At 39.2% G+C, this 57,671-nt stretch carries 56 protein-coding genes, 2 tRNA genes, 2 rRNA genes and 3 pseudogenes; 51 read left to right on the forward strand and 12 right to left on the reverse strand.

The window, feature by feature from the left end; all coding sequences use genetic code 11:
• From GLW08_RS19025 to GLW08_RS19040, 4 genes are all read left to right on the forward strand, one after another.
• Window positions 1-126, forward strand: a 23S ribosomal RNA gene (locus tag GLW08_RS19025); the annotation flags it as partial.
• Window positions 127-249: 123 nt separating this feature from the next.
• A 5S ribosomal RNA gene (rrf, locus tag GLW08_RS19030) occupies window positions 250-365 on the forward strand.
• A gap of 70 nt (window positions 366-435) precedes the next feature.
• Window positions 436-512 (forward strand) — tRNA-Met (locus tag GLW08_RS19035).
• 72 nt (window positions 513-584) lie between these two features.
• Window positions 585-661: transfer RNA gene (locus GLW08_RS19040), tRNA-Asp, on the forward strand.
• A 112-nt stretch (window positions 662-773) separates the two neighbouring features.
• Here GLW08_RS19040 and GLW08_RS19045 read toward each other — a convergent pair.
• Window positions 774-914 carry a hypothetical protein gene (locus GLW08_RS19045; RefSeq protein WP_160850218.1) on the reverse strand — a complete coding sequence of 47 codons (141 nt, stop codon included), beginning with the start codon at window positions 912-914 and terminating at the stop codon, window positions 774-776.
• 204 nt (window positions 915-1,118) lie between these two features.
• Between GLW08_RS19045 and tsaE the strand changes: the two genes are divergently transcribed.
• Genes tsaE through tsaD form a run of 4 tightly spaced genes read left to right on the forward strand, consistent with a single transcriptional unit; the run spans window position 1,119 to window position 3,769 of the window.
• Entirely contained in the window at window positions 1,119-1,577 is a 459-nt protein-coding gene (gene tsaE / locus GLW08_RS19050; RefSeq protein WP_160850219.1) for a tRNA (adenosine(37)-N6)-threonylcarbamoyltransferase complex ATPase subunit type 1 TsaE, read from the forward strand.
• Complete coding sequence (gene tsaB / locus GLW08_RS19055; RefSeq protein ID WP_160850220.1) at window positions 1,574-2,284, forward strand: tRNA (adenosine(37)-N6)-threonylcarbamoyltransferase complex dimerization subunit type 1 TsaB; 711 nt, start codon at window positions 1,574-1,576, stop codon at window positions 2,282-2,284. The genes tsaE and tsaB overlap by 4 nt, the downstream gene beginning before the upstream one ends.
• Complete coding sequence (gene rimI / locus GLW08_RS19060; RefSeq protein ID WP_160850221.1) at window positions 2,277-2,723, forward strand: ribosomal protein S18-alanine N-acetyltransferase; 447 nt, start codon at window positions 2,277-2,279, stop codon at window positions 2,721-2,723. Before tsaB ends, rimI begins: the two co-directional genes overlap by 8 nt.
• Window positions 2,723-3,769, forward strand: a complete 1,047-nt coding sequence (gene tsaD / locus GLW08_RS19065) for a tRNA (adenosine(37)-N6)-threonylcarbamoyltransferase complex transferase subunit TsaD (RefSeq protein WP_160850276.1) — start codon at window positions 2,723-2,725, stop codon at window positions 3,767-3,769. Before rimI ends, tsaD begins: the two co-directional genes overlap by 1 nt.
• A 603-nt stretch (window positions 3,770-4,372) precedes the next feature.
• Here tsaD and abc-f read toward each other — a convergent pair.
• Complete coding sequence (abc-f, locus tag GLW08_RS19070; RefSeq protein ID WP_160850222.1) at window positions 4,373-6,307, reverse strand: ribosomal protection-like ABC-F family protein; 1,935 nt, start codon at window positions 6,305-6,307, stop codon at window positions 4,373-4,375.
• Between the two features lie 375 nt (window positions 6,308-6,682).
• Here abc-f and moaC point away from each other — a divergent pair, with 375 nt between their 5' ends.
• From moaC to GLW08_RS19085, 3 genes are all read left to right on the forward strand, one after another.
• Complete coding sequence (gene moaC, locus GLW08_RS19075; protein WP_160850223.1) at window positions 6,683-7,195, forward strand: cyclic pyranopterin monophosphate synthase MoaC; 513 nt, start codon at window positions 6,683-6,685, stop codon at window positions 7,193-7,195.
• Entirely contained in the window at window positions 7,186-7,854 is a 669-nt protein-coding gene (locus tag GLW08_RS19080; protein ID WP_160850224.1) for a redox-sensing transcriptional repressor Rex, read from the forward strand. The genes moaC and GLW08_RS19080 overlap by 10 nt, the downstream gene beginning before the upstream one ends.
• A 364-nt stretch (window positions 7,855-8,218) precedes the next feature.
• Window positions 8,219-9,634 (forward strand): MDR family MFS transporter, encoded by a 1,416-nt coding sequence (locus tag GLW08_RS19085; RefSeq protein WP_160850225.1) that lies wholly within the window; start codon window positions 8,219-8,221, stop codon window positions 9,632-9,634.
• A 62-nt stretch (window positions 9,635-9,696) separates the two neighbouring features.
• Here GLW08_RS19085 and GLW08_RS19090 read toward each other — a convergent pair whose 3' ends face one another.
• The 3 genes from GLW08_RS19090 to GLW08_RS19100 all read right to left on the reverse strand — a co-directional run bounded on the left by GLW08_RS19090 (window position 9,697) and on the right by GLW08_RS19100 (window position 11,251).
• Window positions 9,697-10,227 carry a GNAT family N-acetyltransferase gene (locus GLW08_RS19090; protein ID WP_160850226.1) on the reverse strand — a complete coding sequence of 177 codons (531 nt, stop codon included), beginning with the start codon at window positions 10,225-10,227 and terminating at the stop codon, window positions 9,697-9,699.
• Window positions 10,228-10,311: 84 nt separating this feature from the next.
• Window positions 10,312-10,509: a YdiK family protein gene (locus tag GLW08_RS19095; RefSeq protein WP_160850227.1), complete on the reverse strand. Its 198-nt coding sequence runs from the start codon at window positions 10,507-10,509 to the stop codon at window positions 10,312-10,314.
• 7 nt (window positions 10,510-10,516) lie between these two features.
• Window positions 10,517-11,251 (reverse strand): CPBP family intramembrane glutamic endopeptidase, encoded by a 735-nt coding sequence (locus GLW08_RS19100; RefSeq protein WP_160850228.1) that lies wholly within the window; start codon window positions 11,249-11,251, stop codon window positions 10,517-10,519.
• Window positions 11,252-11,512: 261 nt separating this feature from the next.
• Between GLW08_RS19100 and groES the strand changes: the two genes are divergently transcribed.
• From groES to GLW08_RS19115, 3 genes are all read left to right on the forward strand, one after another.
• The gene (groES, locus tag GLW08_RS19105) at window positions 11,513-11,797 is read left to right on the forward strand and encodes a co-chaperone GroES (protein ID WP_160850229.1); all 285 of its coding nucleotides are present in this window, start codon (window positions 11,513-11,515) and stop codon (window positions 11,795-11,797) included.
• 118 nt (window positions 11,798-11,915) lie between these two features.
• On the forward strand, window positions 11,916-13,553 hold the full coding sequence (gene groL / locus GLW08_RS19110; RefSeq protein WP_160850230.1) for a chaperonin GroEL: 1,638 nt from the start codon (window positions 11,916-11,918) through the stop codon (window positions 13,551-13,553).
• A 525-nt stretch (window positions 13,554-14,078) separates the two neighbouring features.
• Window positions 14,079-14,894 carry an alpha/beta fold hydrolase gene (locus tag GLW08_RS19115; protein WP_160850231.1) on the forward strand — a complete coding sequence of 272 codons (816 nt, stop codon included), beginning with the start codon at window positions 14,079-14,081 and terminating at the stop codon, window positions 14,892-14,894.
• Window positions 14,895-15,735: 841 nt separating this feature from the next.
• On the opposite strand, the gene GLW08_RS19120 is transcribed toward GLW08_RS19115, so the two are convergent.
• Together GLW08_RS19120 and GLW08_RS22470 are read right to left on the reverse strand one after the other, a co-directional pair.
• Window positions 15,736-17,127 carry an aldehyde dehydrogenase family protein gene (locus tag GLW08_RS19120; protein ID WP_160850277.1) on the reverse strand — a complete coding sequence of 464 codons (1,392 nt, stop codon included), beginning with the start codon at window positions 17,125-17,127 and terminating at the stop codon, window positions 15,736-15,738.
• A 472-nt stretch (window positions 17,128-17,599) separates the two neighbouring features.
• The gene (locus GLW08_RS22470) at window positions 17,600-17,683 is read right to left on the reverse strand and encodes a winged helix-turn-helix domain-containing protein (protein ID WP_160850278.1); all 84 of its coding nucleotides are present in this window, start codon (window positions 17,681-17,683) and stop codon (window positions 17,600-17,602) included.
• A 186-nt stretch (window positions 17,684-17,869) separates the two neighbouring features.
• Between GLW08_RS22470 and GLW08_RS19130 the strand changes: the two genes are divergently transcribed.
• Together GLW08_RS19130 and GLW08_RS19135 are read left to right on the forward strand one after the other, a co-directional pair.
• On the forward strand, window positions 17,870-18,031 hold the full coding sequence (locus GLW08_RS19130; RefSeq protein WP_202410208.1) for a hypothetical protein: 162 nt from the start codon (window positions 17,870-17,872) through the stop codon (window positions 18,029-18,031).
• Between the two features lie 102 nt (window positions 18,032-18,133).
• On the forward strand, window positions 18,134-19,051 hold the full coding sequence (locus tag GLW08_RS19135) for a VOC family protein (protein WP_160850232.1): 918 nt from the start codon (window positions 18,134-18,136) through the stop codon (window positions 19,049-19,051).
• A 230-nt stretch (window positions 19,052-19,281) separates the two neighbouring features.
• On the opposite strand, the gene GLW08_RS19140 is transcribed toward GLW08_RS19135, so the two are convergent.
• Window positions 19,282-19,896 (reverse strand): class I SAM-dependent methyltransferase, encoded by a 615-nt coding sequence (locus tag GLW08_RS19140; protein ID WP_160850233.1) that lies wholly within the window; start codon window positions 19,894-19,896, stop codon window positions 19,282-19,284.
• A gap of 406 nt (window positions 19,897-20,302) precedes the next feature.
• Window positions 20,303-20,550: pseudogene (locus GLW08_RS19145) on the reverse strand (putative PEP-binding protein); the annotation flags it as partial.
• A gap of 67 nt (window positions 20,551-20,617) precedes the next feature.
• Here GLW08_RS19145 and GLW08_RS19150 point away from each other — a divergent pair.
• The 4 genes and pseudogenes from GLW08_RS19150 to GLW08_RS19165 all read left to right on the forward strand — a co-directional run bounded on the left by GLW08_RS19150 (window position 20,618) and on the right by GLW08_RS19165 (window position 24,836).
• Complete coding sequence (locus tag GLW08_RS19150; protein ID WP_160850234.1) at window positions 20,618-20,887, forward strand: glutaredoxin family protein; 270 nt, start codon at window positions 20,618-20,620, stop codon at window positions 20,885-20,887.
• Between the two features lie 486 nt (window positions 20,888-21,373).
• A pseudogene (locus GLW08_RS22030) lies at window positions 21,374-21,499 on the forward strand (5-methyltetrahydropteroyltriglutamate--homocysteine S-methyltransferase); the annotation flags it as partial.
• A 217-nt stretch (window positions 21,500-21,716) separates the two neighbouring features.
• A complete protein-coding gene (locus tag GLW08_RS19160; RefSeq protein WP_160850235.1) occupies window positions 21,717-22,568 on the forward strand; it encodes a DegV family protein in 852 nt (283 codons plus the stop codon).
• Window positions 22,569-23,381: 813 nt separating this feature from the next.
• On the forward strand, window positions 23,382-24,836 hold the full coding sequence (locus GLW08_RS19165) for a UDP-N-acetylmuramoyl-L-alanyl-D-glutamate--2,6-diaminopimelate ligase (RefSeq protein WP_160850236.1): 1,455 nt from the start codon (window positions 23,382-23,384) through the stop codon (window positions 24,834-24,836).
• A 288-nt stretch (window positions 24,837-25,124) separates the two neighbouring features.
• Here the strand turns inward: GLW08_RS19165 and GLW08_RS19170 are convergent, their stop codons facing one another.
• Window positions 25,125-25,433, reverse strand: coding sequence for a hypothetical protein (locus GLW08_RS19170; protein WP_160850237.1), 309 nt, complete (start codon window positions 25,431-25,433; stop codon window positions 25,125-25,127).
• Window positions 25,434-26,188: 755 nt separating this feature from the next.
• Between GLW08_RS19170 and GLW08_RS19175 the strand changes: the two genes are divergently transcribed.
• From GLW08_RS19175 to GLW08_RS19320, 30 genes and pseudogenes are all read left to right on the forward strand, one after another.
• Window positions 26,189-27,616 carry a sensor histidine kinase gene (locus GLW08_RS19175; RefSeq protein WP_160850238.1) on the forward strand — a complete coding sequence of 476 codons (1,428 nt, stop codon included), beginning with the start codon at window positions 26,189-26,191 and terminating at the stop codon, window positions 27,614-27,616.
• On the forward strand, window positions 27,617-28,186 hold the full coding sequence (locus GLW08_RS19180; protein ID WP_160850239.1) for an ANTAR domain-containing response regulator: 570 nt from the start codon (window positions 27,617-27,619) through the stop codon (window positions 28,184-28,186).
• A gap of 120 nt (window positions 28,187-28,306) precedes the next feature.
• Window positions 28,307-29,602 (forward strand): ethanolamine utilization protein EutH, encoded by a 1,296-nt coding sequence (eutH, locus tag GLW08_RS19185; RefSeq protein WP_160850240.1) that lies wholly within the window; start codon window positions 28,307-28,309, stop codon window positions 29,600-29,602.
• Between the two features lie 16 nt (window positions 29,603-29,618).
• Entirely contained in the window at window positions 29,619-29,960 is a 342-nt protein-coding gene (gene eutS, locus GLW08_RS19190; protein WP_160850241.1) for an ethanolamine utilization microcompartment protein EutS, read from the forward strand.
• 16 nt (window positions 29,961-29,976) lie between these two features.
• Window positions 29,977-30,489, forward strand: a complete 513-nt coding sequence (locus tag GLW08_RS19195) for a EutP/PduV family microcompartment system protein (RefSeq protein ID WP_160850242.1) — start codon at window positions 29,977-29,979, stop codon at window positions 30,487-30,489.
• 136 nt (window positions 30,490-30,625) lie between these two features.
• The gene (locus tag GLW08_RS19200; RefSeq protein WP_160850243.1) at window positions 30,626-32,050 is read left to right on the forward strand and encodes an ethanolamine ammonia-lyase reactivating factor EutA; all 1,425 of its coding nucleotides are present in this window, start codon (window positions 30,626-30,628) and stop codon (window positions 32,048-32,050) included.
• A gap of 20 nt (window positions 32,051-32,070) precedes the next feature.
• Window positions 32,071-33,435 carry an ethanolamine ammonia-lyase subunit EutB gene (locus GLW08_RS19205; RefSeq protein ID WP_160850279.1) on the forward strand — a complete coding sequence of 455 codons (1,365 nt, stop codon included), beginning with the start codon at window positions 32,071-32,073 and terminating at the stop codon, window positions 33,433-33,435.
• 15 nt (window positions 33,436-33,450) lie between these two features.
• Window positions 33,451-34,437: an ethanolamine ammonia-lyase subunit EutC gene (gene eutC, locus GLW08_RS19210; protein ID WP_160850244.1), complete on the forward strand. Its 987-nt coding sequence runs from the start codon at window positions 33,451-33,453 to the stop codon at window positions 34,435-34,437.
• Window positions 34,438-34,441: 4 nt separating this feature from the next.
• On the forward strand, window positions 34,442-35,095 hold the full coding sequence (gene eutL / locus GLW08_RS19215) for an ethanolamine utilization microcompartment protein EutL (protein WP_160850245.1): 654 nt from the start codon (window positions 34,442-34,444) through the stop codon (window positions 35,093-35,095).
• A gap of 27 nt (window positions 35,096-35,122) precedes the next feature.
• Window positions 35,123-36,643: an acetaldehyde dehydrogenase (acetylating) gene (locus tag GLW08_RS19220; RefSeq protein WP_160850246.1), complete on the forward strand. Its 1,521-nt coding sequence runs from the start codon at window positions 35,123-35,125 to the stop codon at window positions 36,641-36,643.
• A 22-nt stretch (window positions 36,644-36,665) separates the two neighbouring features.
• The gene (locus tag GLW08_RS19225; RefSeq protein WP_160850247.1) at window positions 36,666-36,956 is read left to right on the forward strand and encodes a BMC domain-containing protein; all 291 of its coding nucleotides are present in this window, start codon (window positions 36,666-36,668) and stop codon (window positions 36,954-36,956) included.
• Window positions 36,957-37,001: 45 nt separating this feature from the next.
• The gene (locus GLW08_RS19230) at window positions 37,002-37,661 is read left to right on the forward strand and encodes a phosphate propanoyltransferase (protein ID WP_160850248.1); all 660 of its coding nucleotides are present in this window, start codon (window positions 37,002-37,004) and stop codon (window positions 37,659-37,661) included.
• The gene (locus tag GLW08_RS19235) at window positions 37,654-38,301 is read left to right on the forward strand and encodes a hypothetical protein (RefSeq protein ID WP_160850249.1); all 648 of its coding nucleotides are present in this window, start codon (window positions 37,654-37,656) and stop codon (window positions 38,299-38,301) included. The genes GLW08_RS19230 and GLW08_RS19235 overlap by 8 nt, the downstream gene beginning before the upstream one ends.
• A 12-nt stretch (window positions 38,302-38,313) precedes the next feature.
• The gene (locus GLW08_RS19240; RefSeq protein ID WP_160850250.1) at window positions 38,314-38,598 is read left to right on the forward strand and encodes a EutN/CcmL family microcompartment protein; all 285 of its coding nucleotides are present in this window, start codon (window positions 38,314-38,316) and stop codon (window positions 38,596-38,598) included.
• The gene (locus GLW08_RS19245) at window positions 38,591-39,025 is read left to right on the forward strand and encodes a BMC domain-containing protein (protein ID WP_160850251.1); all 435 of its coding nucleotides are present in this window, start codon (window positions 38,591-38,593) and stop codon (window positions 39,023-39,025) included. The genes GLW08_RS19240 and GLW08_RS19245 overlap by 8 nt, the downstream gene beginning before the upstream one ends.
• Window positions 39,026-39,049: 24 nt before the next feature.
• Window positions 39,050-39,994: a malate dehydrogenase gene (mdh, locus tag GLW08_RS19250; protein WP_160850252.1), complete on the forward strand. Its 945-nt coding sequence runs from the start codon at window positions 39,050-39,052 to the stop codon at window positions 39,992-39,994.
• Window positions 39,995-40,206: 212 nt separating this feature from the next.
• Window positions 40,207-41,568: an ethanolamine ammonia-lyase subunit EutB gene (locus GLW08_RS19255; protein ID WP_160850253.1), complete on the forward strand. Its 1,362-nt coding sequence runs from the start codon at window positions 40,207-40,209 to the stop codon at window positions 41,566-41,568.
• Between the two features lie 13 nt (window positions 41,569-41,581).
• Window positions 41,582-42,457, forward strand: a complete 876-nt coding sequence (gene eutC / locus GLW08_RS19260; protein WP_237458513.1) for an ethanolamine ammonia-lyase subunit EutC — start codon at window positions 41,582-41,584, stop codon at window positions 42,455-42,457.
• Between the two features lie 431 nt (window positions 42,458-42,888).
• The gene (locus GLW08_RS19265; protein ID WP_160850254.1) at window positions 42,889-43,398 is read left to right on the forward strand and encodes a pyridoxamine 5'-phosphate oxidase family protein; all 510 of its coding nucleotides are present in this window, start codon (window positions 42,889-42,891) and stop codon (window positions 43,396-43,398) included.
• Between the two features lie 302 nt (window positions 43,399-43,700).
• Window positions 43,701-44,573 carry a DMT family transporter gene (locus GLW08_RS19270; protein ID WP_160850255.1) on the forward strand — a complete coding sequence of 291 codons (873 nt, stop codon included), beginning with the start codon at window positions 43,701-43,703 and terminating at the stop codon, window positions 44,571-44,573.
• A gap of 285 nt (window positions 44,574-44,858) precedes the next feature.
• Window positions 44,859-45,446, forward strand: coding sequence for a DUF6241 domain-containing protein (locus GLW08_RS19275; RefSeq protein WP_160850256.1), 588 nt, complete (start codon window positions 44,859-44,861; stop codon window positions 45,444-45,446).
• Between the two features lie 168 nt (window positions 45,447-45,614).
• Window positions 45,615-46,580 (forward strand): alpha/beta hydrolase, encoded by a 966-nt coding sequence (locus GLW08_RS19280; RefSeq protein ID WP_160850257.1) that lies wholly within the window; start codon window positions 45,615-45,617, stop codon window positions 46,578-46,580.
• 189 nt (window positions 46,581-46,769) lie between these two features.
• The gene (locus GLW08_RS19285; RefSeq protein WP_160850258.1) at window positions 46,770-47,963 is read left to right on the forward strand and encodes an FAD/NAD(P)-binding oxidoreductase; all 1,194 of its coding nucleotides are present in this window, start codon (window positions 46,770-46,772) and stop codon (window positions 47,961-47,963) included.
• Between the two features lie 22 nt (window positions 47,964-47,985).
• A complete protein-coding gene (locus GLW08_RS19290) occupies window positions 47,986-48,540 on the forward strand; it encodes a hypothetical protein (protein WP_160850259.1) in 555 nt (184 codons plus the stop codon).
• 23 nt (window positions 48,541-48,563) lie between these two features.
• Window positions 48,564-49,970, forward strand: a complete 1,407-nt coding sequence (locus tag GLW08_RS19295; RefSeq protein ID WP_160850260.1) for an MBL fold metallo-hydrolase — start codon at window positions 48,564-48,566, stop codon at window positions 49,968-49,970.
• Window positions 49,971-50,176: 206 nt separating this feature from the next.
• Entirely contained in the window at window positions 50,177-51,208 is a 1,032-nt protein-coding gene (locus GLW08_RS19300) for a histidine kinase (protein ID WP_237458514.1), read from the forward strand.
• Window positions 51,205-51,855, forward strand: a complete 651-nt coding sequence (locus tag GLW08_RS19305) for a response regulator transcription factor (protein WP_160850261.1) — start codon at window positions 51,205-51,207, stop codon at window positions 51,853-51,855. The genes GLW08_RS19300 and GLW08_RS19305 overlap by 4 nt, the downstream gene beginning before the upstream one ends.
• 232 nt (window positions 51,856-52,087) lie before the next feature.
• Window positions 52,088-52,615: pseudogene (locus GLW08_RS19310) on the forward strand (cytochrome ubiquinol oxidase subunit I); the annotation flags it as partial.
• Between the two features lie 243 nt (window positions 52,616-52,858).
• The gene (gene rlmD / locus GLW08_RS19315) at window positions 52,859-54,349 is read left to right on the forward strand and encodes a 23S rRNA (uracil(1939)-C(5))-methyltransferase RlmD (protein WP_160850262.1); all 1,491 of its coding nucleotides are present in this window, start codon (window positions 52,859-52,861) and stop codon (window positions 54,347-54,349) included.
• Window positions 54,350-54,517: 168 nt separating this feature from the next.
• Window positions 54,518-55,117: a class I SAM-dependent methyltransferase gene (locus GLW08_RS19320; RefSeq protein WP_160850263.1), complete on the forward strand. Its 600-nt coding sequence runs from the start codon at window positions 54,518-54,520 to the stop codon at window positions 55,115-55,117.
• A 118-nt stretch (window positions 55,118-55,235) separates the two neighbouring features.
• Here GLW08_RS19320 and GLW08_RS19325 read toward each other — a convergent pair whose 3' ends face one another.
• Both GLW08_RS19325 and GLW08_RS19330 read right to left on the reverse strand, forming a co-directional pair.
• Window positions 55,236-56,126 carry a fructose bisphosphate aldolase gene (locus GLW08_RS19325; protein ID WP_160850264.1) on the reverse strand — a complete coding sequence of 297 codons (891 nt, stop codon included), beginning with the start codon at window positions 56,124-56,126 and terminating at the stop codon, window positions 55,236-55,238.
• Window positions 56,127-56,281: 155 nt separating this feature from the next.
• Complete coding sequence (locus GLW08_RS19330) at window positions 56,282-56,704, reverse strand: hypothetical protein (protein WP_160850265.1); 423 nt, start codon at window positions 56,702-56,704, stop codon at window positions 56,282-56,284.
• A 249-nt stretch (window positions 56,705-56,953) separates the two neighbouring features.
• Between GLW08_RS19330 and GLW08_RS19335 the strand changes: the two genes are divergently transcribed.
• Window positions 56,954-57,610 (forward strand): GGDEF domain-containing protein, encoded by a 657-nt coding sequence (locus GLW08_RS19335; RefSeq protein ID WP_160850266.1) that lies wholly within the window; start codon window positions 56,954-56,956, stop codon window positions 57,608-57,610.
• Window positions 57,611-57,671 lie beyond the last annotated feature (61 nt).

A 57,671-nucleotide genomic window follows, 5' to 3' on the forward strand; every position in this document is an offset into this window, starting at 1 on the left:
AAGATGAGATTTCCCATCATTTTAAATGAGTAAGATCCCTTGTAGACGACAAGGTTGATAGGTCCGAGGTGGAAGCGTGGTGACACGTGCAGCTGACGGATACTAATAGATCGAGGACTTAACTAAACACGAAAAGCGCAGGCGACTGCTTCGGCAGTCGCTGGAGCTCGAACCCGAAAAGGCGCACCAACCATTCGATGTCTCATTCTTATCTAGTTTTGAAGGTACTACCTTCAAGAAAATACAAAGTATGGCGGTTTTGGCGAAGAGGTCACACCTGTTCCCATGCCGAACACAGAAGTTAAGCTCTTCAGCGCCGATGGTAGTCGGGGTTTCACCCCCGCAAGAGTAGGACGCCGCCATGCTTTTGTATCTATTTCTTTTCTTGAACATGAAGTTATGAGCATGTTCCAAATTGAATTCTCTTAATATTACCGCGGGGTGGAGCAGTCTGGTAGCTCGTCGGGCTCATAACCCGAAGGTCACAGGTTCAAATCCTGTCCCCGCAACCAAATTTATTTTATGCAACGTCGAATAAATATCATCGTTAGAAAATAATAGTAGTGCTTTAGTGCAACCAAAATGGTCCGGTAGTTCAGTTGGTTAGAATGCCTGCCTGTCACGCAGGAGGTCGCGGGTTCGAGTCCCGTCCGGACCGCCATTTTTTTAAATGGATTACATATCAATTGTTTACACAGCCTTAGGAATTTTCCTAAGGCTTTTCTAATGGATTTTTTTATAAGAAAAAGATACACGATGGGGTTAGTAAATGTCTAGCCCCAGCCCCCAGCAACTAGTATGCTTTCTTCACCTCCGGTCGATAAGTCAACATCGAATTGCTCTACTCTTCGTGTTCCTTTATCCTGGGGATTTAGGTGAAGATCGATTAAGACCGCTGCATCGTGCAGCAACATCGAACCAACCTACGACGTGTAGGCCGCAGCATATACGTTGCTAACTAGGCGTTTGAGCTTTTTCGTTATATCTAACTCCAGCGCCGAGCACCTAGCATAGATCTAGAGAAAAAAGGAGAATAAGGTAGAATTTTTCTTTTTGGTTTTATTTTTGCTATGATATAGATTAGCATATAGGATTTCTAACGGAAGTTGGTGTTAAGTATGAGCTCCAATCATACGTTGAGTACCGTATCCCCTGAAGAGACAACTGGCTTCGCAGAAAAACTTGCTTCTCTGTTACATGCTGGTGATGTTCTCACTCTAGAAGGGGATTTGGGTGCTGGTAAAACAACCTTTACGAAAGGGTTGGCAAAAGGATTGGGTGTGAAGCGAACAGTGAATAGCCCTACCTTTACGATTGTGAAGGAATATGAGGGGCGTCTGCCTCTTTATCATTTAGATGTATATCGCTTAGAAGACAGTGACGAAGATATAGGTTTTGATGAATATTTTCATGGTGATGGAGTGTCTGTTGTAGAATGGGCACATTTCATAGAGCCTTATCTTCCAAAACGTCGTTTGGATATTCGAATATCCTACATTGGAGAAACAGAACGCAAAATTGAATTGTCTCCGATGGGAGAAGATTTTGATCGTGTTTGTGAGGAGTTAATGAAATGAATGTACTAGCCATAGATACTTCTAATCAGGCGTTAGGAGTTGCTTTAGTCAGAGAGAATGAAGTGATTGCCGAATATAGTACAAATGTGAAGCGAAACCACTCTGTACAGTTAATGCCAGCCATTGATCATTTGATGAAGGAAACCAATATGACTCCTCAGGATTTGGATCGTATTGCTGTAGCAAATGGCCCTGGGTCTTTTACAGGTGTCCGTATTGGTTTAACGACTGCTAAAACATTAGCATGGTCTTTGACTATTCCTATTGTAGCAATCTCGAGCTTGGAAGTAATCGCACGTAATGGACATTTTTTTAATGGATATATTTGTCCTTTCTTTGATGCAAGGAGGGGAATGGTATATACGAGCTTATATGCCTCTGAGGATGGTGAACTAGTACCTGTAGAAGATGAGGTAAATATACTACTAACTGAATGGTTGGAACGAGTTCGTGGATATGAGAAGCCAATCTTATTTATAAGTAGTCAATTATCCACTCACCAATCTGTTATTAAAGAACAACTTGGGGACCAGGCTGTTTGTCCACAGGATTTACCTGTACATTTACCTCGTGCGGGAGAAATTGCGAAACTTGCCATCTCTCGTGAACCAAGTTCTGTCCATGAGCTTACTCCTAATTACTTACGGTTAGCAGAGGCTGAATCAAAATGGCTTGCTGCCCAACAGGAGAAACAGAAAGATGGGTAATGCGATTGTTCGAAAGATGGTTGATGAGGATATTGATAATATTTTAAAAATAGAAGAACAATGCTTCGCGACTCCATGGACACGTGACGCATTTGATCATGAGCTGCATGATAATCCCTATGCCTTGTATTATGTAATCGAGATAGAAGGCACCATTATTGGATACTGTGGGCTGTGGTTGATTATTGATGAAGCTCATGTGACCAATATAGCCATCTTACCTAGTTACCGTGGGAAACGTTTAGGTAATGCTTTATTTAAAGCTGTTTTGACACATGCAAGACAATTAGGTGCTATTCAACTTTCATTAGAAGTTCGAGTATCGAATGTTGTAGCACAAAAGATGTATCGTAGATTTGGATTAGTTCCAGGTGGAATTCGAAAAAATTATTATACGGATAATCATGAGGATGCTTTAGTAATGTGGGTGAAATTATAATGGAGAAAACAGCTCAATATGTATTAGGAATTGAAACAAGCTGTGATGAAACAGCTGTAGCGATTGTGAAAGATGGGAAAGAGCTTATCGCTAATGTTGTCGCTTCCCAAATTGAAAGCCATAAACGCTTTGGTGGGGTCGTTCCTGAGATTGCTTCTCGACATCATGTGGAACAAGTTACGGTGGTATTAGAAGAAACACTTAATCAGGCGAATATGAGTATGGACGATATAGATGCGATAGCAGTTACTGAAGGTCCAGGTCTTGTTGGAGCACTATTAGTAGGTGTGAATGCAGCAAAGGCGTTGGCGTTTGCTCATCAGAAGCCGTTGGTGGGGGTTCATCATATTGCAGGTCATATTTATGCCAATCGTTTGGAGCAAGAATTTGAATTTCCACTACTGTCCTTGGTCGTTTCAGGGGGGCACACAGAGCTTATCCTGATGGAGGAGCATGGATCGTTTGACGTCATAGGTGAAACACGAGATGATGCTGCAGGTGAAGCGTATGATAAGGTAGCACGTACGTTAAAGCTACCTTATCCAGGAGGCCCTCATATTGATCAGCTTGCCCATCAAGGGGAAGCCACGATTGATTTTCCGCGTTCTTGGTTAGAGGAAGGGTCATTTGATTTTAGTTTTAGTGGTTTAAAATCTTCTGTTATTAATACGCTTCATAATGCAAAGCAAAAAGGGATTACCTATAAGGATGAAGATATTGCAGCGAGCTTTCAGGCAAGTGTAATAGATGTACTGGCTACGAAAACGTATAAAGCTGCTAAACAGTATAACGTGAATCAAGTGATTGTAGCAGGTGGTGTAGCAGCCAATAAAGGCCTTCGCGAGCGCCTGAATGACCAATTCAGTGAAGAAGAAGGGATGAGTCTGCTAATCCCTCCATTGTCTTTATGTACAGACAATGCAGCGATGATTGCAGCTGCTGGTAGTATTGCTTACGAGCAAGGTCACCGAGCAGGATGGGATCTCAATGGGAATCCATCTTTAACACTAGAGAAGTATGCTAGAAGAAGTAAAGCTTCCCAATAGATGAATAACAATGCTGTTACTTATAGAGTAGCAGCATTGTTATTGTTAATAGATTATTAAATGTTGACTTGTGTATAACGATGGTAAGTTATATAGTTTCTACCAAACTTGGGAGATTGCAATGGCAGGTTGTCCGTCATATCAAGATGAGGGTTTACTTAAGCCTGTAGGGGTCGAACAGGGCGCCTGCGCTTTTCTTTATGCATAGCGCAAACAGTTTATGTAGGATAAGTTTTCAACAGGTTGTTCACAGTTATGTGGATAAGAATTTGTAGAGTTTTGTCATTGTGAGGTTGTGGATGTGTACAATAAATGTGGATAAGTCTGTTGACAAATGTGGATAATGTGTATAAACCTGTGAAAAACCCACTATTTCAAAGATTAATTGTGTAAAAAGTAGTGGATAACTTGTGGTTATTCATTTTCACCACTATAAATCGACAATATATGCGTTTTCATAGGAATATATGTGTATATTTATCCACATACCCATCTGTGTCAGAACCAAAGCGTTGAAGTTGGGCTGAAAAGTATGAAGTTATACACAAACTTTTTCTATACAGTAAAAAACACCCTAGCCCACTATGTGGACTAGAGTGTGTATTATTCCACTTCTTGAAGCTGCTCCCATTCTTCCATAAGTGTTTCAATCTTTTGTTTACAGGTGTTGTTTTCTTCGGTCAGCTCAAGGGATTTCTCATGATCTTGATAAATATCAGGCTGACATAATAAATCGTCATTTTCCTCAATCTTCGCTTCGTGTTCCACAATCTCTGCTTCAATTTCTTCGATACGGCGTTGTCGTCTTCTTGCTTCGCGTTTTTGGGCCTTGTCTTGTTGATAATCTAGTTTGTTATCAGATGTGGCTTCTTGTAAGTCGGGATTGGATTGTTGCTCAAACTCAGCAATTTCTTGTTCCTCTTCTTTTTTCTCTACATAATAATCGTAATTTCCAAGATAGAGGGTTGTGGAATCTCCTTGCATCTCTAAAATTTGCGTCGCAATTTTGTTGATGAAGTAACGGTCGTGAGAAACGAATAGGATTGTGCCTGGATAGTCCATTAAAGCAGATTCTAATACTTCTTTACTATCTAAGTCTAAGTGGTTGGTAGGCTCGTCTAATACTAGAACATTGGACTTTTCTAGCATTAACTTTGCTAACGCTAGCCGAGCTTTCTCGCCACCACTAAGGGAATTTACTGATTTCAGCACGTCTTCTCCTGTGAATAAGAAATTACCAAGCACGGTACGAACATCTTTCTCATCCATGTTAGGATATTCATCCCATAATTCATGTAACACTTCTTTTTTTGATTGAAGTCTGGCTTGTTCTTGGTCGTAGTACCCTATCTGTACGTTAGCGCCGTACTGAATAGAGCCATGGTTTGCTTGCATGAAGTCGGTGATGGTTTTGAGTAATGTGGTTTTTCCTACTCCGTTTGGGCCAACAAGAGCAAGTCGATCCAGTCGATTTAAATCAAAGGTTACATTGGAAAAGACAGGCTTGTTCATGTCGTCATATTGGAACGTAAGGTCTCTTACTTTTAAAACGTCATTCCCAGTTCGACGATTAATATCAAAAGAAAACTTAGCTGACTTTTCATCCCCCATCGGTTTTTCGACTGTCTCCATCTTTTCTAACTGTTTTCGCTTGCTTTGAGCACGTTTCGTTGTAGACGCTCTAGCAATGTTTTTTTGAATGAAGTCTTCCATCCGTTTCACTTCGGCTTGATGTTTCTCGTATCGTTTTAAGTCGCGCTCATAGTTAGCAGCTTTTTGATCAAGGTAGTTGCTATAATTTCCGAGGAACTTTTCAGAAGAATGACGGGAAATTTCATAGACAACGTTCACAACCTTATCTAAAAAGTAGCGGTCGTGGGAAACGATAACGACGGCTCCTTCATACCCTTGGAGATATTGCTCTAACCAGTTTAACGTATCAATATCTAGGTGGTTCGTAGGCTCGTCCAAGATGAGAATATCAGGTTTGGATAAAAGTAGCTTCCCTAGCGCTAGTCTCGTTTTTTGACCACCACTTAGTGTCGCAATTTTTGTATTAAGGTCGAACTCCTTAAATTGGAGCCCGTTTAAGACAGCTTTGATATCTGCCTCGTACCGATATCCGCCCTCATTCTTGAAACGTAATTGTTTTTCATCGTAATCTTTTAATAACTTTTGATAACGAGTTTGATCTTCTATTAGATCAGGGTCAGCCATTTGCTGTTCCATTGTGCGTAATTCTTGTTCCATTTCACGGAGATGAGCGAAAACGTTAATCATTTCATCCCAAATCGTTTTATCCGATTCAAGGCCTGTGTGTTGTTCGAGATAGCCTAATGTAGCTTCTTTAGGTTTATGGAGTTCTCCGCCTTCATATGGAAGTTCTCCTGCCATTATTTTTAGTAGGGTAGATTTACCCGCACCATTTCGACCGACAATGGCAATCCGATCATTGGTGTGTACTTCTAATTTAATATTAGATAAAATAAGATCAGCGCCATAGCGTTTTGTTATATCATTGGCTTGCAATAAAATCATGCTCGTTCACCTCAATGTGTTAAGTGTATCTTATGCTTGGCGTTAGAAGCAAGGTGATCGCTTTCATCATGCATGTCAGAATAATATACGATAGGAATCTTTTTTGGTACAATTTAGTGCATATAATAGATATGGATAACAGGCTACTTTGATCTTATCGAATAGAGTCTGTACTTGTCACGAGGTAAAGACTGGGCGAGTTAGCTTTTTTAAAGAAAAGAAAGTGATAAGTTCTAGCGCTTACATGTCCAGCTCTAGCGCCTACCCCTTGGGTTGAACAAGTCGCGTGCGCTTTTCTTTAAGATAAGATCTAAGTATCTTATCCACACAAGTTGAATCTCCCCGCCTGCGCTTTTGGTATAAGGAGGTATTGGTATGGGTGAGTTTACTCATTTTAATGAGCAAGGTCGTGCACATATGGTAGATATATCAGAGAAACAGGATAGCGTTCGTACTGCCATTGCATGTAGCAGTGTTTTGATGGATGAAGAAATATATAATGCCATCTCAGAAAACAAACTAGAAAAAGGAGACGTATTGGGTGTAGCACAAGTAGCTGGCATTATGGCAGCAAAAAATACATCGAATTGGATTCCCATGTGTCATCCATTGTCGTTAAAAGGGATTGATGTATCCTTTGAGTGGACAGAAGAAACGAGAGGATATCGTTTAACAATCCAATCAAAGGTGAAGACAAAAGGTAGTACCGGTGTGGAAATGGAGGCGCTCACATCTGCGTCTGCTACTGCATTAACCGTGTATGATATGTGTAAAGCACTTAATAAAGGTATGATTATTGGGGAAACGTACTTACTAGAAAAGACAGGTGGTAAATCTGGTGATTATCATAGATCGCCCGAAGACGAGGGGGAGGACCCATGGAATTAGATCAAAATAAAATACCCCAGGCCACAGCCAAAAGGCTTCCACTATACTATCGGTTTATCAATAACTTACATAGTCAAGGGAAGCAACGAGTGTCTTCTAAAGAATTGAGTGAAGCTGTCAAAGTAGACTCCGCCACCATCCGAAGAGATTTCTCTTATTTTGGTGCACTTGGGAAAAAAGGCTATGGCTATAACGTGAATTACTTAGTAACGTTTTTCCGTAAAACGTTAGATCAAGATGAAACAACGAAAGTAGCCCTGATTGGTGTAGGGAATCTTGGTACAGCATTCCTACACTATAATTTCACGAAAAATAATAATACAAAAATAGAAATGGCTTTTGATGCCAATGCTGAGAAAATAGGCGATGATATCGGAGGTGTTCCTGTCTATCATATTGATGAAGTGGAGGAACGCTTGAACGAAGACGTTTCTGTTGCGATTTTAACGGTACCAGCACAAGCTGCCCAGGCAATCGCGGATCGCATGATTGAAGCGGGTGTAATCGGTATCTTAAACTTCACACCAGCACGAATTAATGTGCCCGGCCATGTACGTGTTCACCACATTGATTTAGCAGTAGAGCTGCAGGCCCTAGTTTACTTTTTGAAACATTATCCTATGGATGAAGAAGAAGTAGAGGAAGAGCCTGAAGAATAATATAAAAGGTGTTACCAAAAAGCTCGCATTTTGCGAGTTTTTTGTTTTGTGTAAGAAAGTATAATAAATTTGCTTTTGTATAATTTAATAGGTTATAGAGGCTACATCCAGCTCCAGCGCCCAGCGACATCGAACTGACCTACATCTTGTAGGCCCACGTCACGCAGTAACATTGAACCAACCCACGTCGTGTGGGTCGCAGCCCATACGTCGCTAAACGGGCACTTGCGCTTTTGTTGTAGCCTATCCATACTTTTCATATAAATAAGAAATTGGGTAAACATTATATTATCTTTCCTATTTGGGCCTATGGTATAGTAGAAAAATACTTCGAGTTACGAAATAAAAGAGGAAGGGGGATACAATGAGTAGACTTCCAAAGAAATGGCTTGTTGTGGTTTCTGTACTATTTGGAACCTTTACGGTCATTTTAAATAATAGTATGCTGAATCCAACGTTACCTCGTTTCATTAAGATCTTTAATTCTGACGCAGTAAGTGTTGGATGGATGCTAACCATTTTTATGGTAGCGATGGGGATGACCATGCCGCTTACTGGTTTTCTAGGAGACCGCTTTGGTAAGAAGAAAGTATATATTAGTGGACTTATTATATTTATGGTTGGTTCCATTTCAGGATCCTTATCACCTAGTCTTGGCCTGGTCATCTTATCAAGAGCCATACAAGGGATAGCAGGTGGGTTGATGATGCCAATTGCCATGGCGCTTATCTTTAATGCCTTTCCGAAAAATGAACGGGGACTAGCTGTAGGCATTTACGGCGTCGCAGCAATGGTTGCCCCGGCTATTGGACCTACGGTAGGCGGCGTGATTATTCAATACTTTGCATGGCCGTTTCTATTCTTATTTAATATTCCATTCGGCATTATTGGGATTATCTTATCCACGAAATTTTTAAAAGAAACAGAGACGAACCCGGAACTAAAATTTGATTATATCGGATTTGTTCTTGTTACGGCTGGAGTTGGGAGTGTGCTATACGCTCTTGGAAGAGGAAAAACACTAGAGGCACTAACGCAGTGGAGTAACATTGCTCTAATTGTAGGTGGTATAGTAGCTATTATTGCCTTTGTTCGATTTGAAGATAAACAGCAACAACCGTTACTAAATCTTTCGGTGTTTAAGGTGCCTACCTATGCCATTTCCACGATTGTAACTGGTTCTGCATCCATTGGTTTGTTCTCAGGAATCTTTTTACTTCCGTTGTTGATACAAGAAGTATATGGATTGAGTGAAGTCCTAACTGGCTTATTATTCTTACCAGCAGCTGCTGCGAGTGGTATTTTTATGTCTGTTGGTGGTCGCATATTAGATAAAAAAGGGCCAAAATGGGTCATTCCGATTGGCTTACTTATACTAGCCAGTGCTACGACTGGATTAGGCTTCATTGGTTTATCCACTCCTTATTGGGTTATCTTAGCTCTCAATGCAGTCCGAGGCATGGGATTAGGATTCAGTAACATGCCAGCTACGACAGCAGGGATGAACGCTATCCCAGAACATCTAGTTGCACAAGGGTCGGCCATGAACAACGTGCTACGACAAATAGCGTCATCATTAGGCATTGTTTTCTTCTCTGTTTACTATGAAACAAGAAGAGTGCAAATTGCCGCCGGTCAGCCAAATATGACAGAAGCTACGTTGCAAACGTTGAATGAGGCCTTTTTGGTTTCAACTGCGTTGGTATTAATCGCATTACCATTTTCCTTCTTTATGAAGGGGGTACAAGATGATGAAGAGGACGCAAAAGAAGCGCAATGACGACTAGTCGTCATTGCGCTTCTTGCATGGTGACATGGTTTTCTTTATTTCTATTTCAACCCTCAGGCTCTCCATTCTTTCCGTAATAGCCCAAATAAAAGCATGTCCCACATTTCACCGTCTCGTCTAATGAATTCGCGATAGACCCCTTCTTTTTGAAAGCCAAGCTTTTCATAAAGGCGTATGGCTCTTGGGTTGTTTTCAAAAACCGTCAATTGAATACGGTGTAAGTTACACTCTTGAAAAGAAAAGTCTACCAGCAGTTCCATCGCTTCAGTTCCGTATCCGTTATTTTGATAGGATTCTTCACCAATCGCGATCGACACCCATCCATTTCCTTGATTCCAGAGGATGCCTTCCAATTCTATAAAACCGATAAGTGTTTCCGATTCAATGGTACGAATGGCAAATAGAAAGCCATTGCCTGAGGTCGCATCCTCATACCATTTTTCAATCTCTTGTTTGGTTTTGGGTTGGGCAATCGTTGCATCTAATTGTCGTAAGAACGTAAGGTTTCGATGCCACTCCATTATTTTGTCTAGGTCTTCTTTATGTAGGGCTGTTAACTGTACTTGCTTTCCTCGTAGTAGCATCGTATAACTCCATTCGTATAGGATTGAAAAAAGACAGACTCCTTATGTCGAAGAGAGTCTGTCTTTTCTGTAGAAGTATTATTCTCATTTCTTTGAGTTTTTCATCTTAAAGTGCAATGTTACTAGACGGATGCATACGGCAAAATCAAATGTAGCAACGATGACTAGAATAATCGTGATGAAATTCCAAATTGTGCCGTCTACACTTTGAATCGCAATATAGGTGAAGATACCCCCCATAATGAAATAGAGGAAGGCCATCAAAAGAGGTGACGTTCGCATAAAGGATTTAGCCTCCAATAATTGTTTGAGCTTGTTCTAATTGTTTTTCCCATTGCTCAATTTGCTCTGGATCAATGGTGAATTGAATCAGTACTACAATTAAGTTCATTGCCATATGAGCAATGATCGGTACGATGATTCTCTTAGTTTGTACATATAAAAAGGCAAATACTAAGCCCATTGCAGTATATTTTATGGTGTGCATCAGATCCATGTGCACGACAGCAAAAATTAACGAAGAAATTAGTGCTGCGATAATAAAGTTTGTTTTCTTGTAAATGGAGCCAAATAGAACCTTCCTGAAGAGCAGTTCCTCAAGAATAGGTGCTAAGACTGTGATGATCAGAATGAAGATTGGCATGCTTTTGGCGAAATTCATTAATTGTTGCGTGTTTTCTGATGCCTGAGGGATGCCAAGTCCCATTTCAATGAGTCCAGCTATAATTTGTGCCACATAGGCTAAAATGATACCTAATAAACTCCAGCCTAATAGTTTACTTATTGGTAAATTTTTTCTTGTGAGGGAGGTTTCTTTCATATCAGGTCGAAGTAGTAATAGGATAATAATTAGGGCTGCTGGAAAACTGATTAAATTCCATGTCACGATAAGTTGACTTTCCTGATTGCCTGTAAGATTCTGAAGGTCGAATCCCCAGATTGCTCCAAGGAGCGGAACTCCTACAAAACCAGAAACTTGCATAAGTATATAGGTTAACATGACATACCAATATCGTCTTGGCAAAATACAACGACTCCTTTACACACACATTTCTTTCATTCTACGTATTGTAACACAAATATAGACGAACCATTAAACATTAGCACTCCAATTCTAGTTAAAAAATAAAGAGGAAATTTTTATGGAAAAAATACATCATTCTACTTGCAAATTTCTGAACAATTCATTATGATAATAAATGTGTTAGCACTCACGTATTGAGAGTGCTAATAAATCAGATAACATGAGAAATCATATTGAAGACTAATGAGGAGGGTGTCTGATTTGTTAAAGCCATTAGGTGATCGTGTTGTAATTGAGGTTATTGAACAAGAAGAGACTACGGCAAGCGGGATTGTGCTTCCGGACTCTGCAAAAGAAAAGCCTCAAGAAGGTAAAGTTGTTGCTGTAGGTTCAGGCCGTGTAACTGATAACGGAGAAAAGGTTGCACTAGAGGTTTCTGAAAACGACCACATCATCTTTTCGAAATTTGCCGGCACAGATGTGAAATACGAAGGCAAAGAATACTTAATTCTGCGTGAAAACGATATTTTAGCAGTACTTGGTTAATAAACAATGAGGCTGAAGCTATGTAGGGAGGAAAATGGGATAAGCCCAATCTCTATATAGCACAGTGAAATCGATAAATGAATACGAAATACCTTACATTACAAGGAGGTTATTTTTCATGGCTAAAGATATTAAATTTAGTGAAGAAGCACGCCGATCCATGCTACGTGGTGTGGACCGTCTAGCAGACGCTGTTAAAGTAACATTAGGACCAAAAGGACGTAACGTTGTTCTTGAGAAAAAATACGGTTCTCCCCTTATCACAAACGACGGTGTAACCATTGCGAAAGAAATTGAATTAGAAGACCACTTCGAAAATATGGGCGCTCAGCTTGTATCGGAAGTTGCTTCTAAGACAAACGAAATCGCTGGTGACGGTACTACAACTGCAACGGTACTAGCACAAGCAATGATTACAGAAGGTCTTAAAAACGTAGCATCTGGTGCAAATCCAGTAGGGGTACGTCGTGGTATTGAAAAAGCGACAGAAGTTGCGATTGAAGAGCTTAAGAAAATCTCTAAGCCTATCGAAGGCAAAGAGTCCATTTCTCAAGTAGCATCCATCTCTTCTTCTGATGAAGAAGTCGGTCAGCTAATCGCTGAAGCAATGGAGCGTGTAGGTAACGACGGCGTTATCACAATCGAAGAGTCTAAAGGCTTCAACACAGAAATGGAAGTTGTAGAAGGTATGCAGTTCGACCGCGGATATGCATCTCCTTACATGGTTTCTGACCAAGACAAGATGGAAGCGGTTCTTGAGAACCCATACATTCTAATTACAGATAAGAAGATCACAAACATTCAAGAAGTACTTCCAGTTCTTGAGCAAGTGGTACAGCAAAGCCGTCCACTTCTAATGATCTCTGAAGACGTTGAAGGCGAAGCACTTGCAACACTAGTTGTGAACAAACTTCGTGGTACATTCAACGCTGTATCTGTTAAAGCACCAGGATTCGGCGATCGTCGTAAAGCAATGCTAGAAGATATCGCAACAATCACTGGCGGTCAAGTTATCACAGAAGATCTTGGCCTAGAGCTTAAGAACACTAGAATGGACCAACTAGGTCGTGCGAATAAAGTTGTTGTTACAAAAGACGACACAACAATCGTTGAAGGTGCAGGCACTGCTGAAACAATCGGCAACCGTGTAAACCAACTACGTTCTCAACTAGAAGAAACAACTTCTGAATTTGATAAAGAAAAACTACAAGAGCGTCTTGCGAAGCTAGCAGGTGGCGTAGCAGTAATCAAAGTTGGTGCAGCTACAGAAACCGAGCTTAAAGAACGTAAACTACGTATCGAAGACGCACTAAACTCTACTCGTGCAGCAGTAGAAGAAGGTATCGTAGCTGGTGGTGGTACAGCACTAGTGAACATCTACAACCACGTAGCTTCTCTAGATTTATCTGACGACGAAGCAACTGGCGCGAAAATCCTTCTACGTGCCCTAGAAGAGCCAGTACGTCAAATCGCTCATAACGCTGGTATGGAAGGATCCGTTATCATCGAGCGCCTTAAAGGCGAACAAGTTGGCATCGGATTCAACGCAGCAACTGGCGAATGGGTAAACATGATCGAAGCAGGTATCGTAGACCCAACAAAAGTGACACGTTCCGCACTTCAAAACGCATCATCCGTTGCGGCTATGTTCCTTACTACTGAAGCAGTAGTAGCTGACAAGCCAGGCGAAGACGACAACGCTGGCGGCGGCATGCCAGACATGGGTGGCATGGGCGGAATGGGCGGCATGATGTAACAGTCGCTCAAACCCTTGATAGATAAAAGTTTTGAATTTGCTAACCTATCATTGATGTTAATATTATAGGCTACTCATTAGTTCATCGAGCTTTTGAGTAGCCTCTATTTGTATTTCTTCAGTTAAATGGCGATACACATTTCCGGTAACTTTATCATCTGAATGACCAAGACGCTTCATAATGGATTCCAGTACTACTAGCCAGTAAATCGCAATGAATGAGGGGTTAACATACAGCTTTGGTTGAAGGCATGTAGTGTACCACACCCTATGCTTTAAGTCATAATATTAGATACTTGGACTGATAAATCAAGAAATAATAGTATATGGATATTAAGTTTATTGCTCATATACCGAATTGCATTTACCTCGATTCTCTTTGATATAGATATTAACCTCCAAAAAAAGAATTTGTGTTGAATATATAATAAAAAACTAAGAAAATAATAGAGTGAAGAAAGAGAGATGAGGGTACAGTCCATGAAGGTTGGATGCGTGTTTTTATAAGAAAGGTGTTTTTTGGGAATGCTTGAATATAAATTATTTGGAAATGACAAAGCACGGGATTACATAATACTTCTGCACGGGATAGGTGGAAGTTCAAATATATTCTATAAACAAATTAAAGCGTTAAGAGATTCATATAATATCGTGGCTATTCATCTTCCTGGTCATAAAAATTCGCCAAGTATAGTTAGTTATAATAAACCTTTTTCGTTTGAAGTTGCTGCCAAGGAAGTCGTTCGTATATTGGATGAACTTCACATCAAAAAAGCCCATTTTATAGGAATTTCCTTAGGTTCTGTTATTATACATAGTATTTTATCGAAATCGCCAGAAAGAGTGAAAACAGCCGTATTGGGAGGAGTGATTACGAAACTGACTCTTGGTTCGAAAATCCTTCTAACCCTTGGAAGAATGATGAAAAATGTGACGCCTCATATATGGTTATATTCGTTATTTGCACATATACTGATGCCGAAACATAACCACAAAGTATCTAGGAACGCATTTATAAGAGAAGCAAAAAGCATGAAAAGGGAAGAGTTTTTAGGTTGGTACAACTTAATCCAGTTTATTAGTTCGACAATGAGTGAGGCAAAGGAGAATGCGTCAAGCGTACCGAAGCTCTACATTACTGGAGAAGAGGACCATATGTTTAAAAAAGGATTAAAAAGCGATATAAAGCATCTTGCAAATGCAGAATTAGTGATATTGGAACGTTGTGGACATGTGGTCAACATAGATAAGCCTGAAGAATTCAATGCTCACGTTATGGCATTCATTCAGGAGAATAGAGGGTTAGTAAACAATAACAAACTGTTGCCTACTTCTATGTAAACAAAAATACAGGAGTAGTAATAAATCCTTTAAGACTAAGAGTGTTAATAATTTCCCTGTTCTGACTAACTTTATAAAGCTTTCCTTTTTGATCGCCTGAAAACGACCATTGACCTTTGAGCACTCAAAAAAAGAAGTTAATGAATTTTTTTATAGTATAATGTTTAATAAATGTTTTTTTAGCAAATATACGATTTTTTGGCAGGAGAATGGAGTGCCTTGGGGGCGGGTTCCTCGTCACATCATTGTAAGGATCGAGTAGATCTGGATTCATGGTGGTTACATACCTTTTTTTGATCTATTACTAACTTGAACGTAAATATGAACGATTTAAAAATAATAAGTTAAAAATGCTAACATTTTGCTAACGCAATCCGGTGAAAAACTGTGATATCTTGTTAAAGATGTTACAGTCATAACTTATCAAAACCTTTATATAACGCAATTTACGCACACATCGCGCAAGATATTACACACTCTCACCTTAGGGGCGGCATGATGTGATAGTGCCCAAAACCCTTCATAACAGGGTTTGAGAACAAATAAACTGGGTTTTGACTGGTTTTAAAAATCGTTTACTAAATCTACAGGCCTCTCAAAAGTTCATTAACTTTTGAGAGGTTTTTCCTTTAATATTACCAGTCTTCTTATTTATAGCTAACTTTTGAAGATGAGAAATAAATCAATTAGAATTACTGAATACTATCACGGCATTTGGATTGTAAATAAAGTAGTCTTGAGTTGGCGGAGGTCAGGCACCGAAATGGAAAATTACTAATCTAATATAATAAAAAAGGTCCCTGCTAAGCATTGATATACTATCAGGAACCATTGGTTAATATTATAGATTCAAAATGAATAATTTGTCGCGTGTCATTGATTCAATACTGCGGCGTATTCCTTGAGACCCGAGTCCGGAGTTTTTAGCTCCGATGAATGGGAAATGATCAGGCCCACGTTCCGTTTTTGCGTTCATTTGCACGGAACCTACGTCTAGTTTTGTGGCGATTTCCCTGGCCTTCTGAACATCTTTTGTAAAAATACTTGCTTGCAGACCGTATTCTGATTGGTTGGCAAGCGATACAAAGTCTTCTTCTTCGTTAATACGAATGATCGGTAGGACTGGGCCAAAAGGTTCTTCCCATGCCACATCCATATCTGAATTTACATGATCTAATAATGTTGGATAAACTAAATTATCTTCACGTCTATTGCCAGTAATGAGCTCTGCACCCTTGTTTAACGCATCATCTATCAAATGTTGCACAAATTCTGCGGCATCGTTATTGATCAAGGGAGTTACTGTCGCATTATCTTCAGGAGTTCCGACCGAGAGAGCTTCAACCTTCTGCTTAAGTTTCTCTGTTAGGTCATTAGCAATAGTGTCAGCTACTAGAACACGCTTAATTGCCGTACAACGTTGGCCTGAATAAGAGTAAGCACCACTAACGATGTGTTCAGCTGCTAGATTAAGGTCAGCATCCTCCAGGACGATAGCTGGATCCTTACCGCCGAGTTCTAATACAACAGGAATCATTTTGGCCTTTTGGGATATGGCTTGTCCTGTTTCTGTACTCCCCGTAAAAGTAATCATATCAATGCTCGTGTGTGTAACGAGAAAATCACCAATCTCTGAACCTTTTCCGGACACAAATTGAATGATATCAGAAGGCAGATTTGTTTCGAGCAGTGCTTCGGTCATCAGTTGACCGCTCAACGCCCCTTGAGAAGCTGGTTTGAAAACAACGGCGTTTCCGGAGATGAGTGCGGGAGCAATTTTGGAAGCTGCTAAGTTAACCGGATAGTTGAATGGAGATATTGCGAGGACCACACCAAGTGGCTCTTGCTCCACCATAGCCATTTTGCTTAATGATCCACCTCTGGAAGAATCCCCTTTCAACATTTCACCGTGGATGCGGCAACCTTCCTCAGCGGTATAACGGATTAGATCTGCTGTCCGTACCACTTCTTTGATAGCGGAAGCCAGGCTTTTACCTACTTCTTTAGAAATTACCTCTCCGATTTGATCTTGTTTTTCAACTAATCGATCTGCCCATTCGTGCAAAATATCTGCCCGCTTATATACCTCTGTTGCGGACCAACTCTCTTGGGCTTCACTTGCCTGATTTATTTTATCGTCTACTTCCTCTTGGGACATCAAGGGAAGAGAGCCAAGAACTTCGTTTCCAGAAACTGAATAGACCTTCTTTTCATTTTTGATTGCAATGCTGATAACTAATCATCCTCCTAATATATTTGACTATTCTGATTATTATGTAAAATTAAAATTTCTGCAAATTCAATGAAAGCGGAAACATTCTTCAGTTAAACGCTTACAGTTTGTATAAGCTTCAATATAATCCATCATCCTTTTATTTTCATGCAAAAAGGAATAAATGTTATTTCAAACAAAGTAGTCAGTTAGACGTATTCCCGCGTCTAAACAGCCGCTGAAGCGCCTGGGCTTAATAGAATCAAAGTTATGGTGGTTCCAAACATGATTGCCGCGAAAAGAAGGTGCACCGTAATTAAGCCTTTTTTAGTGTTTCTCGACATTTTCCCAATGGCAGGTTTCACTCCCTTCTCTATTTGTTAGGTTTAAATGTACCAAGAAGGTATTAAATAGACGATGTCCTGTTTATAAACAAATCGGTTTAGCCTATAAAAAGACCACTTCCATACACTTGGAAGTGGTCTTAAGGGACCTAGCCATTAAATCGATAGCCTGATCCCCATACGGTCATAATATATCGTGGAGCTGTGGTGTCTATTTTGATTTTCTTTCGTATTGGGGCCGATTATTCTATATAGGTAGTCGGCCCTTCTTTAACTTAGGGTTGATCAGAAGGGAACTATATTAATCAACAAAAAAGGCTATTTAGGTGAATAAAAGAAGGGCATTTAAGCAATCGGAAAGAAACTTATAGTAGTCTGTTGTGATAAGTTTAAAGAAACATTTAGAAAGGAGTATGACAGTGGGAAAAGTTGTTTTAGACATATCCATGTCACTGGACGGTTTTATCGCAGGTCCGAACGATAACCATAAGCAGGGACTTGGTGATGGTGGAGAGATTCTTCACGATTGGCTTTTTAGTGGAGAACTACCTAGCAAATTTAACGAGTTTTTTAAACTCTAAGTCTTGAAAACAAGTTTGCCACTAATACTATTCAAGTTAGCTGCTATTTTATTGAAAAGCGAAACGTATGAAATGAAAAATGCTTCCAAGGAGGAAATTACGATGATAGAAACCAATCAAAATATCGTACCCCATTTATGGTTTGACAAGGAAGCTAATGAAGCAGCAGATTTCTATGCTTCCATATTCCCTGAATCAAGAATTAGGAATGTAACAACACTTCAGGAAACGCCATCCGGTAACTCCGATTTAGTTTCTTTTGAGTTGTGGGGACAGGAGTTCATGGCAATTAACGCAGGGCCTTACTTCAAATTCAATCCGTCTGTGTCTTTCATGGTTCATTTTGATCCTTCGCAAGAAAAAGATGCGAGTAACATGTTAGATAAGGTTTGGAATAAATTATCCAAAGGGGGAACGGTGTTAATGCCACTGGATAAGTATCCGTTTAGTGAGAAGTACGGTTGGATTCAAGATAAGTATGGTTTATCTTGGCAACTAATTCTTACCAACCCAGAAGTTGAAAAGCGGTCTAAGGTAGTTCCGTCGTTTATGTTTGTCAATGATCAATGTGGCAGAGCAGAAGAAGCGATGCATTTTTATTTGTCCGTATTTAAAAACTCCAAGCAGGGTTCAATTGCCCGCTACCCTCAAAGTATGGAATCTGCCAAAGAAGATACCATCATGTATTCGGATTTTATGATTGAGAATCAGTGGTTCATTGCAATGGACAGCTCAAAAGATCATAAGTTCAACTTCATCGAGGCCATCTCTTTTATGGTAAAATGCGATACACAAGATGAGATAGATTACTACTGGGAAAAGCTATCCGCGGTTCCTGAATCCGAACAATGCGGCTGGCTGAAAGATAAGTATGGAATGTCGTGGCAGATTGTGCCGAGAGAAAAGGATGAGATGATGAGTGACAATAGTACTCAGGAGCAAATTGCCCGTGTGACCCAGGCCACTTTGAAAATGAAAAAACTTAATCTTAAGGAGTTACAGAAAGCATACAAAGGATAGTGAAATAACAGACGATCCTCCATAGCAGTCTTCCTTACCCCCCCCTTGCTTAATAAAGCTGCCAAACGAAAGACGAATAAATCAGAGAAGTGAGCCCGTTCATTAGTAGAGTTTTGAATGATTGAGGCAACAAAATTCCAAATTATGGTTTGTTGCACAAATAATTTTAATCCCATAATATTCTTGGGTACGCCAATAAAATAAAGATGATTCTTTTTATGGAATCATCTTTATTTTTTGTTAGGGGAGAGCGTGATTCTTCTCATAATAGAGGACATTAATTGTTCTTGATGAGTAACTTTTAAACCAGCCATTTCAATATTCTCCATTGTTCTCCTGTTAATGTTTGCACCTATAATATTTAAGCCAATCGGATTTAAAATATCCATGACATTCCCCACCCATTCCACATCACTTCTCATATGTTCAAGCATAATTATTTGTCCGGTAGGTTTTGTCACGCGTCTGATTTCTTTTAAACCTTGTATAGGATCAGGCACCGAACAAAAAACACAAGTAGATACTACTGTATCAAATGTATCATCATTAAAATCAAGATTTTGAGCATCCATTTCTAATAATTCAAAGTGACCTGGGCGTCGACTGGCTTTTTGTTTAGCTTTTTCAAGCATGTTGGGGCTAAAATCGATACCGGTTACTTTAGCATGAGCATTGTAATATTTAAGGTTAGTTCCAGTCCCTACTCCAACTTCTAGTATTTCCCCGTAAGCTTTTTGAAGAGAATCCTCCCTCCATTGATCACGTATCATGTGGTCCATAAGATCAAACACACTAGAAATTCGATTATATCGTTGTTTGATTCTTTCCGTTTGCTTCTTATTCATAAAGAGTCCCCTTATTTGATAAAGATTTCATTGATTTACATTTCTTCTTTAAGTCCTTTTCTGACAGTATCCTATTGGCTGGATCACTCGTCAGGAATTCTAGGATCTAACGAATTGTATATACCCCATAACGGTATTTGATAAACGTGGAATTCTCAAGGAAATTGTTAAACATAAGTGAGAGGGGTACAAAATATGGTAGAAGATGACTGATATCCCCCTATCAACTATTATATATCCCTGTGCCCCTAAGGTATTATCAGTCGAATATTAGAGTTGGTCTGGGGGGAGAAAAAGAGACTCACTTGAAAACGATATGAGTTGTCGGCAGAAAATGGGGAAAAATGTTTAATTATACGGGTATAGGGTTACCGTACCTTTAATATGGTGCCGGATCCCCGTCCTGTTAAAGCACTAACGAAGTGGGGCAGGAACCATAGCATTGCTCATGGGGTATAGTAGCCTGAGATGCTGACAAACGTGCAGAAGGAACACGGAAAGGGGAACAGTTACATAATCCATGCCTAAATCAGAGCAGAACTGGACCGATTCTTCTTTTTCTCCGCCATGCTCGCCACAAATCCCTGTTTTTAGGGTATGCTTTGTTTCAGGTCCTAGTTTCACACCACTTTCCACAAGTTTTCCTACACCTTCATATGGTTGTTTAAGTTGTTGAGTTAGCGGAAAAAGACACTAAGTAACAGAAGGAGTGTGAAAAGCAATGAAAAACAAATTGGATCTTGTGCTTTATACGCGCCCGACTTGCTCAGACTGTCAGGATGCCAAAGAGTATTTAGCATCTGAAAATATTGAATACCAGCATAAAAATGTCGGGGAAAATCCTGAATTTGAAGAGGAGATGAAGGAAATCTCCGGCAACCGGATCGTTCCGTTGTTTGCTTTTTATAAAAAAGGGATTTTCGGCAAAAGAAAACTGGTGAAAAAACTCATTGGATTTGATAAAAATAAAGAAGAAATTAAAAGTTTGTAAAATAAGCTAAAGTACCTCCTCTGAGCGACAGAGGGGGTATATAGACTATTTAGGTGATATTTTAAATGGAAGTTTTTTCTGGAAATTCGTTGCTGGTGAAAGGTAAGTATTCAGCCCCTCGGGTTAATCGCACCTTTATGGAAGCACATCACCGTAGTTTGAAGTTATAAAGGGATAGTCCCTAGATTTAGTTGAATGGATTTTGTTCATGAATACTGATATCTTATTAAACAACAAGCTAACACTGTAAAGTTGAAACATTGATAATATAGGCACTTTCAATACATGTATTTATGTATTTCAATTACACAGGTCATGGCGGCATGATGTGATTATACCCCATGGTCCTTGATATGAGGGGGGGTGCTTTACCCATAATGTCAAAAGGACATACTTGGCTTAAAACACTATAATTCTAAAGAGCCTCTCATAAGTACACGGAACTTTTGGGAGGCTTTTTCTTCCATATTTTTAGAGGGGGTATGCGCGCTGGAGCAGCTTTGTCTGAACCCCCAATGCGGTTTTGCATCTACGGAGGAAGGAAATGATATTACGGAAGAGCAGCAGTGGGAAAAGATTCGTCATGTGTTGAAGTTTGCGGATGATGTTTAGAAATAACATGTTGAAATGGTTTGCAGGAGGTGTGACCTTTTAGCTTGCTGTGTATGCCAGTCAATGGATTGGTGTCATGTTGAGCTTTATTCTGTTAGTTTTGGGGGAAGAGGGGCATAAAAGGTATCACAATGCTAATACAGTTTTCTTATGTATAGTTAAAGTATAATGCAGGAAGAGTGAATGCGGACCTAAATATAACCAAGGGGGAAATAGAATGCGAAGGATCATCTTATCGACCGAAAGCGGTGCCGACTTACCTGGTGATTTAGCTGAAAAGTACGATGTTCAAGTAGTTCCCATGCACATCATTATGGAAGGAAAAGATTATTTAGATGGTTATCTGCCGGTCCAGGATATTTATGACTATTACGAACGCACGAAGAAAATACCCTCTACTACCTCCACAAATGCTTATGAGTATCAAGAGTTTTTTGCAACTACAAGAGAGAATTTCCCAGATTGCATCATTATACATATTGGTTATACATCAAAAGCGTCTTCTTCTTTTCAAAATGCTGTCATTGCTGCGGAAGAATTTGAAGACATTTTTCTCATTGATGCTCTGAACGTAACTGGAGGATTAGCTGCGATTGTATTGTATGCTGCTGAGTTATTAGAAAAACAACCTGGCATTGAACCGGAACATTTAGTTGAAAAAATAGAAGCAATCGTTCCTAAATCAAGGCTGGCTTTCATCCCGGGCAGTCTGGAGTTTCTTAAAGCTGGAGGACGGGTAAGCAATATGGCTTCTATGATTGGAGCTCTGTTGAAAATAAAGCCATGCATAGAGCTGAGGGATGGAAAACTTATGTCTACAAAGAAGTACCGCGGGAAAATGAGTGGAGCTACTGAAAAACTCTTCAGTGATTACTTAAATGAATTCAACATTGATAGAGAGCAGCTTTATTTTATCTACTCAATCGGACTTGATGAAAGAATCAAGCGGCGGATGGATGAGATTGCCAAAGAAAGTGGATTCCAAAATATAATATGGATTCAAGCGGGCGGTATGATTTCGACTCATTCTGGAGCCGGGGGCTTCGGGGTAGCAGGATTAGAGCAATAGTACGGGTTAAACTAGAAGTGATGCAGAAAAATTGGAAGCAGCTTTTAATGAATTAAGAAAAAGCTTATGGATTCCACCGAAAGACTAGATAAAGAATGGAAGGAAGGCCCTGATAACCTATAGCAACTGGGAAATAATGAATATTTAATGGATGAATGCAAGCATCAAGTAGATCCTAGTAGAAAGGAAATAAACAAGGTTGAACCTGGGCAAATGAACAATGTTACTACATTTACGGTAGTTAAGAATATGTGAAGAACAATGCACGTAAAGTTTGACGATATTTATGTTTCTAGTTGGGACAAAAAGGATTTTGAAAAAATTAATCGCTTCTCAGGTTATATTGTAAATTTTATTGCTGGCTCCACAAAACGCCCCATGTACAAAAGCTCTCTTTTTTTAGGAAAGCTTTTGTTAAAATCCTTAATGAATCATTAAACATAAGTAGGAAAAACAAATGGATTTATAGTCTGATTCCTTCCTTTGTGTGTAGGTTTTTTAGTTATAGCTATAGCTTGCTTTGAATCGAGTAAGAGAGCACAAGATATCCCAGATGTGAGGATGAGTCAGACAGATGAGGTTAAGGGACCGCAGAAATAGTCATTCACTAAAAACTACACTATGGTATTAGAATGTAAGGAAACAGGTGACCTTATAACTTCTGAACGAATAGATGATTCAGGAAGGATAAAACGGCCCCTGACAGCAGGAAAAGCCTATAGAGTTATGGAATTAGAGCGGTTATTATCAAGAATTCATAAATTATTTAGTAGATTAGACCTAGGTAGATTATGGTTTTAAAGGAGTACAAAAATGGAACTTCATGAAGTAGGATACACCCTGAATATCCAGGCCGAAAATATTATGCAATATCCCAAAACGATTATTAAAGGAATATCCTATAATTCACAAGATGTCGAGGAAGGATATCTATTTGTAGCAATTAAAGGATACCAACAAGATGGCCATCACTATATTCAACATGCGATTGAAAATGGAGCTTGTGCGGTCATCGGGGAAGAAATGAGGGCGGATTTATCTGTCCCCTATTTTCAAGTGGAGAACAGTCGAAAAGCTTTAGGTTTGATTAGTGACCATTATTATAACTTTCCTACGGATGACAAGATACTAATCGGCATTACAGGTACAAACGGTAAAACTACAACAAGTTATCTTATAAGACATATTTTAGAAGATAATGGATTTTCCTGTGCCTTTTTCGGCAGCACGAAAAACATTATTAATGGAGAGGTTTGTCCAACGATCAATACCACCCCAAACTTACTAGAAATAAACAGGCTATTAGCCGGAAGTAAAGACGATGTGGTGGTTATGGAAGTATCTTCCCACGCTTTAACACAGCATAGAATTGAAGGGGTTTCCTTTGATTATGCCTTATTCACCAATCTTTCTCACGATCATTTAGATTATCATGGTTCTATGGAAGACTATTTCCAAGCCAAAAGAAAACTGTTTGAGATGTTGAAAAAGGAAGGAAAAGCTATCGTTAACACGGAGGATTATTGGGGCGAGATATTGGCAAGTCAGCTCGTTGGTCAAGGTATTCCCATGATATCGATTGGTGAGAATGGGAGAAGTGATATGAAACTGGAAAGCTATACATCTAATCCAAGGAGCTTACTTTTGAAAAATGGTAACGAAACTATTTCGATTAAACCTTTGCTATACGGATTCCATAACATGTACAACATAGCTATGGCTTATGGAACAGCAAAACAAATCGGAGTGGATACGAAAGGTGCTATCCAATCTATTGAGCGCTTTGAGGGAATTGAGGGTAGATTTACCATTATTGAATTAAATCAGGGGGCAACGGTTGTTGTCGATTATGCTCACACCCCCGACGCCCTATTCCATTGCGTGAAAACAGCAAGAGAGCAGTGTTCAGGCAATCTAATCCATATTTTTGGATTCAGAGGGGATAGAGACCCGGCCAAAAGAAGGGAGATGATATCGATTTCATCTGAAATAAGTGATCAATATATCCTTACCTTCGATGACCTTAACTCTGTTTCTCCGGTAGATATGAAGAATACTTTAATTGAACTTCAAGAAAAGTATGGGAACGAAAATGGAAAAGTGATCACAGATCGTACATTAGCTATCGAAGGTGCCATAAACATGGCCAAAACAGGTGATTGGATCTTGATCACTGGGAAAGGGAATGAGAAATACCAGCAACGATGTCATTATCCTGTTCAAAATGATGAAGAGGCTGCTTTGTATTTGGCGAAGGAAGAAAAGTGATACCCAAAAATGAGTTCGCGGCACCTCAACCGCGAACTTTCTTATTGGTTATTGAAAATGATTGACCTACTCTCTTTTACTTTTGTTTATTACCTTATATAGGAGAAGCGTTCCTATCACCTGATAGCAATGTCTAATCCAAAGAGATTAAGCTTTAATCATCTGTATATAGGCTAGCTAAACCATCGGCGGCATGATGTAAGGTTTTCCGTATATTACCCTAATACGTGTGAAAGCTATCAAACTAAAGAGACTACTTCTTATATAAGAAGTAGTCTCTTTTTTTAGTTATTTATTCATGTTCATATTCATATGTTTGAAATTGGCACTAGGTGCAGCCCCGTTTGTACCATGCATCGATTGGTACATTTGCTTCATTTCTTTGGTATTCCATTCAGGATGCATATCACTCATGAATTTCTTTGCCTGACCAAAATTGATTTCACCATTTGATTCAAGCATCTCTTGATGCATGTCACTCATGTCCATCACTTGTTCATTAGGCATTTCCATCTGGTCACTTTGCGCCTGTGCAACGGTAACACCGCCAGCAGCCACTATTCCAAGAGACAACGCTCCAATAATAATCTTTTTCATTTTAATCAACTCCTTTATGTGATACCTACATCATGAAGGAGAAATATCAAGAATCTATCGAGAAAATATGAAGGATTATGGACAGTTTATGTTATAACTCCAAGTAGCTAAACTTCATCTTGAAATATAGTAAAACCAAGGACAATTTTATAGTTTCTAACCTCGGACGTATCGGCAAGGGAGAGGTTGTTCAGTACTTCATATCAGAAGGTAATATGTCAATATGTCTGACTGGATTTTGACTGGATATTATTCATGAACTTAGATGTTTTATTTAACATCAATCTAAGTCCTGTAAGATTCAAGCACTGATAATATAACGTTTTTGTGCGTTTTTTTAGTATTTCACCAATTCAAGGAATGGCGGCATGATGTAAGCTAGCCCTGAACCCCTTGGTATACACAAGGCTTTTAAGCGAAATTGTTAGCAAAAAGCTAACCGTTGATAACTATAATTAGATGCTTCTCAAAAGTTATATAAACTTTTGAGAAGCATCTTTTTTTTCGAATGAATTTATTTATGTCATATAATTCATATACTAGTTGTAAGAGTCTTTTTATGTTGCTTTAAAAGTAAGCGTAAACTAAGCTGATTGATTAAGGCTATCTCTATCATCCTTCAGCAACATCTTTGCCTGTGAAAGCAAGGAATTATTTCCCATAACAATCATAATAGTCAGAATATTGACATATTTATTGCGCTTCGCTATACTCTCAACTAGATGAATGAGTATTCAAGAATAGGGAGAAATCAAATGACAACAAACTATCAAACAATAGAATCCCTATGTACCAATAATACGAATCTCTCAATAAATGATATCTATCAAATTTATGATGTATCACGTTCATTGCAAATAATGGCTGACCTTGCAAAGGCAAATGTTTTTATTGATTGTTTAGTATCTGACGAAAAGCATGCAATTGTGGTGGCGGAAGCATCCCCCAATACAGCACCTCCAGTTTATGAGAATAGTGTTGTCGGGACCATTGCTTATCAAACATTCGAGCCTGGCGTGATGTATTGTCTTACGACTGGGAATACGATGACCTCAAACCGAGCGTTTACACAAGAGAGAAAGAAAGTTGAACAAAGTGTTGTTCCTATTTTTTCTGAGGACAACCAAGTTATAGGAGTGGTCATAAAGGAGAAAAGCATTGGAGATCAAGTTGAACACCAAGCAGAAATGAAAGCGGTATCAAAAACAGCTGAATCCCTTGGAGGCTTGTTAATTGATGAGAAAGAGAACGAGCCTTTTGTTCCTGAACTTATGGAAGAAGCTGTTTTTTATATTTCTATGGATGGTAGATTGGTGTATTCAAATCCTACTGCGATTAATCTTTCGGATGAATTGCTTGGTAATCCATGCAACAATGGTGAGAACTTATTAGAGTATTTACCATTTCTTAAAGACGTAGTAAATAATTCTCAGCACATGCTAGTGCAAGAACAAGAAGTGTATAATAAAACGTTAAAGATTAAAAAGATTCGAGTGCCTTATCATGATATACACAATGGTGTTTTTATCATCATTAGAGACTTAACGGAGCTTCGAAAGAAAGAAAAGGAATTAATTCAAAAGTCGGTAGCGATACAAGAGATTCATCACCGAGTAAAGAATAATTTGCAAACAGTTGCAAGCCTCTTGCGTCTTCAAATGAGACGAGGTGTGCCAGAAGATAGTAAAGTATATTTTCTAGAAAGCTTAAATCGAATTTTAAGTATAGCTTCTGTTTATGAAGTAATCTTATCAAATAGCAATATTGATGAAGTAGATATTTTCGAACTGACTGAAAAGATAGCGAAGCTTTTAGTCAATGATGCAACGTATGAGGGGCAACGAATTACGTTTGATATAGAGGGAGAGAGTCTTTCGGTTGAATCTAACCGTGCTGTATCAGTAGCTCTTATCGTGAACGAGCTGATTCAAAATTGCGTGAATCATGCTTTTACAAATGGAATTGGAGGGCATATCCATGTCCTATTCCAACAATACGAAGAACAAATAGAGATTGGAGTCCAAGATAATGGTATTGGATACAGTAATTCGGATTCACCTTCATTAGGTTTGAATATCGTAAAGAGAATGGTTGAATTCGACTTATCCGGTGTGTTCCATATAGAGGGCAATGAGTCCGGAACGAAAGCTAACTTCCGTTTTCCTGAAGAAAGGAGGGTGTAGATGAAGAAAAAGATCTTACTGGCAGAAGATGAATCTATTGTAAGAATGGATACATCGATGATGCTTCAGGATGCAGGGTTTGATGTTGTAGGCGAGGCAGAGGATGGAGAGAAAGCCATTAGCCTAGCCCATCAATTAGAGGTAGATTTAATTATAATGGATATCAAAATGCCGAATTTAGGAGGGTTAAAAGCTAGTAAGATCATAGGCGATAAATATAATGTACCTATATTGCTTCTTACAGCATATAGTCAGAAAGAATACATTGAAAAAGCAAAAGAAGCTAACATTGTTGGTTATATAGTGAAACCCGTCTCGGAAGAACAGTTTATACCATCTGTAGAAATGGCTATTCATCAAGGAGAAGTTTCAGAGAAATACCGAGATGAAGTAAATAAGGCTGATCAGCGACTGGAAGAAAGAAAGATAATTGAGCAGGCAAAAGGAATTTTAATCGATCAATTCGGTTACACAGAAGACTCGTCGTTTAAAAAAATAAGGAAAATCAGCATGAATAAGCAGATGAACCTAGAGAAAGTTGCTAGAAGGATTATTAAAAAGTACTCTTAGAATTTTGGAGACTACAAGTGAAGAAAAGCTAGCAAAGGTGCTAGAGAGACAGTGGGGACACTACTGTCTTTCTAGCACCTTTTTAATTATATAAACTTATAAGAAAAGAGGAGAGGTATTGTGGTAATTATAGGGGATATAGTCATTTACATCATTATGGCTTGTGCGGTTGCTGGAGCGATTGCTTCAATTAAAAATAGTGAAACAGGTATTGGTGGACAGTTTATGGAAGGGATTCATTCCATAGGTCACATATTCGTACCAGCTGCTGGTATTATGGCTTCGATTCCATACTTATCCTGGTTTATTGATAAGGTATTTGGGCCGTTGTTTGAACGTATAGGTGCTGATCCAGCGATTGCTGCTACAGCAATTTTGGCTTCTGATATGGGAGGATATCAATTAGCTGAAGCATTACATGAGACATACGAAGGTTGGATAATGGCATTGATAGTAGGCTTTATGGCAGGAGCTACCATTGTATTCTCTATTCCAATGGGGCTGGCCATGCTAGATGAACGTGACCATAAATATATGGCACTTGGGATTATGTCTGGTTTACTAACCATTCCCATTGGAGTATTTATCGCAAGTTCTATCATCGCTATCACCAATTCTAAAGTGCGTGATGTGATTTCAACTACATCAGAATCTACTTATGAATTCACCTTAAGCTATGCAAAAATACTGGCCAATTTAACACCACTTCTCATTTTTGTGGTCATATTGGCGGCGGGTCTCTATTTCTTCTCGGATCAAATGATAAAAGGATTTATGTGGTTTGGGCGCATTATGGATGCTGGTATTAAGCTAGTGCTCGTTTTTTCCATTGTAGAGATTTTTACCGGTCTCTTTTCTAATGTTTTAGGAGGATGGGGATTTGACCCTATAATGGCTGATTCTGAAGATCAATTCCGAGCACTTGAAACCGCAGGGTATATCGGAATTATGTTAGCGGGAGCATTTCCGATGGTTTACTTGCTACAAAAATATGCCGGAGCTGCATTAGAATCCTTTGGTCGTAAATTTGGATTAAGTAAACAAGGTAGTGCTGGAATCATCGCGACAATCGCAAATATTTTGGCTATGTTTAAATTAGTCCGTAGTATGCCACCTAAGGACAAAGTTATTAATATCGCTTTTGGGGTTTGTTCTGCCTTTTTATTAGGGGATCACTTATCCTTTACTGCCAATTTCCAGCCAACGCTTATACTACCAATTATCTTAGGAAAGTTATCTGCTGGTCTCATTGCGATTGCCTTTGCATATAAGCTATCTATTCCGAAGGCCCGAGAATTAGAAAAAATAGATCGTGAAAACGGAATAATTGGCAAGGATGAATACATTGAGAGTGAAGAGTTCGAAGATCAAGTAGTTGCTGCTGAATATGAATATGAACAAACACATGTCAAGTAGTAAGGAGAGGTAGCTAATGAGCGAAGAGAAAAAGCGATTTATACAAGAATTTGTCCCTGGTAAGCAACTAACGTTAAGTCATTTGATTGCAAACCCAGATGCAGAGATGTTTGAGAAGTTGGGGTTAGAAGAATCGGGAGCTATCGGGATTCTCACACTAACTCCAAGCGAAACAGTCATTATTGCGGGTGATTATGCTACCAAGGCAGCGAATGTAAAGTTAGGCTTTTTGGATCGGTTTACAGGCAGTTTAGTTATAGTTGGGAGTGTTGCCGAAGTGGAAACAGCCATGTATGAAGTAAATCAATTCCTTCTTGAAAAATTAGCCTATACTCCTGCTGAGATTACTAAGTCTTAAAGAAGTAGGTGGTAAGATGAAGCAAAATAGGGGAATGTTCATAGGTTCTATGGAAGCGGGGAAATCTACGTTAGCTCAGGCATTACTAGGATATGAACCGAAAGCACTGAAAACACAGTCCCTCACATATAAAGATTGGATTGTAGATACACCAGGCGAATACACGGAAAATCCGATGTTCTATAAGAACATTATGGCTACTTCACTAGAGGTAACACACGTGCTTTTTGTACAAGATGCTACGAAAAAGAAAGTTTTCTTTCCACCTAATTTTAGTACAGGTTTAAATAAACTACCCATAGGTGTTGTTACAAAAGCGGATCATGTGGAAGCAGATATTTCAAAGGCAGTTAATCGCTTAAGAACAACCATTCCTAAAGGTCCTATTGTGATTACTTCAGCAGTAAAAGGAATGGGACTTAAGGCTATAAAGGATTTAGTAGCCTGTAATAGTATGAAAGAGATGGAAGACTACGTTGAAAGCCAAGAGGGTGATGACACAATCTTTATGAAATCCTTTACAAACTAATGAAAATATTCTAACATTTTGAATAAGATAACTAATTAACAAGTAAATTATTATAGGCAAAGGCGCCTAATGCATACCAAACGACAGAGGTTTGGGCTGTATTAGGCGCCTTTTTATTTGTGAAAGGGCGAGTGAGATGGCGAGAGGAACCGAAACCATACTAAGTGCAGGGATTGATATAGGAACCAGCACGACAAAAATAGTAATTAGTAAACTCTCCTTACGTAATACTGCAGGGTTAACTCACATGCCTCGTATTGAAATTACAGAGAAGGAAATGATTCATAAAAGCCCTGTCATCAGGACGCCATTTCGCACAGAGAAAGAAATTGATATGAAAAAGGTAGAAGAGTTTGTGCGAACTCAATACCAAAAGGCTGACATAAACGCAGAGGAAATTAAGACAGGAGCGGTGATCATTACCGGAGAATCTTCCACGAAATCAAATGCCCAAGAACTTATTGGGCAGATTTCAGAATATGCAGGTGATTTCTTAGTTGCGACAGCTGGTCCAGATTTAGAAAGCATTATTGCAGCTAAAGGGTCAGGTGCAGTAGAACTCTCCCAATCAACAAGTAAGACAGTAGCAAATATTGATATCGGAGGAGGAACTGCTAATGTAGCAGTCTACCAGTATGGAAAGCTCCTTGGTACGTGCACCTTGCATGTAGGGGGAAAACTAATTGAATGGAATAAAGGGAAAATTGAGTACATTTCACCGTTCATTAAAGAAGCAAACAAGCAAAGTGGTATAAACCTTCAAGAAGGTGATCACGTTTCGGATGAAATACTTAAGGAAGTTACCAACTTAATGGCGCAGACAATAGTGGATATGTGCGAACTGAAGATAGAGGAAAATCATCCTTTGTTGTTAGGTGAGCTACCTAATTGGGAGAAATCTATTGATATTGTGACATTTTCAGGCGGGGTGTCCGAATGTATGTATTACCCTGACTCATGTAACCAGGAGCAATTGTACAACGATGTTGGAGGACTATTGGCTAAATCCATTATTAATCATGATGGGTTATCAGCTTTTGAAGTGAAGCGACCAAAGGAAACCGTAAGAGCTACCGTCTTAGGTGCCGGAACCCAAACAACAGAGATAAGTGGTTCTACGATTTTGGTTGATAATGGAGTGTTACCACTACATAACATTCCTGTTTACAATATCAGTTTTGAAGATGGTTTTCCTGAGACACTTTCACGTCTTCCAGAAGACATGAAGCGGGGGATTGATTTATATGATCCTCATCAGGAAGGAGTGAATTTTGCTCTTTATCTATATGATTTGCCAGTATTAGGTTTTAAAGATATTCAACGATTAGCTAAAAGCCTTGTAGAAGCGAACCAACAAAAGGTTACTACACAACCTTTATTGGTGGTGTTCGAACGAGATTTAGCGAAATCCCTTGGTCAAACGATACAGGTTCAATATCCTGATGTACAGCTTGTGTGCATCGACCAAATTAAAGTAGAGCATGGAGATTATTTAGATATAGGAAATATCCTAACATCAGGCGTCGCTCCAGTTGTCCTGAAAACATTAACATTTCAATAAAAGAAGGGAGGGGAACAATGTTGAAGTTATCGACAAGTCATCTAGGGGAAACCTTTTCTTTTGATTCTTTAAAGACTCTTTTTGCAAAAGCAAATGAAGAGAAGTCAGGTGATTACTTAGCAGGAATTGGGGCAGAAAGTGCACAAGAGCGTATGGCAGCTAAAACCGTCTTAAGTCAAATCACTTTACAAGATATAAGGGAAAACCCGCTTCTATCTGAATCTGAAGATGAAGTTTCAAAGATTATTGAAAATGATATAAACGAACCTATCTATCAATCTATTCAACATTGGACCGTTGCTGAACTTCGGGAGTATGTCTTATCAAACGAAGTTATCGGAGAAGATCTAAAGCGTGTAAGTCGTGGCCTTACGAGTGAAATGATTGCAGCTGTGGCAAAGTTAATGTCCAACTTAGACTTAATATTTGCTGCAAATAAATTAGAAGTTGTAACAAAATGCAACATCTCAATTGGTCAAAAAGGAACTCTAGCCTCAAGACTCCAACCTAACCACCCAACTGACGACATTGAGGGGATGCTCGCTTCCTTAAGAGAAGGTTTATCATTTGGGGCTGGTGATGCAGTAATTGGTATTAACCCAGTGGAAGAATCAGTGGAGAGTGTAAAGAGAATGCTTCATGCTAGTCATGAGTTTATTGAAGAATGGAACATTCCAACACAAAATTGTGTGCTAGCTCATGTCACAGCACAAATGAAAGCGATTCAACAAGGTGCGCCTGCTGATATGATCTTCCAGAGTATTGCCGGAACAGAGACTGCGAATAGCTCTTTTGGAATTGATGCTAACATCCTTCATGAAGCAAATGAATTAGCAAAAGTAAAAGGGATGGGAACTGGCCCTCAACGACTGTACTTTGAAACTGGCCAAGGGTCAGAGTTATCTGCTGAAGCTCATCATGACATTGATCAAATGACGCTTGAAGCGAGAAACTATGGATTCGCGAGACATTATGATCCCTTCATCGTTAATACAGTGGTTGGATTCATTGGTCCAGAGTACTTGTATAACAATAAACAAGTATTACGAGCAGGACTTGAGGATCACTTTATGGGGAAGATGCACTTACTACCAATGGGGGTAGATATCTGTTATACCAATCATACCAAAGCCAATCAAAATGATATGGAGGACTTAGGTGTCTTACTCACAACAGCTGATGTGAATTTTATCATTGCCACTCCAATGGGGGATGATTGTATGTTGAATTATCAATCAATGAGTTATCACGATATTGCTACGCTTCGTCAAACATTTAGAAAGCGGCCGTCCCCTCAATTTGAAAAATGGCTTGAGAATATGGGGATTATGGAAAACGGTATGCTTACTACTAAAGCTGGGGATCCAACAATTTTTCAGATATAAAGGAGGTGAATATATTTGGACAAGCAATTGGTTGAACAAGTTACCCGGATGGTTGTAGAGAAATTAAACTCACCCCAACCCAAACAAGATCTAAATTATTCCAGTGTGAAACTTTGGGATCATACATCTTCCAAAGGAAAAGTGACAGAAATCAGTTCGAATGAAGGAGAAGAAAGTTCTCCAACCGGAATGGCTTCCTTTTCATCTTATAAAGCATCTTCAACGTCTAATAAGAACGCTAAGGTCAACGAGGAAAATGAATTTATCCGTAATAAGTATAGCGCACACACGGAAAAGGAAGAAGAACTGAATAATTTAAAAAGCAAAACACCTGCAAGAATTGGGGTTGGACGAGCTGGGGTCCGGCCTCGTACAACAACATGGCTTGATTTTCGTTATGATCATGCAGCTGCAGTGGATGCTGTATTTGGTCAGGTAGATCAAAGTTTAATCGATAACTTAGGATTATTTACCGTAAATACAAAAGTAACGGATCAAGAAACATATATAAGGCGGCCAGATTATGGGCGTAAACTATCCGATGAAGCCATTAAGCTCATCAAAGAAAAGTGTAAGTTTCAACCTACTGTTCAAATTATTGCATCAGATGGTTTAAGTTCCAGTGCCATCAATGAAAACTTAGAAGATGTTTACCTTGCTCTCCAGCAATCGCTAAAAAGTTTAGGGATTGATGTGGGTACTCCTTTTTATATTGAAAAAGGACGTGTTGCAGTTATGGATGATGTAGGGGAATATCTTCAACCTGAAGTGGCAGTATTACTTGTTGGGGAGCGGCCAGGGTTAGTAAGTGCTGACTCACTAAGTGCTTACCTTTGTTATAAACCACGTCATGGAACTATTGAATCTCAACGCCAAGTTGTATCCAATATTCATAATGGTGGCATCCCACCAGTAGAAGCTGGAGCTTATTTAGGTGGGGTAATAGAGAAAATCCTCGAATATCAAGCGAGTGGCGTTGAGCTCGTTAAGAAAGAAGGATAAAGGTATGAATACAAGCAAAGTGTACGCTGATTTATTATCTATCCGTATCATTTCCAGTGTGGAACAATCCCTTGCTGACTCCTTGAACCTCAATGATAATCAGAAAAGCTTAGCACTTTTTACAGTAAATATTGATGATGTTGGGGTAACCGCATTAGATGAAGCTACGAAACGAGCTGAGGTGGATGCAGTCATGGCAAATTCATTTTATGCAGGAGCTGACCATGCTTCGGGTCCCTTATCGGGTGAGTTTATAGGAATACTAGCAGGGCCAAACCCAGACGAAGTGAAAAGCGGAATAGACGTTGTACAACAAGTGGTTTCCTCTGAAGCTTTTTTTGAAGCAGTGGATGAACGGGAAGAGCATTGCTTTTATGCACATGTTATTTCAAGTTCAGGAACCTTTTTATCAAAAGAAGCTGGAGTGAAAGAGGGAGAGTCCCTTGCTTATTTAATTGCTCCCCCATTAGAAGCAACATATGGAATCGATAGTGCATTGAAAGCTTCAGATGTTCAATTGGCTAGCTTTTATGAACCACCTTCAGAGACCAACTTTGGTGGAGGGTTGCTATCTGGATCGCAGGCCGCATGCGAAGCAGCAGCTGATGCATTTCGTGAAGCGGTGGTCGATATAGCCAATCATCCTATGAAATATTAATACTTTAATAGAAAGGAGAGAAGCGAAATGGAATTAGATCATGACTTGCAATCTCTTCAAGAAATGCGAAATGCAGTCGACCAAGCTAACAATGCTCAAAAGAAGCTAGAGTCCTACACTCAAGAACAAGTAGATAGAATTATTCAAGAAGTAGCAGATGCCGCTTTTGAGCAATCCACTTATTTGGCCAAAATGGCAGTGGATGAAACAGGCATGGGGGTGATGGAACATAAAAAATTAAAAAACGAAGTAGGCTCGAGAGATGTCTATGAATCTATTAAAGATGAGAAGACGGTAGGCATGATTGGTGAAGATACCAAGAACAAAGTCACAGAATTTGCTTACCCATTTGGAGTGGTAGCAGGGATTATTCCCACAACCAATCCTACTTCAACAGCAGTTTACAAAACACTAATTTCACTTAAATCAAGAAATGCGATTGTGGTAAGTCCACATCCCTCTGCTGTGAAGTGTACGATAGAAGCACTCAAAATTTGCCACGATGCAGCTGTGAAAGCCGGAGCTCCTGAGGGGATTGTGGGGTGGATTTCAAAACCTTCAATGCCAGCAACAAATGAATTAATGTCTCATAAAGATGTTGACGTCATTCTAGCCACAGGGGGAGGGGGGCTTGTTCGAGCAGCCTATAGTTCAGGAAAGCCAGCTTATGGTGTTGGACCTGGTAACGTGCCTGTGTACCTTGAAAAATCATGCGATGTGCAAAAATCCGTTCAAATGATTGTGGATAGTAAGTCATTTGATAATGGAACAATTTGTGCTACTGAGCAAGCCCTCGTTATTGATCAAAACATAAAAGAAATGAGCGTCAGAGAGTTCAAGAAGAACGGCTCGTATCTTTTGAATGAGGATGAAAAGAAAAAGGTTGAAAAAGTGATTTCTCCAACCAAAGGGAAATTGAATCCAAAAATTGTAGGAAAATCAGCAGTGAAAATTGCTGAAATGGCAGGATTGGAAGTGCCTGAGAACACACGCCTATTAATTGCGGAAGAAACGAAAGTTGGAAAAGAGATTCCTTTCTCAATTGAGAAACTCTCGCCTATTTTTCCACTGTACACTGTGAAAAATGAGGAAGAAGCAGAAAAACGATGTATTGAATTACTCAATCTAGGAGGAAGAGGGCATAGCTTCTCTCTTCACACAAACGATGATGACCTAGCTAAGAGGTTTGCAGAAAAGATGCCCGTTTCTAGAATGCTAGTAAATACGTTATCTAGTATTGGTGCTGTTGGAGCCACCACTGGCTTAAAAGCTTCCATGACCTTGGGGTGTGGCTCTTATGGGAGTAATATTACATCTGACAATATTACTGCCCGCCATTTAATGAATGTGAAAAGAATGGCATATGGCATCAAGGATGTTGATATTCCAAGACCATCAAAAAATATAACTTCCCAAGATGGTAAGGAATCTACTGAAAGCAATCAGGTTGAAAAAGTAGTTTCTGAAGTGATGAAAGAAGTAGATGAAGAGCAAGTAGATGCAAGCACTTTATCTGAGATTGTTGAAAAAGTATTACAAAATCAATAAAAACATTTAGGAGGAATATAGTATGGCACTTAATGGAGCGTTAGGAATGATTGAAACAAAAGGGTTAGTAGCATCTGTAGAAGGCGCTGACGCTATGGTGAAAGCGGCAAATGTAAACCTAGTAGGAAAGATTCACGCAGGTGGCGGAATTGTAACGATTCTAGTAAGTGGAGATGTGGGAGCAGTAAAAGCAGCTACTGAATCTGGTAGTGCGGCAGCTCAACGAGTAGGAGAACTTCTTTCTGTACATGTAATCCCTCGTCCACACAACGAGTTAGAGAGTATTATGCCTAAACTTGAAGGTAATCAATAAGCCTCGCTTCTGTAATCATTAATTATGAAAGTGAGGGAGAACTAGATGAATAAACAAGATATTCAAGATGTAGTTTACCAGGTGATTGAGAGAATGCAAGATTCAAATCAATCGTCTAGCGAGGTTCCTATTGGAATCTCGGCTAGACATTGTCATTTGAATAAAGAATGCTTAGAAGAATTATTCGGTAAAGGGTATGAATTAACAAGTAAAGCACCTTTATCTCAACCAGGACAATTTGCAGCAAATGAAACGGTTATGATTGCTGGTCCACGTGGGAGCATCGAAAAGGTGCGGATTCTAGGTCCATTACGTTCTGTCTCACAAGTGGAAGTTAGTCAGACAGATGCTTTTCAACTTGGACTAAAGCCTCCTGTTCGGCAATCAGGCCATATTGAAGGATCTAGTCCAATCACAATAATCGGTCCTAAAGGTAGTGTGTACCTAGATAAAGGACTAATCATTGCGCAAGCTCATATCCATATGCATCCTGATGATGCTAGTTATTTTAATGTGAAAGACAAAGAAGTAGTAGCTGTGGGGATTGATAATGGAGAGAGAAAAGTGACCTTTGAAAAAACGCTAATCAGAGTTTCTGAAAAGTATCGATTAGAGATGCATATCGATACAGATGAAGCCAATTCAGGTGCTATTAAATCCGGTCAATATGGTCATTTGAAGAAGGTGGAATCCACCGATGTATGATAAAGAATGGGTTGAGAGCATTGTAAAAGAAGTCTTAGCGAACTTAGAAAAAGGAACAGATTTTCCAAAGCCCATATTACATCTTATCCAGTCAGAAGATGTCTCAGAGACCATGCTACATTACTTGCAATCTCGTTGGGAAGTGGAGTGGGTTAACCCTGAAGAAGTTAATGGTGATAAGAAAAGAGAACGTGTCCTATTTCCGAGTGTTTCTCAAGATTTGTTTGTTAAAGGTGCCTTAGGGATTACAGATACTCATGAAAGTGCATTGTTTTCAGAGCTCGTACGTAGGAATAGCCAAATTATTTTTAAACTATCCTCACCTTTGCATGTAATCATAGATGAAAAAGCATCTACAGAAGTTCCTCAAGCTTATGTAAGAATGCTCTCACAGTATAAAGAAATTTTATCCTCTTTTGGAGTGGAATTTTCTATAAGAGATGACTTATCGGATATACAGTTTATAGAAGAGTATAATATTCCAGAACCCAAACTCTATCAAGGACAATTGGTAACACAAAGGGAAATGGAAAGCTGGGAAGGTAAAGAAATGTATCTTGAGAAGCATACGATTATAACGCCGTTAGCAAAAGACAAAGCAAAAGAAAGAAACATAAATTTGCTTAGGAATGATTCATAGGGAGATGACAGTATGATTGTAGGAAAAGTTGTCGGAAATATTTGGGCTACCCGTAAGGAAGAAGGCCTGACTGGACTGAAGTTCTTGCTGGTTAAACCCGATCCTTCGTTTTCATACTCAACGAATGAAACATTTGTCGCTGTAGATCGAATAGGTGCAGGAACGGGGGACCAAGTAATGGTGACGACTGGTAGCGCTAGTTCCCATTTACAAAGTGAAACGTACACACCCATTGATGCCTTGATAATCGGCATTATTGATTCACTGGAATTAGAAAGGAGTGAAGATGATGGCTAAAGCATTAGGAATGATTGAAACCAAGGGGATTGTGGGCTCCATAGAAGCTGCTGATGCAATGGTGAAAGCTTCGAATGTTTCATTAGTGAAACAAGAGAAAGTGGATGCTGCTTTAGTAACAGTATTGGTTCAAGGGGATGTAAGCGCAGTGCAAGCAGCTGTTGAGACAGGAAAAGAAGCAGCAGAGAAGGTAGGAGAGTTAATAGGACATCATGTCATTCCCAATCCAGACGACGAAACAAACGATTTATTATCTAAAGAAGAAAAAGCAAAACAAACGACTGAAAAACAAACTACTAAGCCAAAAGTATCTGATAATAGTGAAGGTGAGACTTCACCAAAAGAAGAGGAATCAACTCAAAAAACAACATCTAAAAGAAGGCAATCCTCATCCTCTACAAAACAAAAATCTAATTCAAATTCATAAACAGTGTGGTAAGGAGGGATTTATATGCCATTTACAAGAAGAAAAATTGCCGTCATTGGGGCAGGATTCACTGGGACAACATGTGCTTTAATGATCGCTCAAAAAGAATTAGGAGATGTGGTTTTAGTAGACATTCCGTCTATGGAAAATCCGACTAAAGGAAAAGCATTAGATATGTTGGAGACAAGTCCTGTTCAGAAATTTGATTCAAACATTACTGGTACCTCTTCCTATGAAGATATAGAAGGAGCGGACCTTATTATCATTACAGCAGGGATTCCAAGAAAACCAGGTATGAGTCGTGACGAACTTGTAGCTACAAATGCAAAAATCATGAAAGATGTCTCCGAACAAGTAAAACAATACGCTTCAGAAAGTTACGTTCTTGTATTAAGTAACCCGGTCGATGCAATGACCTATGTGTGTTATCAAACAACAGGGTTTCCGAAGAATCGTGTCATAGGTCAATCGGGAGTGCTGGATACTTCAAGATTTAACACCTTTGTAGCGCAAGAGCTAGGAGTATCAGTAGAGGATGTAACAAGTTTTGTGTTAGGTGGTCATGGAGACAGTATGGTTCCGTTAGTTCGTTATTCTCATGCAGGTGGCATTCCCCTCGATAAACTACTACCTCAGGAAAAAATTGAGGAGATTGTAGAAAGAACTCGAAAAGGTGGTGGGGAAATCGTCCATTTACTAGGTGAAGGAAGTGCGTACTATGCGCCAGCTGCTTCCCTTGTTTTAATGGTGGAAGCCATCTTGAAAGATAAGAAAAGAATTCTTCCTTCCATTGCCTACCTTGAAGGAGAATATGGATATGAGAATATATATTTGGGAGTGCCGACAATCCTAGGTGGTAATGGGATTGAAAGCATAATCGAATTACCATTATCCAATGATGAAAAAGGACAACTGGATTACTCCGCTGATGCTGTAAAAAATGTGATGGCGCTCGTAGATAGTCAGTAGTGAGATGTTAAAGTTCTCGGGTTAAATGAACTTCCATTGAGGCTATATTATTAGGGAGCCAGTTCACCCGTAGTAAGTGAATAGAACGAATAGGTAAAGGTGCCTTGTTAGCATATGAGATTCATTATGTTGGGGCATCTTTTTGTTTTGATACCGTTGAGAAAAGAGATAGACTGACTGGATATTCATTTTAGTTACATAGGAGGAATCATATGAAACTAGCATGCGAAATGAATAAACAAAATTTCACATTTAACTCTATTAATGATGTGTTAGCAAAGGCAGGAGAAGAAAAATCCGGTGATACAATGGCTAAGATTGGAGCATTGTCCTCGTTAGAGAGAATGGCAGCTAAATATGTACTTAGTCATTTGCAGTTGAAAGATATATATGAAAATCCATCCATCCCATATGAAGAGGATGAAGTCACTCGTGTAATTTATGATGGAATAAATGAAAGGATTTACAATAGTATAGCCGATTGGACGGTAGGTGAATTAAGAGATTTCATTTTATCTCATGATACCTCTTTTTCTGATTTATCACGAATTAGTAGAGGGCTGACAAGTGAAATGATTTCGGGAGTGGCCAAATTAATGTCTAGTATTGATTTGGTATTGGCTTCGCAAAAAATGAAATATAAAGCTCATTGCAACACTACAATTGGTGAACAAGGTAGATTAGCATTTCGTTGCCAACCTAACCATCCCAGTGACAATGCTGAAGGAATCTTAGCTTCTATTAAAGAAGGGCTTTCATATGGTTCGGGGGATGCGGTGATAGGAATCAATCCAAATAATGAGTCAGTGGAGTCTGTTTCTAACATATTGAACATGTCACATGATTTTATCGAAAAATGGCAAATCCCAACTCAAAATTGTGTACTTGCACATATTAGTACCCAACTTCAGGCATTAAAAAATGGGGCTCCTATAGCACTAATGTTTCAAAGCTTAGCGGGTACTCAAAAAGCGAATGAGGATTTTGGTGTTTCAAGGGAATTACTTGATGAAGCATACCAAACAATGCTGAAAAAAGGTACATCTACTGGACCTAATTTTATGTATTTTGAAACAGGTCAAGGATCAGAAGTATCTTTGGATGCTCACAAAGGTGTAGATATGCAAACCTTGGAAGCAAGAACATATGGGTACGCTAGGTATTGGAAGCCTTTTATGGTGAATAACGTTTCAGGATTTATAGGGCCAGAGACCATTTACAATGGGAAGCAACTTATAAGAGCTGATTTAGAAGACTTATTTATGGGGAAATTGCATTCGTTACCTATGGGGATTGCTCCAACATATACAAATCATATGAATGCAGATCAAAATGATCAAGAAATTGCTGGAATGCTCACTTCCGTAGCAGGAGCTAATTTCTATATGGGAGTGCCAGGTGGTGATGATGTGATGTTAAGTTATCAAGATACAAGTTATCATGATGACGCTTCACTAAGAGAAATGCTTGGCCTGAGACCTTTACAAGAATTTGAAGAATGGTTAGAAAAAATGGAGATTATGGAAAATGGTAAATTAACTAAAAATGCAGGAGATTTATCTATATTTGATTGAAGGGAGGTTGAACATGGATATAAATATCGAGGAAGTGGTTAAGAAAGTTATTCAAGAGATTGAAGACAATGATTATCAAAAAAAATATAATAATAGGTTTTCAAATGAAACTGAAGAAGAAAAAAATTTTTACTATGAAAAAAGAAAAGATAGTGGTGTACTAGTGGAGAACCCTAATAATAGAGAAGTTATAGAAAAAGTTCAATCTATAACTCCTGCAAGAATAGGGATTGGGAGATCAGGTACTAGAATGAAAACCGAAAGTTACTTGGATTTTAGAGTGGATCACGCAGAGGCGCAAGATGCTGTGTTTAAAGATGTTTCTCATGAATTATTAGAGGGTCAACAACTTCCATTCTTGAAAAGTCAGGCTCCGAGCATGGAGGAGTACTTGATGGATTTAGAAATCGGTAGAAAACTAGATCAAAGCTCCGCTGAGTGGATAAATGAAAACTGCTCTAAACAAAAGCAAGTACAAATCATTATATCTGATGGACTTAGTTCTACAGGGATTGAAGAAAATATACCAGATTTACTACCAGCCTTGATTCAAGGATTAAAGGTGAAAAATATAACTTATGGAGATCCTATCTTTATACAAAGAAGCAGGGTTTGGATTCAAGATCAAGTTGCATCTTATGTCGATTGTGACCTCGTAATATCTTTAATTGGAGAACGCCCTGGCTTAGCAACAGCTAAAAGTATTAGCGCCTATTTTATATATCAACCAGATGAGACAAGTGTGGAAGCAGACCGTACAGTTATTTCAAACATTCATCAAGGAGGAATCCCACCTGTTGAAGCTGGTGCTTATTTAGCTGATGTTCTTGAAGAAGCGCTGAAATATAAAGCTAGTGGGGTTAGTTTATCAAGGATAAAGAATGAGTAGGCAATCGTTGTGAGACGAAGGGACAGGTTCCCCGTCCCAGTTTGGGACAAGGAACCTGTCCCTCTATCTCACTACCTCAATAAATACTTATGAGTATCAAGAGTTCTTTGCAAATATAAGAGAGGATTTCCCAGATTGCATCATACTATAATACTTAAACTTGAGACTTCTCATTAGTTTTTTAGAACTTTTGAGAAGTCTTTTTTCCTTTGCTTGATATATTTTTTGTTAATTAACTTTAAATAGATACTTTAAGATTAACTTGTCTCCACATCCCACGGTCTTTCCTATACTTAAAAATTCACCAAGCACGAATTTGATATGTAGCAAGTTTCTGTAAAGTGTAATGTTTTGTCTATCAGGGAAAACGATGAAAAAGATATGTTAGATGGTAGACTGCTTTATTCTTTTGGGAAAGGAGAGGAACATAAATGGCTAACCAAAACTCAGAAAACCAGGAAACTATTAAGAAAATTAAAGATTTGATTAAAGACGAAAAGGTGGCGATGCTTACTACGATGTCACCGGAGGGCAAGCTTCTGTCCCGGCCAATGCAAACGAAGGAAGTAGAAATAGACAATGAAGAGATCTGGTTCATTACAGAAAAAGATACAGAGAAATATAGAGATATTGAACATAACCCTGCTGTTAACCTGGCATACGCAGGGAAATCTTATGTATCAATCAGCGGCACAGCTGAATTTGTCCAAGATGAGAGTAAAAAGAAGGAATATTGGAATAAGATTATTGAAAAAGTCCTGAACGCTTCTGCCGATGATTCGAATGTTGTACTGGTAAAAGTGACACCTGACATCGCCGAATACTGGGAGTCTGGCTTGAACGTCAAAACCGTCAAAGAGTTTGTGAAAAAGATGTCAAGCAGTAATTCTATAGAAGAAAGCAATGATTTAAAAGATACTGTACACTTTGATGAAAATTAGTAAATTAGGTAAAGCAGGGGGGACTAAATCCCTGTATTTTCTCTAAATTAGCTAAAAGTCTCTCTTAAGAAATTCATAGGGGAGGCTTTTTTATTGTTTTTATAAAGTGACCACGACCCTGTCATTGCAAAGATCCATATCGTGAGACGAAGGGACAGGTCCTTCGTCCCAGTTTGGGACAAGGAACCTGTCCCCCCATCTCATCCAACTCATTCAAGGCTAGTGGAACAGGCATTTTTTGAGTTTAATCGGAATATCATATGGGAAATTCCTAAAAAAAAATGTGTGATTGGAGCTTTTAATTGAAAAATTTAGGAGTAGGGTTAGTAGTTCTGGCGGCTATTTTTTGGGGTGTGTCCGGAGGTTTGGCGGGCATCTTAATGGAAAAGGGTTGGAATCCTCTTGTGATTTCTTTTTATAGAGGAGCTGTAGGATTAATTTGTTTATTTATATGGATGATTATTCGCACTAGATATTATTCTTATGGAAGTCTAAGAAAGATGCTTTTTTGGTCATTGTTATCTGGAATAGGGGTCACGGGTAATTTCAGTTTCTATTTCGTCAGCATCTCTCATTCCGGTGTAGCAATAGCATCAACCTTGATGTACACAGCACCCATTTTTGTTTTCATCATATCCTTTATACTTAAGATGGAGCGAGTCACCACGTTTAAAGTCATTGCCATGCTTATTGTGATGGGTGGCATTGGATTATTAACAGGGGTGTACCAAAATGGAATTGAACAGTTGAATCTATTAGGAATTTCTACAGGCTTATTATCAGGTCTTTCCTATGCCATTTTCATTTTCGGTTTTAACTATGCCCTTAAGTATGGAGAACCACCAGCTATTTTAAGTACAGCGCTTTTTGCCTTTACGCTGATTTTACTTCCATTTATTGATCGGGAGCAAGCTGTATCTGTGCTTTTTTCTGAAGATATCTTCTTATTCATAGTGCTTGGCATAATAGGAGCTGGCATTTCTTTCTTCTTTTATGTAAAAGGCTTGAGAAAGACATTACCTTCTGTGGCTTCTATAGTAGCTATGGTAGAACCTGTTACAGCTTCTTTATTTGGGGTTTTGATATTAGGGCAATTCCTCGATCCAATCCAAATGATAGGTATGATTGTAATATTAATTACCATCACGATTTTAAGTACAAGAAAAAGTGCCTGACTCAATAGGTTAGCACAATTCTAAATAAGTTCTTTTAAGTGAATATTTTTGCATTAATTTTCTCTTTATAATTCAAAAAAGGGAAGGAGGTTGAGAAAGAGACCTCCTTCCCTTTTTTATATTCTATTAGTCTTCTGCATTTACGCCTTTTTTCACTCAGGGACAGGTGGGATGAGGGGACAGGTACCTCATCCCAGATTCAGACGAGGGACCTGTCCCTGCGTCTCACATGGAGGGATTATGGAAATATGTGGCGAATAGAAGTAGTGGGTGAAAGGAGAAAACATGTTGAAACAATTTATCGTAAATCACAAATTCCTAAGCATAATGATTTTGGTGTTAATCGGAAGTGCAGCTTATGTCGGTGGTATGTTGTTTCAAGGCGGTAAAACCGAAGAACCTCAATCAACAGCTGAAGGTGAAACGGAGCAAAAAGAAGAAATGGAACCTGGCAAAGACAAAAAAGTATCAATTGAAAACACAGATGGAAATTACATCGAGATCAGAGAAGAAAGAGAAGTTCCAATCGAAGATGAAATTCCTTTAAGTATATCCGAGTATGAATTGCAAAACAAAATTCATTACATGAGTCACCAAAAAATTATATCTAGTAAAAAATGGGGTTCATTGCCCTTAACGATGGAACGTGTTAATCGATTAATTGACATTGTTGAAAGCTCAACTTACAACAACGAAGAAACGTACTTACGAATTTTAAAAGCTTGGAAGAACAAAGATTTCTCTGAAATCGACGATCATCATAATACAATTTGGAAAATGCAAGACGGAAACGTAGGTAAAGCCACTGGTATTATGAGCATGGAAGAAGAAAAAGAATTTATCGAACACCACTACCCAGATGCTTTGGACTAACATTGTTAGTCCTTTTTCTTTTGGCAATGAAAAAATGGCTGAAAGAGAGCAATTGGGTGAATATCTCTTTATAGTCTTCATGAGATGGTGGGTTGGTTATTAGTGTTCTTTTTGTTTCCAAAAAATCCCCCAAAAGTAGTATGATTCATACTATAAGGAGATGGAAATATGAAGAAAAAATTAAGTATAGGACTTGCTGTTGTTTTGTTATTGTTGGTCATTGGTTTAATTGGTGCTGGTCAATATTTTTATAGTGTCGCCATTAGTAGTAATAGTGAGAGTGTTGACTTGCATGGTGGAGGAGAGTCTGAACGTGCTGTGGCTGTGAGTGCCTCTAAAGAAGAACAAGAGAAGGAAGAAGAAATAAGGCGTTGGACGAAGCGACAGGATTTTGAGAAGGTGGATATTAAATCAGAGGATGATCTTACCTTACGGGCACTTTATTTGGAGAATGAAGAAACTTCGAATAAAACGGTCATTTTAGCACATGGTTATAAGGGAAGTAACGAGCAGATGAAGGGCATTACAAAATTCTATTATGAGCAAGGGTTTAATGTATTAAAGCCCGATGCACGAGGGCATGGCAAAAGTGAAGGGGACTATATTGGATATGGTTGGCACGATCGATTGGATATAGAGCAATGGGTTACCCTTTTAATAGAGGAAAAACAAGCAGCATCTATTTATCTACATGGATTCTCAATGGGTGCTTCCACGGTATTAATGGCTAGTGGACAAGATCTACCAGCTGAAGTGAAAGGAATTATTGCAGATAGTAGCTATACGACTGTGAAAGAAGAGCTCTCCCACCAACTGAATTACCTATACGACTTACCCTCTTTTCCTATATTAGATGTTACAAGTATGATAACTAAGGTTCGAGCAGGCTACTCATTTGAGGAAGCATCAGCGCTTAAGCAGGTAGGGAAAACAGAGGTGCCGATTTTTTTCATTCATGGGGCTAAAGATGAACTGGTTCCGACTGATATGGCTCATCGACTCTACGAAGCAGCAGCTGGAAAGAAGACATTATGGATTGTTCCGGGTGCCAAGCATACAGAAGGATACACGGTTGCTGAAGAACAATATAAGAAGCGGTTAACGCAATTTATTGAAAATGTGTCTACGAATTAAACGTATTCTCTATAAAGAAAGTAAACCTCTCTGGAGATCTTAGGTGGAATTCCAGGGAGGTTTTTTGTATAGAAGAAATGACAGCGCTTTATTTTTAGGGGAAACCCCCTATGGTATTAAAATACGAAGCACGATACCATAGAAATATAAACGATGTGAAACAGATTATTCGTAGAGGAGGGGCTCCATATGAAAACACATTACAAAGTGTTGATTGTTGGGGGAGGTACTGCTGGTATTACTACTGCAGCAAGACTATTACGTCAGTCAAAGGCATTCGAGAGCGATGTTGCCATTGTGGATCCAGCAGATAAACACTATTATCAACCGTTATGGACACTAGTAGGAGCTGGAGTTTCAGATAAAGAAGAAACAGAACGTGAGATGCAATCCGTTATGCCAGAAGGAGTGGATTGGATTCAAGATGCCGTGGAAACATTTGATCCAGACAACAATGCGATCCTTACTGCAATGGGACAAACGTACACCTATGACTATATGGTAGTAGGCGCCGGGATCCAAATCAATTGGGACGGTATTAAAGGACTGAAGGAAACGTTAGGGAAAAACGGGGTTTGTAGTAACTATTCCTTTGAGCATGTTGACTACACGTGGGAGACCATCCGCAACGTAAAAGGCGGTAATGCGATTTTCACTCACCCTAATTCGCCTATTAAATGTGGAGGAGCTCCACAGAAGATTATGTATCTAGCAGAGGACGCGTTTCGCAATATGGGTGTAAGAGATAATGTAGACGTTATATTTGGATCAGCAAACCCGGCGATCTTTGATGTGAAAAAGTATCGAGATGTGCTAGAAACAGTGATTGATCGAAAGCGAATTGATACTCGCTTTCGCCATAATTTAATAGAAGTAAAGGGAGAAGAGAAAGAAGCTGTTTTTGAAAACTTGGAGACAGGAGACATTGATACGTTCTCTTTTGAGATGCTTCACGTTACTCCACCGATGGAGGCTCCAACCTTTATTAAGAAAAGCCCATTAGCTGATGAAAAAGGGTGGGTGGATGTCAATAAACATACACTACAGCATACCCGTTATTCAAATGTGTTTGGTCTAGGTGACTCTAGTAATCTTCCGACTTCTAAAACGGGAGCTGCTATTCGTAAACAAGCACCTACAGTGGTAGAGAATATTATGGCTTTAATTCAAAAGCTTCCGATGACAGGTGTGTATAATGGTTACACTTCTTGCCCAGTGGTGACAGGCTACAATCGTCTAGTTTTAGCTGAGTTTGATTATGACAAAAATCCAAGTGAATCCATGCCGTTTAACCAAGCAAAAGAGCGCCGTAGCATGTATATGTTGAAAAAGGATATGCTTCCTCTTATTTATTGGGATGGCATGCTGAAAGGTGTTATGTAATACCGGAAAAGGAGGAATCATAATGGCTTCTACTTATGCAGATGTCTCAAAGTACGACTGGTTACAGGAATTAGAAAAACCAGAAGTACAAGAATCATTAACCTATTTAATAAAGAAGCTTCCGGATATTCAACAAGCAATGGATTCGGTAGATCACCTTGTTCAATTCGGTCAGTCAGTTACGAAGGATCAAGATGCGATCCAACAGTTAGAAGAACGGATAACCTACTCAACTCTTAATGAGGAAAATATAGAAGCAATGATCAAGCTTCTTGGCAAAATGCCAATGTTATTTGAAATGGTAGAGCGGCTAGAACAGATGATAGTTTTTGTGGAGAGTGTTCTTGGAGACCGTGAGTCACTAGATAGTTTGTATCGCTCTATGTCTGAACAACCTGTTCTGCAACAAGGAAAAGATGTACTAGATAAGTTAGATACGATAAAAGAAAAAGCAGAATCTACACCACAGGAGAATATTTCAATTTTTGCGGTATTAAAGTGGATGAAGGACCCAAATGTACAGAAAAGTTTGCATTACATCCAAACTGCACTGGATGTATTCAATAAAAAAGATTAAGGACGAGAGAGGGGAATTTTTGAATGTTACTTAAATATTTCTATGATGAGAAACTAGCACAGGCTGCTTACATGGTAGGCTGCCAAGCAACAGGGGAAGCAGTAATGGTGGATCCTGCCCGCGATGTTGAGCCTTATATCGAAGCAGCTAAAAAAGAGGGGCTTACACTGGTAGGGTCACTTGAAACACATATTCATGCTGATTTTGTTGCTGGTTCTCGTGAATTAGCCAAACGCTTAGGAGCTACTATGTACGTTTCAAACGAAGGTGGAAAAGACTGGACCTATCAAAACATTGATCAATTCCCTCATCAATTACTTTCGGATGGTGACGAATTTAAAATTGGCAATCTTACATTTTGTGTAATGCATACACCAGGGCATACGCCTGAAAGCATTTCTTTCCTACTAAAAGATGTAAATGCAGATGAACCAATGGGAATTTTTACTGGGGATTTTGTGTTTGTAGGGGATATTGGTCGTCCAGATCTTTTAGAAAAAGCAGCAGGAATGGAGGGAACAGCTGAAGCTGGTGCTTTCGATATGTTCACATCACTAGAACGATTTAAAGCACTTCCTGATTTTATTCAAGTATGGCCAGCGCATGGTGCCGGGAGTGCATGTGGGAAGGCTTTGGGTGCTGTTCCTTCTACTACTGTGGGGTATGAGAAACGTTTTAACTGGGCATTACAATACGATGATCAGGAAGCATTTGTGAAGGATTTACAAGAAGGTCAGCCAGAGCCACCATATTATTTTGCTGTCATGAAGCATGTAAATAAAGTCGGCCCAAATATTGTAGCAGAGTTACCTGCACCAAAGAGAATAGATACACTAAAAGAATTGCAAGAGGCGATTCAAAATAGTGCACAAGTTATTGATACAAGAGCTTCTGCTTTGTTTGCAAAGCAACACATCGAAGGAACGTACAATATCCCATTCGGGAAATCATTTACTAACTGGGCAGGTTGGATTGTAGATTATGATCGTCCTCTCTATGTATTAGCTAATGCTGAAAAGTTAGAAGACATCCAAATTGCACTACGTTCTATAGGTATAGACCGAACTGAATATTACATGGATGTAGACTTAGCTATGCAATCAGCTTCAGAGGTGGAAGCCTACCACGACATTACACCAGCAGAGGCAGCACCACTTGTTGCTAGTGAAGAGGTGAATGTAGTAGATGTACGAAACTTAACGGAATGGCAGGATGGTCATATCGATAGTGCGAAGCATATTATGCTAGGAACATTGCTAGATCGTATAAACGAAGTGCCAACAGACCGTCCGTTACTTGTTCACTGTGCTTCTGGAGTTCGCTCAGCTATTGGGGTGAGCTTACTTCAGGCAAAAGGAATAAAAGATGTCCGAAATGTAACAGGTGGTTACAACCGCTGGCAACATGAAGTTCAAAGTCAAACGGTATAAGCAGTGTAGGAGAGAAGCTGGTTCATAAGAGCCAGCTTTTTCTTTCACTTTTTTGTAAGTTTTAGTAGCTCTTTTATATTACCCTCAATGGTATAATGGTTCTATACTTCCGTTTATAAAGTACCAGAAACGTTAAGGAATCTTGCGTATGTTTCTCTGTGCTAAATTTATAATAAGAACAACCAAAACCCTAAGGGGAGATAACCTTGAAATCCTTTCAATTAAACCAAAGGTATCTAAGGCAAATATTCGAAAATATTCAAGACGGTATTATCATCATGGATCAAACTCGAGAAATTCTATTAATGAATCCTGCAGCTCATAACCTAACAGGGTGGCTATTGCATGATAAAGTGCCTTTTTGCACCTTCTGCCAAAACCGTACATTGCGTCCTGGTGAGAACAAGTGCTATTTAATTGCAAGAGAAGAGGTGCCATTCTTCTTATCAGAAATGCCCACCTACAATGGCAATCGCATAAATGTGGAGATGAGCACTGCACTCATGTTTCATGATGAGGAAACCAATCAGAAAGAATACTTACTTGTACTGCGCGATCAAAGCTTGAAGAAAAAAGAAGAAGAAGTTCGCATGTCGAAATTAATGATTCAAAAGCTGATTGAGGCGAAGGAAAGTGAACATAAGCGTCTTGCTCAAGAGCTTCATGATGGTGTGGGTCAATCCCTTTACTCAATTTCTGTCGCCCTGCAAGCTATTGAATCTCGCATTCAAGATGATCGTCTTCAGAATTATATTGATGATGTTCGTAAAGAATTAGATTATGTCATGAATGATGTGAAATCTTATTCCCATCAATTACGGCCACAGAGCCTTGATCGCCTTGGCTTAAACGCTGCGGTGCATAGCATGATTTCCATGCTAGAGAAAAATAATCCTTCGATGAGCTTTGAATATAGTACGAATATTGATTATCGCTTACCTTCAACGGTTGAAATTAATTTGTATCGTGTTATCCAAGAAGCAACCCATAATATTACAAAATATTCGGAAGCTGAGATTGTGAGCATACAATTAATGGATCACAAACACAAAGTAGAACTAAGTATAGTGGATGATGGGAAAGGATTTGATACCACACTTTCTCATAATTATGGGTTAGGTCTTCATCATATGGAAGAGCGGATGGCACAGCTTGGTGGAGCATTTAGGATTGATTCCACTCCAAATCAAGGTACAAGAATTACTGCTTTTGTTCCGAAAGGAGAGGTTTTTCTTTGATAAAAGTCATGGTGGTGGATGACCATGTATTAATACGCCGTGGTATTGTAATGCTACTTGAGGGATATGCTGATATAGAAATAGTAGGAGAAGCGAGCAATGGGGATGAAGCGATAGTAACAGCAGTAAACCAACAGCCAGATGTCATTTTAATGGATATATCTATGCCAGATGGGTTGGATGGTTTTACTGCTGCAGAGGAAATTCTGAAGCAAACGGAAAACACAAAAGTTGTATTATTGTCCATGCATGATGAAGAGGTATATATTCAAAAAGCTATTCAATTGGACGTATGCGGGTATATTTTAAAGAAGAGTCAAGGTGGGGAGCTTCATGAAGCGATCCAAACCGTGCACAATGGTGGAAGGTACTATAAAGTAGGAATTCCAGAAGATCAGCTAGAGAAGTTGTCTCAGCATCGAGGAAAAGAAAGTTCCATCCTATCGACTCGAGAGAAAGAAATAGTCCGGTTAACGATTCTCGGTTACTCAAATAAGCAAATTTCAGAGCGGTTATATATTAGCCCTAAAACCGTGGAAAACCATAAGGCCAACATTATGCAGAAGCTAGGATTAAAAAATAAGTCAGAAATGATCCAATATGGTATTAATAATAGTTATTTGGATTTAAAGCTGAACAACCACTAATGAAGAGAGGTGGTTGTTTTTTTATGGCCAAAAAACTCCCTGACAGGAGTAGAAGTTTAGGGGAATCCCCTTATACCTTATCCCCCATCTTATAATGAAATTACCATGTTCTTAAGGGGGGGAATGATGGTGGGAAAACAACATGAAAAATGGCTAACTCGCTTATCTATTGGAATAAGTCTAGTTATGCTTTTAGCATTAATCGGACGCTTGTTTTAAAGGGGGAAACATGATGTTTGAACAAAATGAAGCAATGTGGAGTCGTTATTTAACGGAATTAACACTAGGTTTCCATATTATCTTCGCAACGATTGGTGTTGGCATACCATTAATGATTGCGCTAGCTCAATGGATTGGGATTAAACGCAATGATCCTCATTATCTATTATTAGCACGGCGTTGGACAAGAGGGTTTGTCATTACGGTAGCGGTTGGGGTTGTTACGGGAACGGCAATTGGTCTTCAATTGGGTCTTCTTTGGCCAAAATTTTTGGAGATTGCAGGGCAAATCATCGCGTTACCACTATTTATGGAAACGTTTGCTTTTTTCTTCGAGGCAATCTTTCTAGGAATCTACATTTATACATGGAATCGATTTAAAAATCCTATGCGCCATTTTTTACTACTAATTCCTGTTGCCATTGGTGCATCCATGTCTGCGTTTTTTATCACCACTGTAAATAGTTTTATGAATGCACCACAAGGATTCGAAATGGTGGATTTTATTGCGATTCAACTTAAAACCATTGCAACTCTATTCACGCTGAATAAAAAGCATTTCTCAAGTAATAGTAAACAAACACCAGTTGTAACAGATAAAAAATATCACAACGGGTTAATAAACAAACCTTCATCCCCAGTGGATGTGAGATGGGGGGGACAGGTACCTCGTCCCAAACTGAGACGAGGTACCTGTCCCTCCGTCTCAGTTCATTTTACTCTATAGTCCTAGTAGTTTATAATGGAGTGTCAAATAAGAACGAACAAGGAACGGGAAGTGCCTATGACTAAACGAAAGAATAGTGGATATAAAAAAACTGGAAAAAAACCGAATAAATCCCAAAAGTCTTATGGGAAAAAAGATTCTGCGCCGGGGAATCAAAAAGGGAGCCCTTCCAAAGGCAAGGGTAAAGGAAACGATGCGCGTCAGCGTGGCGGGAAGTCTGTAACTGCTGAGGTAACTTGCTCAGGTCTGACTACTGATGGCAAAGGTATTGCTCAGTGGGAAGGGAAACAACTCGAGGTAGAGCATCTGCTGCCTGGGGAAAAGGCTGAGGTATTGGTTTCTAAAAGTGGAAAGTTTGTTAACGCAGAGTTGAAGCGGGTTGTTAGCCCATCTGAAGACCGAGTTACGCCGCCATGTCCATATTTTTACGAGTGTGGAGGATGTCAGATTCAACATATGAGTAATGATGCGCAAATGCGGTTCAAGCAGAAAACGATTGATGCACTCATGAAGCCATTTGGAAAACCAGAACCTATTTTGACGATGGACCATCCATATGGTTATCGGAATAAGAATAATATGACATTCGGTTTGAATAAAGAGCGGCAGGTTATTGGTGGTTTATATGCGCAAAATAGCCATCATATTATACCAATGGACCGATGTCTCATTCACGACCCGAAAGCGGATGAGATTGTGCAGACCATCAAGGACTATATGAAGTCCACGAAAATGCAACCATATAATGAAGACACTGGACATGGGTTCTTGCGCCACGTGCTGATCAAGGTAGGCAAGGTTAGCGGTGAAATTATGGTGGTTCTGGTAGCTGCATCATCTGTGTTCCAAGGTAAGAACAACTTTTTGAAGGCTCTTCGAAAAGCTCATCCAGAAATTACGACCATGATTTTGAATGTAAATACTCGAAATGACAGCATGGTGCTTGGTAATCAGGAAAAGGTGCTGTTTGGTAAGGGAACCATAACGGACACCCTATGTGGGCTGGAGTTTGAAATATCTGCGAGGTCCTTCTATCAGATCAATCCGGTCCAGACAGAAAAATTGTATTCAAAAGCTATAGAAATGGCAGATCTAACTGGGAAGGAAACCGTGATAGATGCGTACTGTGGAATCGGCACAATCGGTCTGATTGCCAGTAAAAAAGCTGGAAAGGTCATTGGCGTAGAGGAAAATAACGATGCAGTCAAAGACGCCATCCGCAATTCAAAACGCAACGGCGTTAAAAATGCTCGCTTTCATCAAGGTGACGCCGGGGAGTTCATGGTGCAGATGGCTGCACGCGGTGAGAAAGCGGATGTGGTGATTATGGATCCCCCACGAAGCGGCAGTGATGAAGCGTTTTTATCAAGCGTTGTGAAGTTGAAGCCGAAGCGGGTTGTGTATGTATCCTGTAACCCCGAGACCCAAGCGCGTGATTTGAAGTACTTGGTGAAGAACGGCTATGAGGTGGAAGGAATTCAGCCAGTTGATATGTTTCCGCAAACGGTACATGTAGAAGCCGTTACTAAATTAGTGCGTAAAAAATAAGCAGAAACCCAATGGTGGGTTTCTGCTTATTTTTCGGGATGAGATGAGGAACCTGTCCCCTCGTCTCAATGAACAGGGGGGAGACAGGTTCCTCATCTCAGAGTGTTTGTTCCTAAGAGAATGGAGTGATATACTGATTACACTTTATATACTATAGGGGGTACTTAGATGTCCAAGGAATTTTGGGATGAGAGCTTTTCACAGGAAGGCTATGTGTATGGAAAAGATGCGAATCAATTTGTTCAGGAGCATAGTTCACGTTTACCGAAAAACAGTCATATCGGATGTTTTGCTGAAGGAGAGGGACGTAATGGGGTGTACTTGGCCAAGCTTGGTCACCACGTCACCATCCTTGATCAATCTGAAGCCGGATTAAATAAAAGTAGGGAGCTTGCAGATGAAGTAGGGGTGCAAGTTGAAAGTGTTCAATGTGACCTCACTACGGAAAAGATACAGCCAAATCAATTCGATGCTGCTGTTATGGTCTTTGGTCACGTTCCAAAGCAGTATCAACCATTCTTAATAGAGCAGATGTTACAATCCGTAAAACCTGGTGGAGTGATTTTGTTAGAAGTTTATTCTGAAGAACAATTGTCCTATGGTACTGGTGGGCCACCTGCTAAAGAGATGCTCTATGCACCGGAAGATGTACTAAGTTGGATTAAGCCTTACAAATGCCTTCACTTTTTCTATGGCGAAGCAGAGCGCAATGAAGGAGAACGTCATAATGGGCTCGGGCATGTGATTCAGGTTATGGTGCAGAAGTAGCGGAGACTTTTCTTAAAGTTGAACAAAATTAGCCAGAAATAAGCAGGAACCTGATAAATTCTTGTTAAAAGAGCCTGCCCCAGAAGTTAGACTTTTGGGCAGGCTCTTTTTTAAGCTTTTATTTTTTATTTACAGAAGCATCATAAATCTTATCTACAGCAAGATTCATCGATTGGTTGAACTCTTTATCTGTTTGATTAGCGTTTAAGTCGGCAATCAATGCACGGGAGAAGCTTGCAATTAAGCCATCATTTTCTTTTAGCTTCTCGTTTGCTTCTTCACGAGAATAACCACCAGAAAGAGCGACAACGCGCACTACGCGTGGATGCTCGATTAGTTCCTTAAAGGCGTTGGCTTTCGTAGGAATAGAAAGCTTCAGCATCACATTTTGATCTTCTGATAATGCATTTAGATGTTTTAGAATTTCATTTTTAAGGATTTCTTCGGATTTTTCCTTATCTGCGCTATGGATGTCTACCTCAGGTTCGATGATTGGAACAAGGTCATATTCCAAGATGCGCTTAGCGATTTCAAACTGCTGGTTTACAACTTCTTTTATTGCATCTTCGTTTGGTTCATGGATAACCGAACGCATTTTAGTACCGAAAATGTTGCGTTCGTTAGCTCGCTTAAGGGTCTCGTCCAGGTCATGAATCGGCTTCATTAACTGTACGCCGTTTTCTTTTCCTGCTAGGCCTTTATCGACTTTGAGGAAAGGTACAATGCCGTTGTCAGAAAGGTAATCAGCTGTGTATTTACCTTCTATTTCACGATCCATCGTTTGCTCGAACAAGATGGTACCAAGAATCTTGTTAGAATCAAATGCTGGGGCCGTCATGATTCTTGTCCGCATTTCGTGAACGCGGTCAAACATCTCATCTTCGTTGGCGTATGCATCTTCAGGAACACCATAATCTGCTAATGCTTTTGGAGTACTTCCTCCGCTTTGGTCTAGTGCTGCGATAAATCCGTTTCCATTCTTCATTCTGTCAAAATGAGTTGTGTTCATGTTCACCACTCCTTATCTTAATGTAAAGAATCCACTGTTATCCTTCCCCATCTCTTCTAGAATAACACCTTATCCCTAAAGATACATAATAACATGTCTTATATCTTAGCACGGAATTGTAACATGAAAGCCTTTCGCTAAACCCTAAAAAATGTTCACAATCCCTTTATAAGCATTCCATCTAATTCGCGGACTTTGTCATAGGATTCGACTAGATGTTCAGGTAGTAACGTTCTTCCATATTCCCAGGCATTTTTCTCGATGACAGCTTGTAGCTCTGCTTTCTCGTCTTCGCCACCATAAATGAGCGTTCGTAAATCATGTTTGTTTTTCTTGAAGGTTACATAGTACCCAATCTCACGGTACAGAATGATCCTAACCAAATTTTCCTCGGTTTCTTTTACTTTGATTTTATTAATATAACCGTTCACTTCAAGATAATTAAATTTAATTGTATTGGAAGTGACGTTGTAATTCATAGGGGTAGCTAGTTCATTATTGAATTCATAGTTTATATTTAGATTGTGCTCTTGTAATGTTTTTTTAACGATATCCTCGATATCCCATATGTATAGCATCTTTTGTTGCGACCCTTTCCAGTATTGATTCACTTAAAATTTGTGTATCTAAGTGAATAGTATAACAAAATTGAAAAAAGCAGGACAACGAGCGGGACGGAGGGACAGGTCCATTATCCCAGGAAAGAGTGGGACGAGGAACCTGTCCCTCCGTCCCAAAAACTTATTAGTTGAAAAAAGCGCAAAAATATGACAAAATACCTAGTATAATAGAACTACCAAATTCAACGTTCAAAGGGGATGGTTGGAATGAATGCTCACCGTCCAATGATATTTGGTCTAAGATATAAGGGAAGAATTATTAGTATTCTTCTAGTCATCTCTTTGTATATATTTTGGAGTGTGTACACGTACTCCTTTCAAGGAAGTTTGCCAAAGTTAGATGAGCCAAGGTTCTGGGTGACATTGTTTGTTTCGATTTTAGAAGGAGTTTTAGCTTGGTGGATTGGTAAAAGGTTCGACCTTGTTCGATTTTATGCCGAAAGAGATTGTCTGACAGGAGCGTATAATCGAAGGTGGGTCTATACTCATTTTTATAAGTACGTCCATCATTTACATCAAGGAAAACATACACGTGTAACCCTAGTAGACTTGAATGACTTCAAATACATTAATGATCATTATGGTCATGAAATGGGTGATTTCGTTTTAACGGAGATTGCAGGTATTCTAAATGAAAGGATTACTGGAAACGGGGTAGTATCAAGATGGGGTGGGGATGAATTTTTAATGATTGAGGTTCTGTCAGGTCATTCTACTACAGAAGCCAATGAAATCGAGACCTTTGTCCTATCCAATGGATTGGAAGTGTCAGGAGCAAAGGGAATTGTTTATTGCTATGATGGCAATTGTGACTTAGATCAGTTAGTTTCCGAAGCTGATAAAAAAATGTACGAGCATAAATGAAGATGTAAATACAAAGCTTCTATTTTTAGAGATGGAAGCTTTTTTTAGTTTATAGCGTACA

It is taken from the genome of Pontibacillus yanchengensis (assembly GCF_009856295.1).
GTDB classification, from domain to species: domain Bacteria; phylum Bacillota; class Bacilli; order Bacillales; family BH030062; genus Pontibacillus; species Pontibacillus yanchengensis_A.

Coding starts and splice junctions, on each gene's coding strand:
- GLW08_RS19045 (WP_160850218.1), bottom strand. CDS start 914: ATGTTGCTGCACGATGCAGCGGTCTTAATCGATCTTCACCTAAATCCC.
- tsaE (WP_160850219.1), top strand. CDS start 1,119: ATGAGCTCCAATCATACGTTGAGTACCGTATCCCCTGAAGAGACAACT.
- tsaB (WP_160850220.1), top strand. CDS start 1,574: ATGAATGTACTAGCCATAGATACTTCTAATCAGGCGTTAGGAGTTGCT.
- rimI (WP_160850221.1), top strand. CDS start 2,277: ATGGGTAATGCGATTGTTCGAAAGATGGTTGATGAGGATATTGATAAT.
- tsaD (WP_160850276.1), top strand. CDS start 2,723: ATGGAGAAAACAGCTCAATATGTATTAGGAATTGAAACAAGCTGTGAT.
- abc-f (WP_160850222.1), bottom strand. CDS start 6,307: ATGATTTTATTGCAAGCCAATGATATAACAAAACGCTATGGCGCTGAT.
- moaC (WP_160850223.1), top strand. CDS start 6,683: ATGGGTGAGTTTACTCATTTTAATGAGCAAGGTCGTGCACATATGGTA.
- GLW08_RS19080 (WP_160850224.1), top strand. CDS start 7,186: ATGGAATTAGATCAAAATAAAATACCCCAGGCCACAGCCAAAAGGCTT.
- GLW08_RS19085 (WP_160850225.1), top strand. CDS start 8,219: ATGAGTAGACTTCCAAAGAAATGGCTTGTTGTGGTTTCTGTACTATTT.
- GLW08_RS19090 (WP_160850226.1), bottom strand. CDS start 10,227: ATGCTACTACGAGGAAAGCAAGTACAGTTAACAGCCCTACATAAAGAA.
- GLW08_RS19095 (WP_160850227.1), bottom strand. CDS start 10,509: ATGCGAACGTCACCTCTTTTGATGGCCTTCCTCTATTTCATTATGGGG.
- groL (WP_160850230.1), top strand. CDS start 11,916: ATGGCTAAAGATATTAAATTTAGTGAAGAAGCACGCCGATCCATGCTA.
- GLW08_RS19115 (WP_160850231.1), top strand. CDS start 14,079: ATGCTTGAATATAAATTATTTGGAAATGACAAAGCACGGGATTACATA.
- GLW08_RS19135 (WP_160850232.1), top strand. CDS start 18,134: ATGATAGAAACCAATCAAAATATCGTACCCCATTTATGGTTTGACAAG.
- GLW08_RS19140 (WP_160850233.1), bottom strand. CDS start 19,896: ATGAATAAGAAGCAAACGGAAAGAATCAAACAACGATATAATCGAATT.
- GLW08_RS19150 (WP_160850234.1), top strand. CDS start 20,618: ATGAAAAACAAATTGGATCTTGTGCTTTATACGCGCCCGACTTGCTCA.
- GLW08_RS19160 (WP_160850235.1), top strand. CDS start 21,717: ATGCGAAGGATCATCTTATCGACCGAAAGCGGTGCCGACTTACCTGGT.
- GLW08_RS19165 (WP_160850236.1), top strand. CDS start 23,382: ATGGAACTTCATGAAGTAGGATACACCCTGAATATCCAGGCCGAAAAT.
- GLW08_RS19170 (WP_160850237.1), bottom strand. CDS start 25,433: ATGAAAAAGATTATTATTGGAGCGTTGTCTCTTGGAATAGTGGCTGCT.
- GLW08_RS19175 (WP_160850238.1), top strand. CDS start 26,189: ATGACAACAAACTATCAAACAATAGAATCCCTATGTACCAATAATACG.
- GLW08_RS19180 (WP_160850239.1), top strand. CDS start 27,617: ATGAAGAAAAAGATCTTACTGGCAGAAGATGAATCTATTGTAAGAATG.
- eutS (WP_160850241.1), top strand. CDS start 29,619: ATGAGCGAAGAGAAAAAGCGATTTATACAAGAATTTGTCCCTGGTAAG.
- GLW08_RS19195 (WP_160850242.1), top strand. CDS start 29,977: ATGAAGCAAAATAGGGGAATGTTCATAGGTTCTATGGAAGCGGGGAAA.
- GLW08_RS19200 (WP_160850243.1), top strand. CDS start 30,626: ATGGCGAGAGGAACCGAAACCATACTAAGTGCAGGGATTGATATAGGA.
- eutL (WP_160850245.1), top strand. CDS start 34,442: ATGAATACAAGCAAAGTGTACGCTGATTTATTATCTATCCGTATCATT.
- GLW08_RS19220 (WP_160850246.1), top strand. CDS start 35,123: ATGGAATTAGATCATGACTTGCAATCTCTTCAAGAAATGCGAAATGCA.
- GLW08_RS19225 (WP_160850247.1), top strand. CDS start 36,666: ATGGCACTTAATGGAGCGTTAGGAATGATTGAAACAAAAGGGTTAGTA.
- GLW08_RS19230 (WP_160850248.1), top strand. CDS start 37,002: ATGAATAAACAAGATATTCAAGATGTAGTTTACCAGGTGATTGAGAGA.
- GLW08_RS19235 (WP_160850249.1), top strand. CDS start 37,654: ATGTATGATAAAGAATGGGTTGAGAGCATTGTAAAAGAAGTCTTAGCG.
- GLW08_RS19240 (WP_160850250.1), top strand. CDS start 38,314: ATGATTGTAGGAAAAGTTGTCGGAAATATTTGGGCTACCCGTAAGGAA.
- GLW08_RS19245 (WP_160850251.1), top strand. CDS start 38,591: ATGGCTAAAGCATTAGGAATGATTGAAACCAAGGGGATTGTGGGCTCC.
- mdh (WP_160850252.1), top strand. CDS start 39,050: ATGCCATTTACAAGAAGAAAAATTGCCGTCATTGGGGCAGGATTCACT.
- GLW08_RS19255 (WP_160850253.1), top strand. CDS start 40,207: ATGAAACTAGCATGCGAAATGAATAAACAAAATTTCACATTTAACTCT.
- eutC (WP_237458513.1), top strand. CDS start 41,582: ATGGATATAAATATCGAGGAAGTGGTTAAGAAAGTTATTCAAGAGATT.
- GLW08_RS19265 (WP_160850254.1), top strand. CDS start 42,889: ATGGCTAACCAAAACTCAGAAAACCAGGAAACTATTAAGAAAATTAAA.
- GLW08_RS19275 (WP_160850256.1), top strand. CDS start 44,859: ATGTTGAAACAATTTATCGTAAATCACAAATTCCTAAGCATAATGATT.
- GLW08_RS19280 (WP_160850257.1), top strand. CDS start 45,615: ATGAAGAAAAAATTAAGTATAGGACTTGCTGTTGTTTTGTTATTGTTG.
- GLW08_RS19285 (WP_160850258.1), top strand. CDS start 46,770: ATGAAAACACATTACAAAGTGTTGATTGTTGGGGGAGGTACTGCTGGT.
- GLW08_RS19290 (WP_160850259.1), top strand. CDS start 47,986: ATGGCTTCTACTTATGCAGATGTCTCAAAGTACGACTGGTTACAGGAA.
- GLW08_RS19295 (WP_160850260.1), top strand. CDS start 48,564: ATGTTACTTAAATATTTCTATGATGAGAAACTAGCACAGGCTGCTTAC.
- rlmD (WP_160850262.1), top strand. CDS start 52,859: ATGACTAAACGAAAGAATAGTGGATATAAAAAAACTGGAAAAAAACCG.
- GLW08_RS19320 (WP_160850263.1), top strand. CDS start 54,518: ATGTCCAAGGAATTTTGGGATGAGAGCTTTTCACAGGAAGGCTATGTG.
- GLW08_RS19325 (WP_160850264.1), bottom strand. CDS start 56,126: ATGAACACAACTCATTTTGACAGAATGAAGAATGGAAACGGATTTATC.
- GLW08_RS19330 (WP_160850265.1), bottom strand. CDS start 56,704: ATGCTATACATATGGGATATCGAGGATATCGTTAAAAAAACATTACAA.
- GLW08_RS19335 (WP_160850266.1), top strand. CDS start 56,954: ATGAATGCTCACCGTCCAATGATATTTGGTCTAAGATATAAGGGAAGA.